Source organism: Streptomyces sp. NPDC020917, assembly GCF_044333795.1.
Lineage (GTDB): Bacteria > Actinomycetota > Actinomycetes > Streptomycetales > Streptomycetaceae > Actinacidiphila.
This window is the reverse complement of sequence record NZ_JBIRRR010000021.1, coordinates 1-57,239: the sequence shown is the minus strand read 5'-3', so window position 1 is coordinate 57,239 and position 57,239 is coordinate 1. Positions and strand designations below refer to the sequence as shown.

Annotated in this window: 49 protein-coding genes and 2 pseudogenes (1 of these 51 running past the window's edge); 39 read left to right on the top strand and 12 right to left on the bottom strand. The window is 73.4% G+C overall.

The window, feature by feature from the left end:
- Positions 1–457, top strand: partial view of a zinc-dependent alcohol dehydrogenase family protein gene (locus ACH4TG_RS33015; RefSeq protein ID WP_398246307.1) — the end only. 584 nt of this gene lie to the left of the window's left edge; the window shows 457 of its 1,041 coding nt (coding positions 585–1,041); its start codon lies beyond the left edge, outside the window; the stop codon is at positions 455–457.
- Positions 458–491: 34 nt separating this feature from the next.
- Here ACH4TG_RS33015 and ACH4TG_RS33010 read toward each other — a convergent pair whose 3' ends face one another.
- Entirely contained in the window at positions 492–776 is a 285-nt protein-coding gene (locus tag ACH4TG_RS33010) for a hypothetical protein (protein WP_398246306.1), read from the bottom strand.
- Positions 777–1,213: 437 nt separating this feature from the next.
- On the opposite strand from ACH4TG_RS33010, the pseudogene ACH4TG_RS33005 reads away from it, so the two are divergent.
- From ACH4TG_RS33005 to ACH4TG_RS32975, 7 genes and pseudogenes are all read left to right on the top strand, one after another.
- Positions 1,214–2,533, top strand: a pseudogene (locus ACH4TG_RS33005) (discoidin domain-containing protein); the annotation flags it as partial.
- Positions 2,519–4,672, top strand: a complete 2,154-nt coding sequence (locus ACH4TG_RS33000) for a glycoside hydrolase family 3 C-terminal domain-containing protein (RefSeq protein WP_398246399.1) — start codon at positions 2,519–2,521, stop codon at positions 4,670–4,672. The pseudogene ACH4TG_RS33005 and the gene ACH4TG_RS33000, both read left to right, overlap by 15 nt.
- A gap of 191 nt (positions 4,673–4,863) precedes the next feature.
- A complete protein-coding gene (locus ACH4TG_RS32995; RefSeq protein ID WP_398246305.1) occupies positions 4,864–5,673 on the top strand; it encodes a DUF427 domain-containing protein in 810 nt (269 codons plus the stop codon).
- A 93-nt stretch (positions 5,674–5,766) separates the two neighbouring features.
- Positions 5,767–6,153, top strand: coding sequence for a molybdopterin-binding protein (locus ACH4TG_RS32990; RefSeq protein WP_398246304.1), 387 nt, complete (start codon positions 5,767–5,769; stop codon positions 6,151–6,153).
- A gap of 89 nt (positions 6,154–6,242) precedes the next feature.
- Positions 6,243–7,073 (top strand): molybdate ABC transporter substrate-binding protein, encoded by an 831-nt coding sequence (gene modA, locus ACH4TG_RS32985; RefSeq protein WP_398246398.1) that lies wholly within the window; start codon positions 6,243–6,245, stop codon positions 7,071–7,073.
- A 22-nt stretch (positions 7,074–7,095) separates the two neighbouring features.
- Complete coding sequence (locus tag ACH4TG_RS32980) at positions 7,096–7,965, top strand: ABC transporter permease (protein ID WP_398246303.1); 870 nt, start codon at positions 7,096–7,098, stop codon at positions 7,963–7,965.
- Positions 7,966–8,000: 35 nt separating this feature from the next.
- Positions 8,001–9,077, top strand: coding sequence for an ABC transporter ATP-binding protein (locus ACH4TG_RS32975; RefSeq protein WP_398246302.1), 1,077 nt, complete (start codon positions 8,001–8,003; stop codon positions 9,075–9,077).
- A gap of 51 nt (positions 9,078–9,128) precedes the next feature.
- Here the strand turns inward: ACH4TG_RS32975 and ACH4TG_RS32970 are convergent, their stop codons facing one another.
- On the bottom strand, positions 9,129–10,367 hold the full coding sequence (locus ACH4TG_RS32970; protein WP_398246301.1) for a ThuA domain-containing protein: 1,239 nt from the start codon (positions 10,365–10,367) through the stop codon (positions 9,129–9,131).
- A gap of 280 nt (positions 10,368–10,647) precedes the next feature.
- Between ACH4TG_RS32970 and ACH4TG_RS32965 the strand changes: the two are divergent.
- The 3 genes and pseudogenes from ACH4TG_RS32965 to ACH4TG_RS32955 form a co-directional block, all read left to right on the top strand.
- Positions 10,648–11,811: pseudogene (locus ACH4TG_RS32965) on the top strand (alginate lyase family protein); the annotation flags it as partial.
- A complete protein-coding gene (locus ACH4TG_RS32960; RefSeq protein ID WP_398246397.1) occupies positions 11,791–12,240 on the top strand; it encodes an RICIN domain-containing protein in 450 nt (149 codons plus the stop codon). The pseudogene ACH4TG_RS32965 and the gene ACH4TG_RS32960, both read left to right, overlap by 21 nt.
- Before the next feature lie 77 nt (positions 12,241–12,317).
- Positions 12,318–12,725 carry a VOC family protein gene (locus ACH4TG_RS32955; protein WP_398246300.1) on the top strand — a complete coding sequence of 136 codons (408 nt, stop codon included), beginning with the start codon at positions 12,318–12,320 and terminating at the stop codon, positions 12,723–12,725.
- Here the strand turns inward: ACH4TG_RS32955 and ACH4TG_RS32950 are convergent.
- Together ACH4TG_RS32950 and ACH4TG_RS32945 are read right to left on the bottom strand one after the other, a co-directional pair.
- Positions 12,659–13,411 (bottom strand): helix-turn-helix domain-containing protein, encoded by a 753-nt coding sequence (locus ACH4TG_RS32950; RefSeq protein WP_398246299.1) that lies wholly within the window; start codon positions 13,409–13,411, stop codon positions 12,659–12,661. The two genes, ACH4TG_RS32955 and ACH4TG_RS32950, sit on opposite strands and share 67 nt — an antisense overlap.
- 71 nt (positions 13,412–13,482) lie before the next feature.
- Positions 13,483–14,775 carry a YihY/virulence factor BrkB family protein gene (locus ACH4TG_RS32945; protein WP_398246298.1) on the bottom strand — a complete coding sequence of 431 codons (1,293 nt, stop codon included), beginning with the start codon at positions 14,773–14,775 and terminating at the stop codon, positions 13,483–13,485.
- A gap of 18 nt (positions 14,776–14,793) precedes the next feature.
- On the opposite strand from ACH4TG_RS32945, the gene ACH4TG_RS32940 reads away from it, so the two are divergent.
- The 17 genes from ACH4TG_RS32940 to ACH4TG_RS32860 all read left to right on the top strand — a co-directional run bounded on the left by ACH4TG_RS32940 (position 14,794) and on the right by ACH4TG_RS32860 (position 33,639).
- On the top strand, positions 14,794–16,443 hold the full coding sequence (locus tag ACH4TG_RS32940; protein ID WP_398246297.1) for an acyl-CoA dehydrogenase family protein: 1,650 nt from the start codon (positions 14,794–14,796) through the stop codon (positions 16,441–16,443).
- 441 nt (positions 16,444–16,884) lie between these two features.
- The gene (locus ACH4TG_RS32935) at positions 16,885–18,162 is read left to right on the top strand and encodes a GAF domain-containing protein (RefSeq protein WP_398246296.1); all 1,278 of its coding nucleotides are present in this window, start codon (positions 16,885–16,887) and stop codon (positions 18,160–18,162) included.
- A 108-nt stretch (positions 18,163–18,270) separates the two neighbouring features.
- A complete protein-coding gene (locus ACH4TG_RS32930; protein ID WP_398246295.1) occupies positions 18,271–18,795 on the top strand; it encodes a GNAT family N-acetyltransferase in 525 nt (174 codons plus the stop codon).
- A gap of 69 nt (positions 18,796–18,864) precedes the next feature.
- Positions 18,865–18,948, top strand: coding sequence for a putative leader peptide (locus ACH4TG_RS32925; RefSeq protein ID WP_322899662.1), 84 nt, complete (start codon positions 18,865–18,867; stop codon positions 18,946–18,948).
- Positions 18,949–19,104: 156 nt separating this feature from the next.
- Positions 19,105–20,820: a nitrite/sulfite reductase gene (locus ACH4TG_RS32920; RefSeq protein ID WP_398246294.1), complete on the top strand. Its 1,716-nt coding sequence runs from the start codon at positions 19,105–19,107 to the stop codon at positions 20,818–20,820.
- 91 nt (positions 20,821–20,911) lie between these two features.
- On the top strand, positions 20,912–21,112 hold the full coding sequence (locus ACH4TG_RS32915) for a hypothetical protein (RefSeq protein WP_398246293.1): 201 nt from the start codon (positions 20,912–20,914) through the stop codon (positions 21,110–21,112).
- Positions 21,109–21,813: a phosphoadenylyl-sulfate reductase gene (locus ACH4TG_RS32910; protein WP_398246292.1), complete on the top strand. Its 705-nt coding sequence runs from the start codon at positions 21,109–21,111 to the stop codon at positions 21,811–21,813. Before ACH4TG_RS32915 ends, ACH4TG_RS32910 begins: the two co-directional genes overlap by 4 nt.
- Positions 21,814–21,845: 32 nt before the next feature.
- Positions 21,846–22,385, top strand: a complete 540-nt coding sequence (gene cysC / locus ACH4TG_RS32905) for an adenylyl-sulfate kinase (protein ID WP_398246291.1) — start codon at positions 21,846–21,848, stop codon at positions 22,383–22,385.
- A complete protein-coding gene (cysD, locus tag ACH4TG_RS32900) occupies positions 22,382–23,317 on the top strand; it encodes a sulfate adenylyltransferase subunit CysD (RefSeq protein WP_398246290.1) in 936 nt (311 codons plus the stop codon). The genes cysC and cysD overlap by 4 nt, the downstream gene beginning before the upstream one ends.
- A 2-nt stretch (positions 23,318–23,319) precedes the next feature.
- Positions 23,320–24,675: a sulfate adenylyltransferase subunit 1 gene (locus tag ACH4TG_RS32895; RefSeq protein ID WP_398246289.1), complete on the top strand. Its 1,356-nt coding sequence runs from the start codon at positions 23,320–23,322 to the stop codon at positions 24,673–24,675.
- A 282-nt stretch (positions 24,676–24,957) separates the two neighbouring features.
- On the top strand, positions 24,958–26,094 hold the full coding sequence (locus ACH4TG_RS32890) for an aliphatic sulfonate ABC transporter substrate-binding protein (RefSeq protein WP_398246288.1): 1,137 nt from the start codon (positions 24,958–24,960) through the stop codon (positions 26,092–26,094).
- A gap of 79 nt (positions 26,095–26,173) precedes the next feature.
- Complete coding sequence (locus ACH4TG_RS32885; protein ID WP_398246287.1) at positions 26,174–26,977, top strand: ABC transporter ATP-binding protein; 804 nt, start codon at positions 26,174–26,176, stop codon at positions 26,975–26,977.
- Positions 26,964–27,947, top strand: coding sequence for an ABC transporter permease (locus ACH4TG_RS32880; protein WP_398246286.1), 984 nt, complete (start codon positions 26,964–26,966; stop codon positions 27,945–27,947). The genes ACH4TG_RS32885 and ACH4TG_RS32880 overlap by 14 nt, the downstream gene beginning before the upstream one ends.
- Positions 27,944–28,741 (top strand): sirohydrochlorin chelatase, encoded by a 798-nt coding sequence (locus tag ACH4TG_RS32875; protein ID WP_398246285.1) that lies wholly within the window; start codon positions 27,944–27,946, stop codon positions 28,739–28,741. The genes ACH4TG_RS32880 and ACH4TG_RS32875 overlap by 4 nt, the downstream gene beginning before the upstream one ends.
- Positions 28,742–28,830: 89 nt before the next feature.
- On the top strand, positions 28,831–30,009 hold the full coding sequence (locus ACH4TG_RS32870; RefSeq protein ID WP_398246284.1) for an acyltransferase family protein: 1,179 nt from the start codon (positions 28,831–28,833) through the stop codon (positions 30,007–30,009).
- A gap of 249 nt (positions 30,010–30,258) precedes the next feature.
- On the top strand, positions 30,259–32,535 hold the full coding sequence (locus ACH4TG_RS32865; protein ID WP_398246396.1) for an MMPL family transporter: 2,277 nt from the start codon (positions 30,259–30,261) through the stop codon (positions 32,533–32,535).
- Between the two features lie 96 nt (positions 32,536–32,631).
- Entirely contained in the window at positions 32,632–33,639 is a 1,008-nt protein-coding gene (locus ACH4TG_RS32860; protein ID WP_398246283.1) for a sigma-70 family RNA polymerase sigma factor, read from the top strand.
- Here the strand turns inward: ACH4TG_RS32860 and ACH4TG_RS32855 are convergent.
- Positions 33,577–33,876, bottom strand: coding sequence for a hypothetical protein (locus tag ACH4TG_RS32855; RefSeq protein ID WP_398246282.1), 300 nt, complete (start codon positions 33,874–33,876; stop codon positions 33,577–33,579). The two genes, ACH4TG_RS32860 and ACH4TG_RS32855, sit on opposite strands and share 63 nt — an antisense overlap.
- Before the next feature lie 279 nt (positions 33,877–34,155).
- Here ACH4TG_RS32855 and ACH4TG_RS32850 point away from each other — a divergent pair, with 279 nt between their 5' ends.
- Positions 34,156–35,019 carry an aminoglycoside phosphotransferase family protein gene (locus ACH4TG_RS32850; protein ID WP_398246281.1) on the top strand — a complete coding sequence of 288 codons (864 nt, stop codon included), beginning with the start codon at positions 34,156–34,158 and terminating at the stop codon, positions 35,017–35,019.
- Positions 35,020–35,296: 277 nt separating this feature from the next.
- Here ACH4TG_RS32850 and ACH4TG_RS32845 read toward each other — a convergent pair whose 3' ends face one another.
- Positions 35,297–36,013 (bottom strand): 3'-5' exonuclease, encoded by a 717-nt coding sequence (locus tag ACH4TG_RS32845; protein WP_398246280.1) that lies wholly within the window; start codon positions 36,011–36,013, stop codon positions 35,297–35,299.
- An 80-nt stretch (positions 36,014–36,093) separates the two neighbouring features.
- Complete coding sequence (locus ACH4TG_RS32840; protein WP_398246279.1) at positions 36,094–37,341, bottom strand: SAV2148 family HEPN domain-containing protein; 1,248 nt, start codon at positions 37,339–37,341, stop codon at positions 36,094–36,096.
- A gap of 428 nt (positions 37,342–37,769) precedes the next feature.
- Between ACH4TG_RS32840 and glgX the strand changes: the two genes are divergently transcribed.
- Both glgX and ACH4TG_RS32830 read left to right on the top strand, forming a co-directional pair.
- Positions 37,770–39,908, top strand: a complete 2,139-nt coding sequence (gene glgX, locus ACH4TG_RS32835) for a glycogen debranching protein GlgX (protein ID WP_398246278.1) — start codon at positions 37,770–37,772, stop codon at positions 39,906–39,908.
- A 144-nt stretch (positions 39,909–40,052) separates the two neighbouring features.
- Positions 40,053–42,614: an alpha-amylase family glycosyl hydrolase gene (locus tag ACH4TG_RS32830; protein ID WP_398246277.1), complete on the top strand. Its 2,562-nt coding sequence runs from the start codon at positions 40,053–40,055 to the stop codon at positions 42,612–42,614.
- Positions 42,615–42,745: 131 nt separating this feature from the next.
- On the opposite strand, the gene ACH4TG_RS32825 is transcribed toward ACH4TG_RS32830, so the two are convergent.
- Positions 42,746–43,750, bottom strand: coding sequence for a LysR substrate-binding domain-containing protein (locus ACH4TG_RS32825; RefSeq protein ID WP_398246276.1), 1,005 nt, complete (start codon positions 43,748–43,750; stop codon positions 42,746–42,748).
- A 107-nt stretch (positions 43,751–43,857) separates the two neighbouring features.
- Here ACH4TG_RS32825 and ACH4TG_RS32820 point away from each other — a divergent pair, with 107 nt between their 5' ends.
- The 4 genes from ACH4TG_RS32820 to ACH4TG_RS32805 all read left to right on the top strand — a co-directional run bounded on the left by ACH4TG_RS32820 (position 43,858) and on the right by ACH4TG_RS32805 (position 48,357).
- A complete protein-coding gene (locus ACH4TG_RS32820; RefSeq protein ID WP_398246275.1) occupies positions 43,858–45,255 on the top strand; it encodes an FAD-dependent oxidoreductase in 1,398 nt (465 codons plus the stop codon).
- A 206-nt stretch (positions 45,256–45,461) separates the two neighbouring features.
- Positions 45,462–46,373 carry a GNAT family N-acetyltransferase gene (locus ACH4TG_RS32815; protein ID WP_398246274.1) on the top strand — a complete coding sequence of 304 codons (912 nt, stop codon included), beginning with the start codon at positions 45,462–45,464 and terminating at the stop codon, positions 46,371–46,373.
- Positions 46,374–46,438: 65 nt separating this feature from the next.
- A complete protein-coding gene (treZ, locus tag ACH4TG_RS32810) occupies positions 46,439–48,187 on the top strand; it encodes a malto-oligosyltrehalose trehalohydrolase (RefSeq protein ID WP_398246273.1) in 1,749 nt (582 codons plus the stop codon).
- Entirely contained in the window at positions 48,184–48,357 is a 174-nt protein-coding gene (locus tag ACH4TG_RS32805) for a hypothetical protein (protein ID WP_398246272.1), read from the top strand. Before treZ ends, ACH4TG_RS32805 begins: the two co-directional genes overlap by 4 nt.
- Positions 48,358–48,382: 25 nt before the next feature.
- Here ACH4TG_RS32805 and ACH4TG_RS32800 read toward each other — a convergent pair whose 3' ends face one another.
- The gene (locus ACH4TG_RS32800) at positions 48,383–49,240 is read right to left on the bottom strand and encodes a polyphosphate kinase 2 family protein (RefSeq protein ID WP_398246271.1); all 858 of its coding nucleotides are present in this window, start codon (positions 49,238–49,240) and stop codon (positions 48,383–48,385) included.
- Between the two features lie 127 nt (positions 49,241–49,367).
- Complete coding sequence (gene zapE, locus ACH4TG_RS32795) at positions 49,368–50,468, bottom strand: cell division protein ZapE (RefSeq protein ID WP_398246270.1); 1,101 nt, start codon at positions 50,466–50,468, stop codon at positions 49,368–49,370.
- A 153-nt stretch (positions 50,469–50,621) separates the two neighbouring features.
- Between zapE and ACH4TG_RS32790 the strand changes: the two genes are divergently transcribed.
- The 4 genes from ACH4TG_RS32790 to msrB all read left to right on the top strand — a co-directional run bounded on the left by ACH4TG_RS32790 (position 50,622) and on the right by msrB (position 53,919).
- Positions 50,622–51,386, top strand: coding sequence for a pyrimidine reductase family protein (locus ACH4TG_RS32790; RefSeq protein WP_398246269.1), 765 nt, complete (start codon positions 50,622–50,624; stop codon positions 51,384–51,386).
- 147 nt (positions 51,387–51,533) lie between these two features.
- Positions 51,534–52,037, top strand: coding sequence for an indole-3-glycerol phosphate synthase (locus tag ACH4TG_RS32785; RefSeq protein WP_398246268.1), 504 nt, complete (start codon positions 51,534–51,536; stop codon positions 52,035–52,037).
- A 61-nt stretch (positions 52,038–52,098) separates the two neighbouring features.
- Complete coding sequence (gene murC, locus ACH4TG_RS32780; protein ID WP_398246267.1) at positions 52,099–53,505, top strand: UDP-N-acetylmuramate--L-alanine ligase; 1,407 nt, start codon at positions 52,099–52,101, stop codon at positions 53,503–53,505.
- Positions 53,506–53,514: 9 nt separating this feature from the next.
- Positions 53,515–53,919, top strand: a complete 405-nt coding sequence (gene msrB / locus ACH4TG_RS32775; protein WP_398246266.1) for a peptide-methionine (R)-S-oxide reductase MsrB — start codon at positions 53,515–53,517, stop codon at positions 53,917–53,919.
- 214 nt (positions 53,920–54,133) lie between these two features.
- Here the strand turns inward: msrB and acs are convergent, their stop codons facing one another.
- Both acs and ACH4TG_RS32765 read right to left on the bottom strand, forming a co-directional pair.
- A complete protein-coding gene (gene acs, locus ACH4TG_RS32770) occupies positions 54,134–56,107 on the bottom strand; it encodes an acetate--CoA ligase (protein ID WP_398246265.1) in 1,974 nt (657 codons plus the stop codon).
- On the bottom strand, positions 56,107–56,760 hold the full coding sequence (locus ACH4TG_RS32765) for an acetate uptake transporter (protein WP_398246263.1): 654 nt from the start codon (positions 56,758–56,760) through the stop codon (positions 56,107–56,109). The genes acs and ACH4TG_RS32765 overlap by 1 nt, the downstream gene beginning before the upstream one ends.
- Between the last annotated feature and the right edge of the window lie 479 nt (positions 56,761–57,239).

Here is a 57,239-nt window from a genome sequence, read left to right as displayed (position 1 = left end):
GGACACCGCGGACGCGGCGCTGGAACGGGCCACCGCCCTGGGCGCCGCGGTGGCCGTCAATGCCGCGCGCGCGGACGGCGGTCCGGCCGCCGCGGTGCGCGCGGCGACCGGCGGCGGGGCGCACCTGTCGCTGGACGCGCTGGGTTCGCCGGAGACGTGCGCCGCCTCCGTCGCGGGGCTGCGGTCCCGCGGCCGGCACGTGCAGGTCGGGCTGCTCCCCGGCGGCGCCACGGCCGTGCCGATGGACCGGGTGGTCGCGCTCGAACTCGAACTGCTGGGCAGCCACGGCATGGCCGCGCACGCCTACCCGGAGATGATGCGCCTGGTGGCGGCCGGAGTGCTGCGGCCCGACCTGCTGCTGGGCGAGGTGATCGGCCTCGACGCGGCGCCCGCGGCACTGGCCGCCCTCAGCCACGGCTCGCCCGCCGGCGTCACGGTCATCGCACCGCAGCGCTGAGGTGGGCCCGGCGCGGCCCCTCGAACGGCTGCGTTCAGGGCCCCTTCTGCCACTCCCACTCGGGAGCCAGCTCGCAGGCCATCCAGTGCGTGAGCGCCCACCGCTGCCACACGCGGGCCTGGACGCCGACGGCGTTCACCGTGAAGCGCTGGCACTCGGGGCAGTCCTCGCGCGGTTTGGGTTCCGCTCCGTGGTCGTCGAGGTGGTGGGTGGCCCAACCGTAGAGGAACGCACCGGGGTTGGGCGTGGCCGGATCGCGGAAGCGCGCCTCCAGTTCACCACAGCGGGCACAGTGAATGCCCAGAACACCTCTGCTCACGCCACGAGCCTACGGGGTTGCGCTCGGCGACGGGCGAATTTCTGCGCAGTCCCCTCGAACGGGAGGCCGAGTAGGGGCCGCCGGCCCCGGCGGTCACCAGCCGGTACGCACCCCCGGGTGGAGGACCCCCGCAAGGGACAGCGTACGCACAGGGATTGACAGTGCTCCGGCGATACGGCCAAACTCCCCGGGAGAGCGCTCTCCCGATCAACTCCCGGCACAGTCTGCACCGTTCGCGACGGCCGTCCCGCGTCCGGCGCCCGGTGCGGCCCGTGCCCGGAGCCTCCCCCCAGCCGCTGCCGTGACGCCGTCGCCGCCAGGCGGCGGCGCGCCCGCGCGGCAGCGGCATCACACCCGTGGAGATGCAGATGAGCATCCTGTCCCACCTGCAACGCAAGCTGAGACGGCACCGACCACTCACCGCGGTCGTGGCCGTCATGGCGCTGGCGCTCGGCGGCGCCCTCAGCGCCACCACCGGGACCGCGCGGGCGGCCGACACCCTGCTGTCGCAGGGCAAGACCGCCACCGCCTCGTCCACCGAGAACGCCGGCACTCCGGCGTCCGCCGCCGTCGACGGCGACACCGGCACCCGCTGGTCGTCCGCCGCCTCCGACCCGCAGTGGCTGCAGGTCGACCTCGGCTCCAGCGCGACCCTCACCTCCGTCACCCTCAACTGGGAGACGGCGTATGCCACGTCGTTCAGGATCCAGACCTCGGACAACGGCACCAGCTGGACCGACGTCTACTCGACGACCACCGGGACCGGTGGCGTGCAGCAGCTTTCCGTAAACGGTTCCGGGCGCTATGTCCGGATGTACGGGACGGCCCGGGCCACCGGATACGGCTACTCCCTCTGGGAGTTCCAGGTCTACGGCAGCCCGTCGGTGTCCGGCGGCTGCGGTACCGACAACGCCGCGCTCAACCACCCGGCCACCGCGTCCTCCACCGAGAACGGCGGCACGCCCGCCTCGGCCGCCGTCGACGGGGACGCCGGCACCCGCTGGTCGTCCGCCGCCTCCGACCCGCAGTGGCTGCAGGTCGACCTGGGCGCGTCGGCGACCGTGTGCAAGGTGGTGCTCACCTGGGAGTCCGCGTACGCCACGGCGTTCCGGATCCAGGTCTCGGACGACGGCCAGAACTGGACGGACGCGTACTCCACCACGACCGGCACCGGCGGCACCCAGACACTCGCGGTGACCGGCACCGGCCGCTACGTGCGGATGTACGGGACCGCGCGGGCCACCGGATACGGCTACTCCCTCTGGGAGTTCGCGGTGTACACCAGCGGCGGCGGGGGCGGCACCACCACCCCGCCGGGCGGCGGCGACTTCTCGGGCACGGTGATCTCCGCGTTCAAGCCCGTCAAGGCGTCGTCCTACGAGGGCGCCAACGCGCCCGCCGCGGCGCTCGACGGCCGCACCACCACCCGCTGGTCCAGCCTCTACACCGACAACGAGTGGCTGCAGGTGGACCTCGGCGGTCCGGCCACCATCAGCGGGGTGGTCCTCAACTGGGAGTCGGCGTACGCCAGCGGCTACCGCATCGAGGTCTCCGACAACGCCACCGCCTGGACGCCGATCTACACGACCACCACCGGCAAGGGCGGCGTGGAGAAGCTCCCGGTCACCGGCAAGGGCCGCTACGTGCGGTTCTACGGCACCGCCCGGGCCACCGGATACGGCTACTCCCTCTGGGAGTTCCAGGTCTACGGCACCGTCGACACCTCGACGGCGACCCCGCCGATGCTCTCCGGGCCCACCAAGGCCCCTGCGACCACCGGCCAGTTCGCGCTGGCCGCGCCCGCGGACAAGGCAATGGTCACCAACACCCGCAGGCCCGCGCTGTCCTGGGCGGCCGTGGCCGGCACCGCGCACTACGAGGTGTGGATCAACATCAGCCGCACCGACTACGACTGGACGGCGTCCGGCAACCTGCTCGACCTCTACACCAAGGTGGCCGAACCCACCGGCACCAGCTACACGCCGAGTTGGGACATCACCGACCGCTGGACGTACAAGTGGTTCGTCGTCGCGGTGAGCGGCTCGGGGGCCAGGACCACCTCCGACATCCGGCAGTTCAGCGTCTACCTGCCGGACATCGAGCAGGTGGACGACGGCGTGAACATCATCAACGGCGCCCGCGACCTCAACAAGGACGGCACGATCGAGCCGTACGAGGACTGGCGGCTGTCGGTCGACACGCGGGTGAACGACCTCCTCGGCAGGATGACGCTGGAGGAGAAGGCGTACCAGATGTTCTACAACGTGCAGCAGTACCCCATGTCCGGCTGGCACTTCGGCCCCGCGCAGCCCGCCGACCTGAACAACGTGCTGATGTCCACGGCGGCCACCCGGCTGGGCATCCCGCCGGTGTCCGCGGGCGACACCACGGCCGGCTACCAGACCACCTACCCGCTGCAGAGCACGCTGTCCGCGGGCAAGGACTACCCGCTGGACTACCAGCTCGGCAACATGCAGCGGGAGGAGGAGCTGGAGGTCGGGGCGCGCGGCACCCTGTCGCCGCTGGCCGAGGTCGGCACGAAGGTGCTGTACCCGCGGATCCAGGAGGGCGGCGGCGAGAACGCCGACGTGGCCGCGGCGCAGTTGCGGGCACTGGTCGCGGGCCTGCAGGGCGGCCCCGAGCTGAACCCGGGTTCGGTGCTGGCCACGGTCAAGCACTGGCCGGGCGAGGGCGCCGGCGGTGAGGCCGGGATCGTCTACGACGGGGTGACGATCAAGTACCACATGATCCCGTTCAGGGCCGCGATGGAGGCCGGCGCGGTCAACATCATGCCGGGCTACGCGGGCAGTTCGTACCTCGACCCGGGTGGTCCGGGCGCGGGCGACAGCGCCAAGATCCTCACCTACCTGCGGCAGAACCTCGGTTACACCGGTCTGATCACCACCGACTGGCTGCCGTCGGGCGCGTGGATCAACGCGGCCAACGCCGGCTCGGACGTGATGGGAGGCGCCGACCCGGGCGCGACCGGCTTCACCATGGCGAGCTTCGAGCAGGGGGTGCCGCTGGCCCGGATCAACGACGCGGTGTCGCGGATCCTGAAGCTCAAGTTCGAGCTGGGCATCTTCGACCACCCGTACGGCGACCCGGTCAACGGCCCCTACCGCTTCCACCAGCCGTCGTACACGCAGCTGGCCAACCAGGCGTCCCGCGAGTCCAACACCCTGCTGAAGAACGACGGGGTGCTGCCGCTCAAGCTCGGCTCCGGCGACAGCATCGCGGTCGCCGGCGACCGGGCGACGGACGGCGCGGCCTGCTGCATCTGGTCGAGCTACTTCCACCCCGACTACGGCTCGCTGGACCAGCTCGACGCCCTGAAGGCGAGAGCCGGGCAGAGCGGGGTGAACGTCTACCAGGGCAGCGGTCCGGCCCCGAAGGTCGCGGTGGTGTACGTCGGTGAGCCGTCGTACACCCACGCCACCGCCTGGCCGGACACCCAGCCGTACCTGCCGGCCGACCAACTGGCCCTGATCCAGAACTACAAGAGCCAGGGCATCCCGGTGGTGGTGGTGCTGACGCTGCCGCGGCCCATCGTGATCAGCGACTGGAACAACCTGGCGGACGCGATCGTGGTGACCTACCGGGGCGGCGAGGAGGTCGGGCCGGCCACGGCCAGCCTGCTCTTCGGCGACTACACCCCGCACGGCCACCTGCCGTGGCAGCTGCCGCGCAGCCTGGACCAGGTCCTCAAGCCGGGCGGCGGCGACACCCCGGCCGACGCCAACGAGGCCTGGGACCTGCCCTACGACCTGGGTGCCACCGACGCCGAACGCGCCGACATCCGGGCGAAGATCGACGCGGGCCAGCCCGTCCCCACGACGTACGGCAACCCGCTGTACGCGTACGGGGCCGGACTGACCAGCTGGGCGGCCGGCTGACCGTCCCTGTGCGAGGGTGCTGCCCGCCGGAACCGTCCGGCGGGCAGCACCCGCCCCGGTCGCGGGGGCCGGCAGCCCCGCCGTGCCGGGCCCGCTCCCCGGACGGCCGAGCCCGGGTGCCGCCCCGGCTGGCCTCTGCGATCCTTGCCGCGAGGCTTCCCGAAGGGCCGCACAGGAAGGTTCGCCCGACCATGGCCGCACCTGTAAGGACCGACCCCGCGCAGAACTACCCGGGGTTCATCGTCCCGGCCGGGCACACCGAGCCGGTCCCCCGCCGCATCCGCGCCTACCTCGACGGACGCCCGGTACTGGACACCCGTCGGGCCCGCTATGTCTGGGAGTGGCCCGGCTACCCGCAGTACAGCATCCCGGTCGACGACCTGATCGACGCGGAGCTGGAGGACGAGGGCCGCACCGAGGACTGGGCGCCCGGGCCGGTGCGGCGGCATGCGCTGCGGGCCGGGGAGACGCTGCGGCGGTCCGCCGCGTGGGTGTGGCAGGACGGCGCCGCCGAGGGCCTGCCGGGCACCGTGCGCTTCGAGTGGAACGCGGTCGACGCCTGGTTCGAGGAGGACGAGCAGGTCTTCGTCCACCCGCGCAACCCCTACACCCGGGTCGACGCGCTGCGCTCGGGCCGCCGGGTGCGGGTGGAGGTGGACGGCACGCTGCTGGCGGACGCGCCGTCGTGCGTCACCGTCTTCGAGACCGGGCTGCCCACCCGCTACTACCTGGACCGCGTCCATGTGGACCTGACCAAGATGCAGCCGTCCGACACGGTGACGGCCTGCCCGTACAAGGGCACCACCAGCGGCTACTGGTCCGCGCACACCACCGCGGGCGTCCATCGGGACATCGCCTGGGCCTACGACTTCCCCACCCGGCAGCTGCAGCCGATCACCGGGCTGATGTGCTTCTACAACGAGCGGGTGGACCTCACCGTGGACGGCGTGCTGCTGCCCCGCCCGGCCCCGGTCAGCCGCGCCTCGCTGCGCAGCTCGTAGGTTCGCACGAGCGAGCCGGTACCGCTGGATCGTGCGGTCTATGCGATGCGACAGATGACGTCCGCCTCGCAGATGCGGCACTATCATCGGCACATGCACACGTACCGGATCGGTGAGGCCGCCGCGTTGATGGGGGTCAGCGCCGACACCCTGCGGCGGTGGGTCGACAGCGGTCGGCTGCCGGCCGAGCGCGACGAGCAGGACCGGCGCATCATCCCCGGGCCCGCGCTCGCCGCGTTCGCGCGCGAACTGGGGCGCGAGGAGAAGGCCCGCACCGGGTCGTCGGCCCGCAACCGCTTCGCCGGGATCGTCACCGAGGTGATCCTCGGCGACGTCTCGGCCCAGGTCGAGATCCAGGCGGGACCGTTCCGGGTGGTGTCGATGATCAGCCGCGAGTCGGCGGAGGAGCTGGCCCTGGAGCCGGGAGTTCCGGCGGTCGCGGTGATCAAGTCCACCAACGTGGTCGTGGAGACGCCGTGATCTGGCCGGGTCCGGGGACGGACCAGGCCGTGGATCCGCGCACACGTGCGCGGCAGAGAGGGAGACGTCCAGTGACAACCCGTACCGCGATGCGCCGCCTGACCGGGACCGCGGCGGCCGGCGCCGCCGCCCTGCTCGCCCTGAGCGCCTGCTCCTCCTCGTCCTCCGGTTCCTCGCAGTCCTCGGACTCCGGCAAGCCGTCGGGCATCTCGACCACCGGCGCGTCCTCGGCGCCCTCGAAGCTCTCCGGCACCGTCGTGGTGTTCGCCGCCGCCTCGCTCAAGGAGAGCTTCACCACCCTCGGTGACGACTTCCAGAAGGCGTACCCGGGCACCAAGGTGGTGTTCAACTTCGGCGGCAGCGACACCCTGGCGGCGAGCATCACCGGCGGGGCGCCCGCGGACGTGTTCGCGGCGGCGAGCCCGAAGACGATGAAGATCGTCACCGACGCGGGTGACGGCAGCGGGACGCCCGCCACCTTCGTGCGCAACCAGCTGGAGATCGCGACCCTACCGGGCAACCCGGACCACATCGCCACGCTGAAGGACCTGACCAGGTCCGGCCTGAAGGTCGCGCTGTGCGCGAAGACCGTGCCGTGCGGCGCGGCCGCCCAGACCGCGCTGACCGCCAGCAATCTGAAGCTCACCCCGGTCTCGTACGAGCAGGACGTCAAGTCGGCCCTGACGAAGGTGGAGTTGAAGGAGGTCGACGCCTCGGTGGTGTACCGCACCGATGTGAAGGCGGCGGGCGGCAAGGTGGCCGGCGTGGACTTCCCCGAGTCGGCGAAGGCGATCAACTCCTATCCGATCGTGGCCCTGAAGAACGCGCCCAACGCCGCGGCGGCGACGGCGTTCATCGCGCTGGTGCAGTCCGCCGAGGGCCAGAAGGTGCTGGGCGAGGCCGGCTTCCTCAAGCCGTGACCCCAGGAGCCGTGGTACAGCGATGAGTTCGACGGCGACCCGCCGCGGCGCGGGCGAACGGCGCGGCCCCGGGCGGGGGCCGATCGGCCGAGGCCCGCGCCGCGGGGGCGGCGGGGTGCCGCTGCCGCTGCTGCTGCCGGCCCTGGTGGGGCTGGCCTTCCTGCTGCTGCCGCTGCTGGCGCTGCTGATCAGGGCGCCGTGGCGGGGCCTGCCGCACCAGCTGTCGAGCCCCGCGGTGTGGCAGGCGCTGCGGCTCTCGCTGGAGACCGCCACCTGTGCGACGGCCGTCTCGCTGGTGCTGGGCGTGCCGATGGCCTGGCTGCTGGCGCGCACCTCCTTCCCCGGCCGCAGGCTCGTGCGGGCGCTGGTCACGCTGCCGCTGGTGCTGCCGCCGGTGGTCGGCGGTGTGGCGCTGCTGCTGGCGCTGGGCCGCAACGGGGTGGTGGGGCGCTGGCTGGACTCCGCGTTCGGCATCACGCTGCCGTTCACCACGGCCGGGGTGGTGGTCGCCGAGGCGTTCGTGGCGATGCCGTTCCTGGTGATCAGCGTCGAGGGCACGCTGCGGGCCGCCGACACCCGCTACGAGGAGGCCGCGGCCACCCTCGGCGCGTCACGCTTCACCGCGTTCCGCCGGGTGACGCTGCCGATGATCGCGCCGGGGGTCGCGGCCGGCGCGGTGCTGGCCTGGGCGCGCGCGCTGGGCGAGTTCGGGGCGACCATCACCTTCGCCGGCAGCTTCCCCGGCCGCACCCAGACGATGCCGCTGGCCGTGTACCTCGCCCTGCAGGACGACCCGGCGGCCGCGGTGTCGCTGAGCCTGGTGCTGCTGGCGGTGTCGGTCGCGGTCCTGGCGGGGCTGCGGGACCGCTGGACGGGGGCGGCGGCGCCGTGACGGGGACGACGGGAACGCACGAGGAGCCGGCGCGGGTGACCGGGGAGCCGCCGGGTCTCGACGCCCGGCTGGTGGTGGAGCGCGAGGCGTTCCGGCTGGACGTGCGGCTGCGGGTCGCGCCCGGCGAGGTGCTGGCGCTGCTCGGGCCGAACGGCGCCGGGAAGACCACCGCGCTGCGGGCGCTGGCCGGGCTGACGCCGCTGACCGGCGGCCGGCTGCGGCTGGACGGTGTGCCGCTGGAGGAGCCCGAGCGGCGGTGGCGGGTCGCGCCGGAGCACCGGCCGGTCGGCGTGATCTTCCAGGACTACCTGCTCTTCCCGCATCTGTCCGCGCTGGACAACGTGGCGTTCGGCCCCCGCTGCCAGGGCGTGCCGAAGGCGCAGGCGCGGGCGCGGGCCGCGGAACTGCTGGAGCGCATGGGCCTGTCGGACCGCGCGGGCGCCAAGCCGCGCCGGCTGTCCGGCGGCCAGGCCCAGCGCGTGGCGCTGGCCCGCGCGCTGGCGACCGGGCCGCGGCTGCTGCTGCTCGACGAGCCGCTGGCCGCCCTGGACGCCCGGGCCCGGCTGGACGTGCGCGCCGAACTGCGCCGCCACCTGGCCGCGTTCGAGGCGGTCGCGGTGCTGGTGACGCACGACCCGCTGGACGCCATGGTGCTGGCGGACCGGCTGGTGGTGATCGAGCAGGGCGCGGTGGTGCAGGAGGGCACGCCGGCCGAGATCGCCCGCCGCCCGCGCACCGACTACATCGCCCGCCTGGTCGGCCTGAACCTGTACCAGGGGCGGGCCGAGGGCCATGCGGTCACCGTGGGGCCGGAACTCACCCTGACCACCACGGAGAAGCTCACCGGACCGGCGTTCGTCGCGTTCCCGCCGAGCGCCGTCACGCTGCACCGCGAACGGCCCGACTCCAGCGCGCGCAACGCCTGGCGGGCGGTGATCACCGGCATGGAGTCGCACGGGGACCAGATCCGGGTGGCGCTGGCCGGCGAGCCCGGCGGGCTGCCGCTGGCCGCCGACCTGACGACGGTCGCGGTGGCCGAACTCGCCCTGGAATCGGGCGCGCAGGTGTGGGCCACGGTCAAGGCGGCCCAGACGCACGCCTATCCGGCCTGACGCTCCGGGGCCGGTCCCCGCTCCCGCCGGAGCGGGGACCGGCCGAGGCGATCAACTCGGAAGTGTCCAGCTCTGGTTCGCCGCGCCCGTGCAACTCCAGATCTGCAGCCGGGTGCCGTTGGCCGAGCTGGGCCCGGTGGCGTCCAGGCACTTGCCGGACTGCGGGTTGACCAGCGAGTCGCCGGCGCCCGGCTGCCAGACCTGCGAGCCGGTGCCGTTGCAGTCGTACAGCTGCACGGTCGTGCCGTTCGCGGTGCCCGCGGCCGTCACGTCCATGCACTTGCCGAGCGCCTGCAGCGTGCCGCCGGTGCCGGCCGTCCAGTTCTGCGCGCTCGTGCCGTTGCAGTCGTAGAGCTGCACGGCCGTGCCGTTGGCGCTGCTCGCGCCGGCGACGTCCACGCACGTGCCTCCGTACCCGTGGATCGGGCCGGTCTTCGTGGCGGGCGGGGTGATCGGTCCTGACTGGCCGCCGAGCCAGCGCAGCCCCTGGATGAGCAGCTGGTTCTGCTGGGCGCTGGCGAAGGTGGAGGACAGGGTGGTGTTGGTGGCGTAGTCCATGGCGTTGTGGCCGAAGTTGGCGTAGATCATGCGGTAGTTCCTGTTGGACCACACGATCGGGTAATAGCCGCTGTACCAGGTCTGGTTGGGGTCGGTGCCGACCGGGAAGGTCGAGGGGTCCATCGAGGCCAGGATGTCGATGGCCGGATTCTGCCGCAGGTCGTTCTGCCAGCTGTACCACTCGCTGACCGACGAGGTGATGGTGGCCGGCAGGCCCGCGGTGGCCGGGTGGTTCGGGTCCTCGATCCGCAGCGTCTCCGAGGTCGGGCCCCAGGAGTTGGTCTGGAAGGTGCCCGTGCCCAGGAAGGTGTTGTGGTACCAGGGCCAGTCGCCGGTGTCGGTGGTGAACGCCGAGACGTGGAAGCCCATCCAGCCGCCGCCGTTGTCCATGTAGCTCTGGAACGCCTGCTGCTGGGCCGCGGTGTGCGGATAGTCGTCGAGGAACAGCACCACCTGGTAGCCGGCCAGATTCGCGGTGTTGAGCTGGTTCCAGTCGTTGGTCGCGGTGTACGAGAAGCCGTACTGGGCGGCGGCCTGCGGGAACCAGGCGTTGGCCTCGTGGACGAAGCTGATGTGCGCGGCGTCGTAGGTGCCGTCATAGAAAGCGATTACCCGGAACGCCGGTTCAGCGCTGTGGGCGGGTGCGGTCTGCAGGCCGAACACCACGGCGAGCAGCGCGAACAGCCGCAGCAGCGCCTGCGACCGGCGGATTCTGGAGCGAGGTTGGTACATGTGGGGGACCCTTCCTCGTGCGCGACGGATCGGACGTGCACCTGCGGGCCGCATTCAAGGGTCTAGACGGTGTTCATGTCAATGACTTATGGTCCGAACCAACCTGCTTCACCCGGCACGCAGTTGCCCGCGACCCGCTGCCCCAGGAGCCCCCCATGCGCCCATTCCTCCGCAGCACACCCCCACCCGTCGAAGTAACCGGTTTCGCGCCGGTGCCGTCCTGACCGCGGCTGCCGCCGTCGTCGCCGCGGTCGCCGCGACCCTGACCGGCACCTCGGCCATGGCCACCACTCCGGCCGCCGCGCCCGCCGCCGTGCGGGCCGCCGCCCCGGGTGCCGCCCCGGCCGTCGCCGCCGCACCGGCCGTCTTCCAGCACCCCGGCGTCCTCGTCAGCCGGCCCCAGCTCGACTTCGTCAAGGCCAAGGTCCAGGCGAACGCCGAGCCGTGGAAGAGCGCCTACAACCAGATGATGGCGAGCAGTTACGCCTCGCTGTCCCGCACGCCCGCGCCGCGGGCCACCGTCGAGTGCGGCCCGTACTCCAATCCCAACTACGGCTGCACGGACGAGCGGCAGGACGCGATCGCCGCGTACACCGACGCGCTGGCCTGGTACATCAGCGGCAACAGCGCCTACGCGAACAAGTCCATCCAGCTGATGAACGCCTGGGCGAGCACGATCACCGGCCACACCAACAGCAACGCGCCGCTGCAGACCGGCTGGGCGGGGTCGGTGTGGCCGCGCGCCGCCGAGATCATCCGGTACACCTACACCGGCTGGTCCGCCGCGGACATCGCCACGTTCTCCACGATGCTCCGCACCGTGTACCTGCCCGAGATCATCAACGGCTCCAACAGCAACGGCAACTGGGAGCTGACGATGATGGAGGCCGCGGTCGGCATCTCCGTCTTCCTCAACGACGCGACGGACTACGACAAGGCGATCACCCGCTACCTCAACCGCGTGGCGGCGTACGTCTACCTGTCCTCGGACGGCGCGCTGCCCAAGACCGTGCCGGGCAGCGGGCTGAACACCTCGGCGCAGATCATCAGTTACTGGCAGGGCCAGTCCACGTTCGTGGACGGGCTCACCCAGGAGACCTGCCGGGACTTCACCCACACCGGGTACGGGATCGCCTCCATCTCCGACGTCGCCGAGACCGCCCTCATCCAGGGCCAGGACCTGTACCCGCAGGTCGGCGAGCGGCTGCGGCAGGCGCTGGGCTTCCAGTCGAAGTACGAGCTGGGCGCGGCGGTCCCGTCGTGGCTGTGCGGCGGGTCCCTGAACCTGGGCCTCGGCCCGGTCACCGAGGTCGGCTTCAACGCCCTGCACAACCGGCTGGGCATCGCGATGACCAACACCCAGACGCTCACCGAGTCGCGCCGGCCGGCCGGCAGCAACGACCTGTTCGTGGCGTGGGAGACGCTGACCAACGCCGACAACCCCGACGTCGTCCCGAGCGGCTCCACCACCCCGCCGCCCGCCACGAGGACCGGCCCTATCGTCGGTCCCGGCGGCAAGTGCGTGGACGTCGCGGGCGCGAGCAGCGCCAACGGCGCCGCGGTCCAGCTGTACGACTGCAACGGCACGGGTGCGCAGAGCTGGACGGCCGATTCCGGGGGAGGCACACTCCAGGCGCTCGGCAAGTGCATGGACGTCACGTCCGCCGGCACCGCCAACGGCACGACCGTGCAGCTCTACGACTGCAACGGCACCGGCTCGCAGGTCTGGCAGCCGGGCGCCGGCGACTCGCTGGTCAACCCGCAGTCCGGCAAGTGCCTCGACGCCACCGGCCAGAGCTCCGCCAACGGCACCCGGCTGCAGATCTGGAGCTGCACGGGCGCGGCGAACCAGAGCTGGACCCTGCCGGGCTGACCGTCCGGGCCACCAGGTGGGCAGGACGGCCGATTCGTTCAAGACGACGGCCGTCCGGCCCGCCTAGCGTGGACGGCATGAGCACACGGATCACACCCCGCATCGACCTGATCGGACTGGTCGTCGCCGACATGGCGGCCTCCCTGGCCTTCTACCGCCGTCTGGGCCTGGACCTGCCGCCCGGCGCGGACGCGGAACCGCACACCGAACTGGCCCTGCCCGGGGGGCTGCGCATGGCCTGGGACACCGTCGAGACGATCCGGTCCTTCGACCCCGGCTGGACCCCGGCGACCGGCTCGCGCATCTCCCTCGCCTTCGACTGCGGCTCCCCGCAGGGCGTGGACGCCCTGTTCGCGGAGCTGACGGACGCCGGGTACAGCGGCAGGCACAAGCCGTGGGACGCGTTCTGGGGCCAGCGCTACGCCGTGGTCGACGACCCGGACGGCAACGCGGTGGACCTCTTCGCGGCCGCCGCCGCGTCCTGATCCACCGGCCGCAGCAGGTCGCCGAGCGGCACTCCGGCCAGCGCCCGCACCTCCCGGGCCAGATGGGGCTGGTCGGCGAAGCCGGCCTCCACCGCCACCTCGGCGAAAGGCGTGCCGCCGCGGGCCAGCGCCAGGGCGCGCTGCAGCCGCAGCACCCTGGCCAGGGTCTTGGGCCCGTAGCCGAACGCGGCCTCGCAGCGGCGGCGCAACTGCCGCTCCCCCAGACCGGCACCGGCCGCCGCGGCGGCCACCGTGCTGCCCGCTGCCAGCGCCGCCGCCACCGCGCCCGTCAGCGGGTCCGCCGGGCCGGCCGCGCGCAGCCGGGCGACCGCCCACGCCTCCAGCACGGCGGCCGGGTCGCCGGCGGCCCGCTCGGCCAGTTCCCTGGCCTGCGCGGCCGGCCACAACACGTCGAGCGGGACGCGCAGATCGCGCACCTCGCCGGCAGGGGCGCCCAGCACGGCGGGGCCCACACCGGGGGCGAACCGCAGTCCCGCGTAGTGGCTTCCCGGCCGGTCCTGCGAGACATGGGCGACGGTGTCGGGACCGGCGATCAGCAGCGAGCCGTCGTGCCAGACCAGGTCCATGCAGCCGTCGGGCAGCACGCGGTAGCGCCCGCCGCCGTCGGTGCGCTCCCACACCGTCAGCCCGGCCGCGCGCCCGTCCCGCTCCCGGTACTCGCCCACCCGCCCATGGTCCGCCACGCCGCGCCCCCGGGCCAAGCTCCGGGCGCGCCCGCACGCCCACGCGTCGCGGTCTAGTGCGGTCCCGGGCGGCCCGGGTCGCGCGGGTGGTAGCCCGGCGCCGGCTCGTCGTGCGGGTGGTAGCCGGGCGGGGGCCCCGCGTGCGGGTGGTCGCCGGGCGGCCACGGCGGCTGCTGCGGTGGGATGGGCGGCGGTCCTGACGGCATGGGCGGGACGTCGCCGAGGTCGGAGGCGGCGTCGGGCCGGCGGGGGCGGAGCCGGGCGCGGACGTCGCCGTGCGGCAGGAAGTCCGCCCAGCGCTCGGGGTACTCCGCGGGCGGCTGCTCCTCCTCGCCCGCGGCCTGGCGGGCGCGCCGGGCCGCGGCGCGGGCGACGACGTCGGCCGCCGCGGCCTCCCGCCAGCGGGCGTTCTCCTCGCGGGCCGCCGCCGTGGCCAGCGACGGCCAGACCCGGTCCACGGCCGCGTTGACCGCGGCGCCCACCAGCACCGCGAACGCCGACACCCCGATCCACAGCAGCACCGCCACCGGCGCCGCCAGCGAGCCGTAGATCGTCGGCCCCTCCACGGTGTGCGTGAGGTATATGCGGAGCACGAAGCTGCCGATCACCCACATCAGCAGCGCGACCAGCGCGCCGGGCACGTCCTCGTGCCAGGGCGCCCGCACCGGCACCGAGACGTGGTAGAGCGTGGTGAGGAAGGCGACCGACGCCAGCAGCACGAACGGCCAGTACAGGACGTGCACGATGCCGGCCCCGCCGGGCAGCACGTCGGTCACCGCGTTCGGCCCGACCACCACCAGCGGCAGCACCGCGGCGCCCAGCACCAGCGCGACGACGTACAGCGCGAGCGACATCAGCCGGGTGCGGACGATGCCGCGCCGGCCCTCCAGGCCGTACATGATCGTGATCGTGTCCACGAAGACGTTCACCGCGCGGGACCCGGACCACAGCGCGATGACGAAGCCGAGCGAGATCAGGTCCGGGCGGCGGCCGTGGAAGACGTCGTCGACCAGCGGTTTGACCAGCTCCTTGACGCCCTTGTCGGACAGCACCGTGGCCGACGCCCGCAGGATGTTGTCGCGGATGTGGTCGATCGTGTCCAGCCCGATCAGGGTGTCGACATAGCCGAGCGCCCCGACGAGGCCGAGCAGCAGCGGCGGCAGCGACAGCAGCACGAAGAAGGCCGCCTCCGCGGCCAGCCCGGTGACGCGGTACTCCATGCAGGAGTCGATCGTGTCCTTCAGCAGCAGCCAGGCCACCTTGCGCTTGGAGACGTTGCGGTACAGCGCCCGCGCGCGACGCCAGCGACCCGGACGTCTGTGGCTTCTTTCTTCTGCTGCTTGCACCCCCTTACGTTAGCTGCCATGACACCCCCCACTCACACCGTCACGAACCAGGCTCCGCCGCTGGTGGGGCATGACGTCTACGCCACGGACCGGGTGCTCACCGAGGCCGTGGCCCGGCACGCGGACCCCGCGCGGCTGGCGGTGATCGACGCCGAACTGCGCGAGCTCGGGACGGCGGCCGGCTCGGCCCAGGCACAGAAGTGGGGCGAGGACGCCAACGCCCGAGGGCCGGTGCTGCGCACCCACGACCGCTACGGCAACCGGATCGACGAGGTGGAGTTCCCTCCCTCCTGGCACCGGCTGCTCGGCCATGCGGTCACCGCCGGGCTGACCGGCGCCTGGTCGCGGCCCGACGGGCACCTGCGGCGGGCCGCCGGATTCCTGGTGTGGACGCAGGTCGAGGCGGGCCACGGCTGCCCGCTGTCGATGACCCATGCCGCGGTGCCCGCGCTGCGCACCGATCCGGAGCTGGCCGCGGAGTGGGAGCAGCGGCTGGGCTCCCGGGTCTACGACCCGCGCCTTGTCGCGCCGGGCCGCAAGCCCGGCGCGCTGTTCGGGATGGGCATGACCGAGAAGCAGGGCGGCTCCGACGTCCGCAGCAACACCACCAGGGCCGAGCCGCTCGCCGAGGAGGGCACCTACCTCCTGACCGGCCACAAGTGGTTCTGCTCCGCGCCGATGTCGGACGCGTTCCTCGTCCTGGCGCAGGTGGACGACGGCGGCCGGGACGCCCTGACCTGCTTCCTGGTGCCGCGCGTCCTCGCCGACGGCACGCGGAACGTGTTCGCGATCCAGCGGCTGAAGGACAAGCTGGGCAACCGCTCCAACGCCTCGGCCGAGGTGGAGTTCGACGGCACGTGGGCCCGCCGGGTCGGCGAGGTGGGCCGCGGCGTGCCGACCATCATCGAGATGGTCGCGGCCACCCGGCTGGACTGCGCGCTGGGCTCCGCCGCCCTGATGCGGCAGGCGGTGGCGCAGGCCGTGCACCACGCCACGTACCGCCGGGCGTTCGGCGGCCCGCTGATCGACAAGCCGCTGATGCGCAACGTCCTGGCGGACCTGGCGCTGGAGTCCGAGGCGGCCACCACCACCGCGCTGCGGCTGGCCGCCGCGTACGACGCGGACACCGAGCAGGAGCGGGCGTTCCGCCGCCTCGCCGTGCCCGTCACGAAGTACTGGGTGACCAAGCGCTGCCCGGCGGTCGCGGCCGAGGCGCTGGAGTGCCTGGGCGGCAACGGCTACGTCGAGGAATCGGGCATGCCGCGGCTGTTCCGCGAGTCGCCGCTGAACTCGATCTGGGAGGGCTCGGGCAACGTCCAGGCCCTCGACGTGCTGCGGGTGCTGCAGCGCGAGCCGCAGGCGCTGAACGCGTTCCTCATCGAGATCGGGCGGGCCCGCGGCGCCGACCACCGCCTGGACGCAGCGGTCAAGGACCTGCTCGGCGAACTCGGCGACCTGGAGGGCATCGAGGCCCGCGCCCGCCGCATCGTCGAACGGATGGCGCTCGTCCTCCAGGGCTCGCTGCTCGTCCGGTTCGCCCCCGCGCCGGTCGCCGACGCCTTCGCCGCCTCCCGCCTGGGCGCCGACTGGGGCACCACCTTCGGCACCCTCCCCGCCACCCTCGACCTCCGAACCCTCACCACCCGCGCCGCCCCCACCACCCCATAACCCCAAGGGGCTCAGCCCAGAGGAAGCAGGCCCATCCGGCAACGGCACAGCCCGCACCCCCGGGCAACCCCGGACTAGGCCGTAGGGATCGAGCCAAAGGGCCCGCCGGTGTCTGAAGGAAGAACGCGCGCAGGCCCCCGAGGAACGAGGGGGCCGAGCACGATCGACCGGCAGACACCGGGCCCAAAGGGCCCGGAGGCGAGATACCGGCAAAAAGGGGGGCCCGGCGGCGAGATGCCGGCAAAAAAATCAGCAGAGGGTGGTGCCGCGCCGACTCGGCACCACCCTCTGTTCCGTGGGCCGACCGTACCCGACCTGGGCGCCTGGCACCCCGAGTACGGTGACGCGGCGTCACTTTCGTTGCTGGTCGCGTAGGCTCGCAACCGTTGCATCCCGTTGCACGCGGACCGGGGCGTAGGAAGCATCCAGGGTGGGGGCGACGTGGCAGCACATCTACCGGGCGGTCTCGGCAGGCTGGACGGCCTCGACGTCCGGACCTCGCCCCATCTCCTCGCGTCGGTGCGGGAGGCCACGCTCGCCGGGAAGGTGCCGCCGGAGGAGCCGCGCGCGGTGATCGGCGCGTCGTGGTCGCGGGTCCTGCACCACGGCGTGGACCCGGACAACGGCGGCCACAACGGCCTGCTGGGCACGGACGAGCTGGAGTACCGGCGCCGTTCATCGCCGCTCGGCGAGATCCTGCCGGTGCTGCGCGAGGGACTGGTCTCGGTCGCGGACGCGGCCTGGCACATCATGGTCGTCACCGACGCCGACGGGCGGCTGCTGTGGCGCGACGGCAGCCTCGCGGTGCGCAGGAGCGCCGACCGGCTGGGCTTCGCCGAGGGCGCGTCCTGGTCGGAGGAGGTGGTCGGCACCAACGCGATCGGCACGGCGCTGATCACCGGCACCCCGCTGCAGGTGCACTCCGCCGAGCACTTCGTCCGTACCCACCACGGCTGGACGTGTGCCGCGTCCCCGCTGCACGATCCGCGGGACGGGCGGCTGATCGGGGTGGTGGACGTCAGCGGGCCGGCGGCCACCGTGCATCCGGCGACCCTGTCGCTGGTCGCGGCGGTGGCCCGGGTCGCGGAGGGCGAGTTGCGGGCCCGGCACTGGTCGGCGGTCGCGGGGCTGCGGGCGATGGCCGCGCCGATCCTGGCCAGGATCGGCGGGCAGGCGCTGGCGGTGGACCGCAACGGCTGGACCGCGGCGGTGACCGGGATGGCGCCGCCGGACCGGGTGGCGCTGCCCGTGTCGATGCGGGCCGGCACGCTGTGGCTGCCGTCGCTGGGGACGTGCACGGCGGAGCCGCTGCCCGGCGGCTGGCTGATCCGGGTCGACGGGCGGGAGCGGACGCCGGGCGCGGGCCGGGTGGTGCTGGACCTGAGCCTGCCGCGGTCGCCCTCGGTGACGGTGTCGGGCGCGGCCGGCAACTGGACGCAGTCGCTGAGCCCGCGCCATGCGGAGCTGCTGTTCGTGCTGGCGCTGCACCGGGACGGCAGGACCGCGGCGGAGCTGGCCGCGGACCTGTTCGGCGATCCGAGCCGGACGGTGACGATCCGGGCGGAGCTGTCGCGGCTGCGGCGCAATCTGGCCGGGGTGCTGGCCCACCGCCCCTACCGGTTCGCGGACGGCGTGGACGTCCACCTGGTGCGTCCGGCCGAGCCGCTGGACCTGCTGCCGCACTCGGTCGCCCCGGTGGTGCTGGCGGCCCGCCGCTGAGCCGGGCTCCGGCGGCGGCACGGGTTCGGGCCGGCTGCCAGGGCCGGGCACGGGTCGGTTGCCGGTGCGGGTTCGGGCAGGTGTTCGCCGCGTCGTAGGGTGTGCGGCATGAGCACCCCCGTGACCACCTGGTATCTGGAGCAGACCGCCCGGGACGAGCTGCGCCCGGCGGCCGCGCCGGCGGTTCCCGGCGTGGGGGTCGCACGGGCCGAGGTGCCCTCGGGGGATCTGGGCCGCTTCCTGTACGCGGCGGTCGGCGGCGACGTGTCGTGGATCGACCGGCTGCCGTGGCCGGTCGGGCAATGGCAGGCCCATCTGGAGCGGCCCGGGGCCGAGTTGTGGGTGGCGTACGAGCGCGGCACGCCCGCGGGCTACATCGAGCTGGACGCCCAGGACGAAGGCGCCGTGGAGATCGTCTACTTCGGGCTGCTGCCGGCCTTCCGCGGCCGGGGCATCGGCGGGCACCTGCTGTCGTTCGGCACCGCCCGCGCCTGGGACCTGGCCGGCCGCTGGCCGGGGCGGCCGGAGACGCGGCGGGTGTGGCTGCACACCTGCTCGCTGGACGGCCCCCACGCGCTGGGGAATTACCAGCGCCGCGGGTTCCGCGTGACGCACACCACACAGTCTCACTGAATGAGATGATCGAGTCCACATGACGGATAACGGTGGACTGCCAGAAGACCCGCATGCCACGCTTTCGTCATGTCGCGCACTGGAATCGCCTTGGTAGGTCGGCCGCACGTCGACTTCTGCCGCGTGTCCAGCGCGATCTGTCCGGCGGGCTGACCGTACTCGGCACCATCTCCCGCCCTCCCCGTCGTCGTGGATGCGTGCGGTTCCCCGCTGCCCGGCTGAGCCCCACCACCCGGCGTTCTCCCAGGCTGCAGGGTCCCTCTCGCGCTGTTCCGACCGCATTCGAGCCTGCCAGAAGGACGCATCGCCATGGCTGCCAGCCCCGACCACCCCCAGACCCCTGCCCGGAGCGCCCCGGCGGCCGCCCGCCGCAAGTCCGGGCGCCACCGCGGCGAGGGCCAGTGGGCCAAGGGCCACTTCACTCCGCTCAACGGCAACGAGCAGACGAAGAAGGACGACGACGGTCTCAACGTGCGGACACGTATTGAGACGATCTACGCCCATCAGGGTTTCGACTCGATCGACGGCGCCGACCTGCGCGGACGCATGCGCTGGTGGGGTCTGTACACGCAGCGGCGGCCGGGAATCGACGGCGGCCGCACCGCGGTGCTGGAGCCGGAGGAGCTGGACGACCGCTACTTCATGATGCGGGTGCGCGTCGACGGCGGCCGGCTCACCGTCGCCCAGCTGCGCGTGATCGGCGAGATCTCGCAGGAGTTCGCCCGCGGCACCGCCGACATCACCGACCGGCAGAACATCCAGCTGCACTGGATCCGGATCGAGGACGTGCCGGAGATCTGGCGCCGGCTGGAGGCGGTGGGCCTGTCCACCACCGAGGCGTGCGGCGACGTGCCGCGCGTCATCATCGGCTCCCCCGTCGCGGGCATCGCCGAGGACGAGATCATCGACGGCACCTGGGCGATCGAGGAGATCTCGGCCCGGTACATCGGCAGCAAGGAGTTCTCCAACCTGCCGCGCAAGTTCAAGACCGCGATCTCCGGTTCGCCGCTGCTGGACGTCGTGCACGAGATCAACGACCTGGCGTTCGTCGGCGTCGAACACCCCGAGCACGGACCGGGGTTCGACCTGTGGGTCGGCGGCGGCCTGTCCACCAACCCGCGGCTGGGCGAGCGGCTGAACGCCTGGGTGCCGCTGGCCGAGGTGCCCGAGGTGTGGGCGGGCGTCGTCGGCATCTTCCGCGACTACGGCTACCGGCGGCTGCGCTCCCGTGCCCGGCTGAAGTTCCTGATGGCCGACTGGGGCGCCGAGAAGTTCCGCCAGGTGCTGGAGGACGAGTACCTCGAGCGGCCGCTGCTCAACGGCCCCGCGCCGGAACTGCCCAAGCAGGTCTGGCGCGACCACATCGGCGTGCACCGGCAGAAGGACGGCCGCTACTACGTGGGCTTCGCCCCCCGCGTCGGCCGGGTGGACGGCGCCACGCTGACCAAGATCGCCGAGGTGGCCGCCGAGCACGGCTCGGACCGGCTGCGCACCACCACCGACCAGAAGATGCTGGTCCTGGACGTCACCGAGGACCGGGTCGAGTCGCTGACCGCCGCGCTGGAGGCGATGGACCTGCGGGTGCGGCCGTCGTCCTTCCGCCGCGGGACGCTGGCCTGCACCGGCATCGAGTTCTGCAAGCTGGCGATCGTCGAGACCAAGGAGCGCGCCTCCACGCTGATCGACGAACTGGAGCGCCGGCTCCCGGAGTTCGACCAGCCGATCGGCATCAACATCAACGGCTGCCCCAACTCCTGCGCCCGCATCCAGACCGCGGACATCGGCCTGAAGGGCCAGCTGGTCACCGACGCGGACGGCCGGCAGGTCGAGGGCTACCAGGTGCACCTCGGCGGCGGCCTCGGCCTCGACCCCGGCTTCGGCCGCAAGGTCCGCGGCCTGAAGGTCACCGCCGCCGAACTGCCCGACTACGTCGAGCGGGTGCTGACCCGCTTCAAGGAGCAGCGCACCGACGGCGAACGCTTCGCCCAGTGGGCGGCCCGCGCCTCCGAGGAGGCCCTCTCGTGAGCGACGCACGCGGGGCCACCGGCCCGCAGACGGCGACGGAAGGCGCACCTCTGCGCCGCGCGGGCGGAGAAGCGAACAGGGAGGCGCTGTCATGAGCGAGCGTGCCGCGCCCTTCTACTGCCCCTACTGCGGCGACGAGGACCTGCGCCCGTCGGAGGAGGGCCACGGCGCCTGGGAGTGCCGGGCCTGCAACCGCGCCTTCCAGGTGAAGTTCCTCGGCCTGCTCGCCGAGGGGTTCCAGGCCGTCTCGCAGCACAACGCACCGCACTCCCCGCATGGAGGCGCTTCGTGACCACCGCTCAGCACACCGCGGAAGAACTCGAGCGGCTGGCCGTCCAGGCCGGCCGCGACCTGGAGGAGGCATCGGCGCTCGACGTGCTGCGCTGGGCCGCGGACACCTTCGGCCGCCGCTTCTGCGTCACCTCCTCGATGGAGGACGCGGTGGTGGCGCACCTGGCGTCGCGCGCGCTGCCCGGGGTCGACGTCGTCTTCCTCGACACCGGCTACCACTTCCCGGAGACCATCGGCACCCGGGACGCGGTCGCGGCCGTGATGGACGTCAACGTCATCACGCTCACCCCGCGGCAGACCGTCGCCGAGCAGGACGCCGAGTACGGTCCGCGGCTGCACGACCGCGACCCCGACCGGTGCTGCGCGCTGCGCAAGGTGGCGCCGCTGGAGGAGGGCCTGCGCGGCTACGACGCCTGGGCGACCGGGCTGCGCCGCGACGAGTCCCCGACCCGCGCGAACACCCCGGTGGCCTCCTGGGACGCCCGGCGGCAGAAGGTCAAGATCGCGCCGATCGCCCGCTGGACGCAGGAGGACGTCGAGTCCTACGTGGCCGAGCACGGGGTGCTCACCAACCCGCTGCTGATGGACGGGTACGCCTCGATCGGCTGCGCGCCGTGCACCCGCCGGGTGCTGGAGGGCGAGGACGCGCGCTCCGGCCGCTGGGCGGGCCTCGGCAAGACCGAGTGCGGGATACACCAGTGACGACATCGGAGACGACCGTTCAGGAGAGCGCGATGAGCACCGGGGCCACGGTCTGGCTGACCGGACTGCCGAGCGCCGGCAAGACGACCATCGCGTACGCGCTGGCGGAGCAGCTGGGCGCCCGGGGCCGCAGGGTCGAGGTGCTGGACGGCGACGAGATCCGCACGTTCCTGTCCGCGGGCCTGGGGTTCAGCCGCGAGGACCGGCACACCAACGTGCAGCGGATCGGCTTCGTCGCCGAACTGCTCGCCTCCCACGGCGTGCTGGTGCTGGTGCCGGTCATCGCGCCGTACGCCGACAGCCGCGAGGCGGTCCGCAAGCGCCACCAGGCGCAGGGAACCGGCTACGTGGAGGTCCACGTGGCCACCCCGGTCGACGTCTGCTCGGTCCGTGACGTCAAGGGCCTGTACGCCAAGCAGGCCGCGGGCGAACTCACCGGCCTGACCGGCGTGGACGACCCGTACGAGGTCCCCGAGGACCCCGACCTGCGGCTCGGGACGCAGGACCGCACCGTCCAGGAATCCGCAGCCGCCGTCCTGGCACTGCTCGCCGAGAGGGGTCTGGTCACATGACGACGACCGTTGCGCACGGTGAGGCGACGGACAGCCCGTACGCGCTGTCCCACCTCGACGCGCTGGAGTCCGAGGCGGTGCACATCTTCCGCGAGGTGGCGGGCGAGTTCGAGCGGCCGGTGGTGCTGTTCTCCGGCGGCAAGGACTCCATCGTCATGCTGCACCTGGCGCTGAAGGCGTTCGCGCCGGCCGCGGTGCCGTTCTCGCTGCTGCACGTGGACACCGGCCACAACTTCCCGGAGGTGCTGGAGTTCCGCGACCGCACGGTCGCCGAGCACTCCCTGCGGCTGCACGTGGCGAACGTGCAGGACTACATCGACGACGGCCGGCTGCGCGAGCGGGCGGACGGCACCCGCAACCCGCTGCAGACGGTGCCGCTGACCGACGCGATCCGCGAGCTGCGGTTCGACGCGGTGTTCGGCGGCGGCCGCCGCGACGAGGAGAAGGCCCGCGCCAAGGAGCGGGTGTTCAGCCTCCGCGACGAGTTCTCCCAGTGGGACCCGCGCCGCCAGCGCCCCGAGCTGTGGTCGCTGTACAACGGCCGGCACGCGCCCGGTGAGCACGTGCGGGTCTTCCCGCTGTCCAACTGGACCGAGCTGGACGTGTGGCAGTACATCGCCCGCGAGCACATCGCCCTGCCGGAGATCTACTTCGCGCACGAGCGCGAGGTGTTCAAGCGGTCGGGCATGTGGCTGACCGCCGGCGAGTGGGGCGGGCCGAAGGACGGCGAGTCGGTGGAGACCCGGCTGGTGCGCTACCGCACGGTCGGCGACATGTCGTGCACCGGCGCGGTGGACTCCGACGCCACCACGCTCGACGCGGTGATCGCGGAGATCGCCGCCTCCCGGCTGACCGAGCGCGGCGCCACCCGGGCCGACGACAAGCTCTCCGAGGCCGCGATGGAAGACCGCAAGCGCGAGGGGTACTTCTAGCCATGACCAGCTCCACCAGCCCGATCACCGCCGAGGCCCTGTCGGCGACCACGCTGCTGCGGTTCGCGACCGCCGGTTCGGTCGACGACGGCAAGTCCACCCTGGTCGGCCGGCTGCTCCACGACTCCAAGTCGGTCCTCACCGACCAGCTGGAGGCGGTCGAGCGCGCGTCGCTGAGCCGCGGCCAGGAGGCGCCCGACCTGGCGCTGCTCACCGACGGCCTGCGCGCCGAGCGCGAGCAGGGCATCACCATCGACGTGGCGTACCGCTACTTCGCCACCGCCCGGCGCCGGTTCATCCTCGCCGACACGCCCGGCCATGTGCAGTACACCCGCAACATGGTCACCGGCGCCTCCACCGCCGAGCTGGCCGTGGTGCTGGTCGACGCCCGCAACGGCGTGGTCGAGCAGACCCGCCGGCACGCCGCCGTCGCCGCCCTGCTGCGGGTGCCGCACGTGGTGCTCGCGGTGAACAAGATGGACCTGGTCGACTACGCGGAGCCGGTCTTCGCCGCGATCGCCGAGGAGTTCACCGCCTACGCGGCCTCGCTGGGCGTCCCGGACATCACCGCGATCCCGATCTCCGCGCTGGCCGGGGACAACGTGGTGGAACCGTCCGCGCACATGGACTGGTACGGCGGCCCGACGGTGCTGGAGCACCTGGAGACGGTGCCGGTCAGCCACGACCTGACCGGCTGCCCGCCGCGGTTCCCGGTGCAGTACGTGATCCGCCCGCAGACCGCCGAGCACCCCGACTACCGCGGCTACGCCGGGCAGATCGCGTCCGGCATGCTGCGGGTCGGCGACCCGGTGACCGTGCTGCCGTCCGGCCGCACCACCACGATCGCGGGCATCGACGCGCTCGGCAGCAGCGTCGACACCGCGTGGGCGCCGCAGTCGGTGACGGTGCTGCTCGCCGACGACCTGGACGTCTCGCGCGGCGACCTGATCGCGCCGACCGCGTTCGCGCCCGAGGTCACCCAGGACATCCGGGCGACCGTGTGCCACCTGCACGAGCGGCCGCTGCGGATCGGCGAGCGGGTGCTGCTCAAGCACGCCACCCGCACCGTCAAGGCGCTGGTGAAGGAGTTGCCGTACCGGATCGACCTGTCGCACGGCCTGGCGCACGAGAACGCTCCGCAGGAGCTGGCGGTCAACGACATCGGCGCGGTGGTGCTCCGCACCGCCGAGCCGCTGCCGGTGGACGCCTACGCCGTGTCGCGGCTGACCGGGTCGTTCCTGCTGATCGACCCGGCGGACGGCACGACGCTGACGGCCGGCATGGCCGGCGAGGCGTTTGCGGCCGACGGTGCCGCGGCGGCCGCCGCGGCGACCGATGACGAGGGATGGGATTTCTGACGGTGTCCCCACCGGCCCAGGAGGCTTTCTCAGGATTCGCGAAGGAGGGCGGGCGCGTCGGCAGCGGCACGCTCGGCTCGGGCACGGGCGGCGTCGCGCGATGTGTGCGCTGACGCCCCGCGCCGCGGTGCACCCCCGGTGCACCCCGGCCGCCGTACGTGCGTACCGAGCCGCAGCGCGCCCCGCGCTGCGCCCCTTCCGAAGACCTGACGACCTTCCGGCCGCGCCGCCGAGCCCCGACTCGACCGCGCGACACGCCGGGCCTGACGAGAGGACACCTCCGTGTCTGCCCAGCCACGTTCCGCGTTCCGCTCCACCACCCGCCGCAGACTGATCGCCGCGGCCGCCACCCTGCCGATCCTCGTCGGCGCGCTGGCCGCCTGCGGCTACGGCTCCGACAAGCCGAAGGACGACCCGGCCGCCGCCCCCGCGGCGAGCAGCGGCGCCAAGAAGCTCTCCGCCGACCAGGTCAAGATCGGCTACTTCCCCAACCTGACGCACGCCACCGCGCTGGTGGGCCTCAAGGAGGGCCTGTTCCAGAAGGAACTGGGCGCGACGAAGGTGAAGGAGTACACCTTCAACGCCGGGCCGGCCGAGATCGAGGCGCTCAACGCCGGTTCGATCGACATCGGCTGGATCGGCCCCTCCCCGGCGATCAACGGCTACACCAAGTCAGGCGGCACGAACCTGCGGATCATCTCCGGGTCGGCGTCCGGCGGCGTGAAGCTGGTGGTCAACCCGGACAAGATCAAGTCCCTGGCGGACGTCAAGGGCAAGAAGATCGCCACCCCGCAGCTGGGCAACACCCAGGACGTGGCGCTGCTCAACTGGATCAAGTCGCAGGGCTGGAAGGTCGACGCGCAGAGCGGCAAGGGCGACGTGCAGGTCGTCCGCACCGACAACAAGGTCACCCCCGACGCCTACAAGAGCGGCTCCATCGACGGCGCCTGGGTGCCGGAGCCCACCGCGTCGAAGCTGGTGGCCGAGGGTGCGAAGGTGCTGCTGGACGAGAGCACCCTGTGGCCGGACAAGAAGTTCGTGATCACCAACGTGATCGTGTCGCAGAAGTTCCTCAAGGCGCACCCGGACGTCGTCGAGGCGGTGCTGCGCGGCTCGGTGAAGACCAACGCGTGGATCCAGGCCAACTCCGCGCAGGCGAAGGCGGACGCCAACGACGAGCTGAAGCGGCTGACGCAGAAGGCGCTGCCGGCCGACGTCCTCGACCCGGCGTGGCAGTCGATCCAGGTGCTGGACGACCCGCTGGCGGCGACGGCCGACCAGGAGGCGCAGCACGCGGTGGCGGCCGGCCTGCTCAAGGCCCCGAAGCTGGACGGCATCTACGACCTGACGCTGCTCGACAAGGTCCTCAAGGAGCAGGGCAAGCCCACCGTGTCCGCCGCCGGGCTCGGCACCGAGTAACCACGGTACGGCGGGACGCACCGCCGTACCGCCGCGCAAGTGCTCTCAGACGCCAGCACCCGACAGACAGACCCAGGAGGTGACACCGATGGCCGACACTCTCACCAGTGCCGCCGCTCCGAGCACGGAGACCGCCGCGTACGCGGCGCGGATCGACCATGTGTCGAAGGCGTTCGGCCGTCCCGGCGCCCAGCAGCTCGTGCTGGACGACATCGCCCTCGACGTGCGGCCGGGCGAGTTCGTCTGCCTCCTGGGCGCGTCGGGCTGCGGCAAGTCGACGCTGCTCAACCTGGTCGCGGGGCTCGACGAGCCGTCCGCCGGGAGCATCACCACTCCCGGCGGGCGGCCCGCCCTGATGTTCCAGGAGCACGCCCTGTTCCCGTGGCTGACCGCGGGCAGGAACATCGAACTGGCCCTGCGGCTGCGCGGGGTGCCCCGCGAGGAGCGCCGCCCCGAGGCCGAGCGGCTGCTGGACCTGGTCCGGCTCGGCGGGGCCCACGGCAAGCGGGTGCACGAGCTGTCCGGCGGCATGCGGCAGCGCGTGGCGCTGGCCCGCGCGCTGGCCCAGGACAGCCAACTGCTGCTGATGGACGAGCCGTTCGCGGCCCTGGACGCGATCACCCGGGACGTGCTGCACGACGAGCTGACCCGGATCTGGTCGGAGACCGACCTGTCGGTGCTGTTCGTCACGCACAACGTCCGCGAGGCGGTGCGGCTGGCCGAGCGGGTGGTCCTGCTGTCCTCCCGCCCCGGCCGGATCAACCGCGAGTGGCGGATCGACATCCCGCAGCCGCGCCGTATCGAGGATGCCGCCGTCGCGGACCTGTCCGTCGAGATCACCGAAGAACTGCGTGGGGAGATCCGCCGCCATGGCCAGCACTGACACCGGGACGGGCAGCCCCGCCCCGCAGGACGCCGCGCCCGGGGACGGCGCGCGGCCCGGTGCGGGCGCGGCGCCGCTCGCGAAGTCCGGCGTGCCCGCGCAGGGCGGCTCGGGCGACCTGTCCGGCCTGGAGGCCGGGCTCGACGCGCTGGAGACGGTCACCGTCGAACGCTCCCCGCTGGGGCGGCTGCTGGTGCAGAAGGTGCTGCCGCCGCTCACCGCGGTCGTGCTGGTGCTGGTGGTGTGGCAGCTCGCGTCCTGGGGCAAGGTCGCCGACCCCACGAAGCTGCCGAGCCCCAAGGACGTGGGGCAGGCGCTCGCCGACCGCTGGCGGGCCGGCGACCTGTTCACCATCATCTGGACCAGCGTGGAGCGGGGCCTGCTGGGCTTCCTCGCGGCGCTGGCCATCGGCACCCCGCTGGGTCTGGTGGTGGCCCGGGTGCGGTTCGTCCGTGCGGCCATCGGCCCGATCCTGTCCGGTCTGCAGTCGCTGCCGTCGGTGGCCTGGGTGCCGGCCGCGGTGATCTGGCTGGGCATCAACGACTCGGCGATGTACGCGGTGATCCTGCTGGGCGCGGTGCCGTCGATCGCCAACGGCCTGGTCTCCGGCATCGACCAGGTGCCGCCGCTGTACCTGCGGGCCGGCCGCACGATCGGCGCGACGGGCGTGCGCGGCGCCTGGTACGTGCTGCTGCCGGCCGCGCTGCCCGGCTACGTCGCCGGCCTGAAGCAGGGCTGGGCTTTCTCCTGGCGGTCGTTGATGGCGGCCGAGCTGATCGCCTCCTCGCCCGACCTGGGCGTGGGCCTCGGCCGCTACCTGGAGAACATGCGCGAGGGCTCGGACATGGCCGGGGTCGTGCTGGGCATCCTGCTCATCCTGTTCGTCGGCATCGCCATCGACCAGATCGTCTTCAGCCCGCTGGAGCGCTGGGTGCTGCGCAGCCGCGGCCTGACCGCCAGGAGCCAGTGACCGTGCGCCCCGCCTTCCCGCCCCCGCCCGCCGCCGCGCACCGCGCCGCGCCGCCGCTGCTGGTCGTCGCGCACGGCTCGCGCGACCCCCGGCACGCGGCGACCGTGCACGCGCTGACCCGGCGGGTGGCGGCGGCGCGGCCGGGACTGCGGGTGGAGACGGCGTTCCTGGACTTCAACGCGCCCGCGGTGCCGCAGGTGGTGCGGCGGCTCGCCGCCGACGGGGTCCGGGAGGCGGTGGCCCTGCCGCTGCTGCTGACCCGGGCATTCCATGCGAAGACCGACATTCCCGCCGTACTGCGCGAAGCGACCGCGGGGTTGCCCGCGTTGCGGATCAGGACCGCGGACGTGCTCGGCCCCTCGCCGCTGCTGACCGCCGCCCTGGAGCGGCGCCTGCACGAGGCCGGCCTGGACGACGCCGACCGCGCCTCGACCGGCGTGGTGCTGGCCTGCGCCGGTTCCACCGACCCCGAGGCGCGCCGGGTGATCGAGGGGGTCGCGCGGCGCTGGCAACGCGCCGGCTGGCGCGCCGTGCGCCCCGCGTACGCCTCGGCGTCGTTGCCCCGTACGGAGGACGCGGTGCGGGGTCTGCGGGAGGAGGGCGTAAGGTCGGTCGCGGTCGCGCCGTATGTGATCGCACCCGGCTTCCTGCCGGACCGCATCGCGCGCGGCGCCCGGGAAGCCGGGGCGGACGTGCTGGCTCCGGTCCTCGGGGCGGCACCGGAGCTGGCGGAGCTGCTGCTGCGCCGGTTCGACGAGGCGCGTCTGCCGGTCAGCGGGTTGAGCGTGGCCTGAGGGCGGCGTGACCTGCCCGTTCGGCGGTCTGCGGACCGCGGCTTCCGGGAGCCCCTGAACCGAGGGACGACACCGGAGACAGCAGGTATATGAGCCGAATCCAGGAGTTCGAGGCGATAGTCCGACCCGGCGGGAGGCAGGCGCAGGACGCCGCACCGGCCGGCAGAACGCCGGCACCGCGGCCGGCGCCGCGCAGGGACCGCCTCCCCGCCCTGGACGGGCTGCGGTTCGCCGCGGCGATGTCGGTGGTGCTGTTCCACTTCATGGGCCAGACCAGGTGGTCGATGATCGACATCTGGGGCCGGCCGTACCAGGAGACGTTCCCGCGGGCCCACCAGTACTTCGCCTTCGGGCGGTTGGGCGTCGACCTGTTCTTCCTGATCAGCGGCTTCGTGATCTGCATGAGCGCCTGGGGCCGCACGCCGCGGGAGTTCTTCATCTCCCGGGTGACGCGGCTCTACCCGATGTACTGGGTGGCGATCGCGGTGTCCGCGGCGGTGATCTACCTCACCGACAGCCCGTTCGGGCATCCCAACCCGCGGATGCTGTTCGCGAACCTCACGATGATGCAGCGGCCGCTGGGGGTGGACAACCTCGACCCGGTGTACTGGACGCTCTGGCCGGAGCTGTGCTTCTACCTGACCTTCTCGTTGGTGGTGTGGCGGGGCCTGAGCTACCGGCGGGTGGTGGTGTTCTGCGGCCTGTGGACGGTCGCCGCGGTCATCGCGCCCGGCGCGGGGATCCCGCTGCTGACGCTCATCGCCAACCCCACCTCGGCGCCGTACTTCATCGCCGGCATGGCCTTCTACCTGATGTACCGCTACCGGTCGACGCCGCTGCTGTGGGGCATCGTCGCGATGTCGTGGCTGCTGGCGCTGCACTTCCTGCTGACGCCGGTCGGCGGCAGCAACAACTGGGACACCTGGTCGCCGTGGCGGGGCTGGCTGATCCTGGCGGTCACCGTCTTCTTCGGGCTGGTCGCGGCGATCGCGCTGGGCTGGACCCGGTGGATCCGCTGGCGGCTGCTGACGACCGCGGGCACCCTGACCTTCCCGCTGTACCTGCTGCACGACGTCACCGGGATGACCTTCGCGCACTACTACGGCGGCCGGATGGACCCGATGCTGCTGGTCGCGGTCTCGGTGGCCGCGCTGGTGGCGCTGTCCTACCTGGTGCACCGGTACGCCGAGCGGCCGCTCGCGCTGGCCATGAGGCGTTCCCTGAACACCGCGGCGTTCGGCCTGCAGCCCCCCGCACCACGCCGCTGACCTGCGGCGACAACCCGTCCCCCGGCCGGCCGGCGACGATCGCTGTAAGGGGCATCCTTGTCGCGGTGGTGGGGTTCTCCCCACCCCTGAGGGGGAGAACACCCACCTGGAAGTCACCAGTTGGCCGGATGGGTCGTGCCTGTTCAGGCCCCTAGCGTCATGGGTGGAACGAGCGGCAGGTCGCCGCCACCACGACGATCCTTGGCAAGGGGGCACACCGTGAGTCGCGCACGCGCACACGGCAGCAAGATGGGCATCGCGGCGGCGATGGGCAGTTGGAGCGCCCGCCACCGCTGGGCGGCGGTGGGCGGGTGGCTGCTCCTCGTCATCCTGGTCATGGTCATCGGCCAGGCGGCCGGCCGCTCCGACGTCGACGAGGACCGCTCGATGCCGGGCGAGGTCTCGCAGGCCGCAACCATCAACGACCGGGCCGGGCTGGCGGACACCGCGAGCGAGATGGTCCTGGTCCAGGCCCGGCACTCCGGCACCACCGCGACCGACCCGGGCTTCCGGGCCGCCGTCGCCGACGTGGTGGCCGCGGTCAAGGGCACCGGCGCGGTCACCGCCGTGCAGTCGCCCTACACCACCAAGGCGATCTCCGCGGACCACCGTTCGGCGCTGGTGCGGTTCGACATGACCGGCCCGAAGAAGGACGCCGCGGACAAGGTCCAGCCGGTGCTCGACGCGGTCGCCAAGGTCCAGGACCGCCACCAGGACCTGAAGATCGCCGAGTTCGGCGACGCCAGCGCCGACCAGGCGGTCAACGACGCCTTCGGCTCGGACTTCAAGACCGCCGAGTACTCGGCGGTGCCGGTGGCGCTGGGCATCCTGCTCATCGCGTTCGGCGCGCTGGTCGCCGCGCTGCTGCCGGTGGTGCTGGCGCTCACCGCGTTCCTCGGCGCGACCGGCGTGGTCGCCCTGGTCAGCCACTCGGTGCCGATGAGCGACACCGCCAACTCGGTCATGCTGCTGGTGGGTCTGGCCGTCGGCGTCGACTACTGCCTGTTCTACCTGCGCCGGGAGCGCGAGGAACGGGACGCGGGCCGGGACGCGGCGACCGCGCTGCGGATCGCCGCCGCCACCTCCGGCCGGGCGATCCTGATCTCCGGCATCACCGTGATCGTGGCCATGGCCGGCATGCTCTTCACCGGAATCGGCGACTTCAAGGCGATGGGCGTGGCCACCATGATCGTCGTCGCCATCGCGATGATCGGCTCGGTCACCGTGCTGCCGGCGCTGCTGTCGCTGCTCGGCGAGCGGGTCGAGAAGGGCCGGCTGCCGTTCCTGCGCCGGTCCGCGGGGCGGGCCGCGAACGGGGGCCGGGGCACCGACGGCAGCAGCCGCTTCTGGCGGACCGTGCTGCGCCCGGTGCTGCGCAACCCGAAGGCGGCCACGGTGCTGGCCGGCGGCGCGCTGGTGGCCATCGCGATCCCCGCGTTCGGGATGCACACCGCGAACCTGTCGATGGACCAGGAACTCGGCGACCACCTGGAGATCATCCAGACCTACGAGGCGATCAACACCGCGTTCCCCGGCGGCCCGGACCCCGCCCACGTCGTGATCAAGGCCGACGACATCAAGGCGCCCGCGGTCACCAAGGCGATCGCCGGCTTCCGCACCGAGGCCGTCGCCTCCGGGGCGAGCCGGGGCCCGGTCACCGTGACCGTGCACGCGGCGCAGAACGTGGCCGAGATCGACGTGCCGCTGGCCGGCGGCACCGACCGCGGCAAGGCCGAGTCCGACCTGCGGCTGCTCCGCGACCACGTCCGTCCCGACACCCTGGGCCGGGTCGCCGGGCTGCAGGCGCCGATCACCGGTGAGACCGCCGGGTCGATGGACTTCAACCACAAGATCACCAGCAGCGTGCCGCCGGTGTTCCTGTTCGTGACGGTCTTCGCCTTCCTGCTGATGCTGCTGTCCTTCCGGTCCCTGACCATCGCGCTCACCTCGGTGGCCCTCAACCTGCTGTCGGTCGGCGCCGCCTACGGCGTGCTGACCATGGTCTTCCAGCACGGCTGGGGAGCCTCGCTGGTCGGCGCGACCGGCACCGGCGCGGTGGTGGCCTGGCTGCCGCTGTTCCTCTTCGTGATCCTGTTCGGCCTGAGCATGGACTACCACGTGTTCGTGGTCTCCCGGATCCGCGAGGCCCGGATGCGCGGCCTGAGCACCAAGGCCGCCATCGAGCAGGGCATCACCACCACCGCGGGCGTGGTGACCAGCGCGGCGGTGATCATGGTCGCGGTGTTCGCCATCTTCGGGACGCTGTCGATGCAGAGCATGAAGCAGATGGGCGTCGGCCTGGCCTTCGCGGTGCTGATCGACGCCACGGTGATCCGCGGGGTGCTGCTGCCGGCCGTGATGAGCCTGCTGGGCGACCGCAACTGGTACCTCCCGCGGTGGATGCACCGGCTGCCCGACCTCACGCACGACGAGCCGGCGCAGGACGCCGTGCCCCCGGCCCCGCAGTACCCGGCCCCGCCCGTGCCGCCGCTCCCGCCGGTGCCCGCCGGTCCCGGCCGCCACTGAGCCGGCAGCCGCCGAAGCGCCCGCACGACACCGGCAGCGCCCCCGTACCCGCCGGGTACGGGGGCGCTGTCAGTGCCCCCGAGTACGGTGGGTGACATGACCGCAAGGGACAGCAGTGCAAGCGCCACGGCCGCTCCGGCCGCCGGCGAGGTGGAGCACCGGCTGGAGGAGTACCGGGTCGAGCTGACCGGGTACTGCTACCGGATGCTCGGCTCGGTCTTCGAGGCGGAGGACGCCGTCCAGGAGACCCTGGTCCGCGCCTGGCGGGCGGCCGACCGCTTCGAGGGGCGCTCCTCGCTGCGCTCCTGGCTGTACAAGATCGCCACCAACGTCTGCCTGGACAGCCTGAACGCCGGCAAGCGCCGCGCCAGGCCGATGGACCTGTCCCCCGCCTCGCACGCCGACGCGGTGCTCCCCGACATGACACCGGAGTCGATGTGGGTCGGGCCGGTGCCGGACGCCCGCGCCGTGCCGTCCTCCGGCGACCCGGCCGACGTGGTGGTCTCGCGCGAGACCATCCGGCTGGCGTTCGTGGCCGCGCTCCAGCACCTGCCGCCACGGCAGCGGGCCGTACTGATCCTGCGCGAGGTGCTGGCCTGGAAGGCCAGCGAGGCCGCCGAACTGCTGGGCACCTCGGTCGCCTCGGTCAACAGCGCGCTGCAGCGCGCCCGGGCCACGCTCGCCGAGGCCGGGGTCGGCGCCGACTCCGCCCCCGCCGCGCCGATGGACGGCGAGCAGGAGAAGCTGCTGGCCCGCTACGTGGACGCGTTCGAGCGCTACGACCTGGACTCGCTGACCAGCCTGCTGCACGAGGACGCGACGATGAACATGCCGCCGTTCCCGCTGTGGCTGCGCGGCCATGAGGACATACGCGGGTGGCTGCTGGGGACCGGCATCGGCTGCAAGGGCTCGCGGCTGCTGCCGGTCACCGCGAACGGCGCCCCGGGTTTCGGCCAGTACCGGCCCGATCCCGCGGGCGGGCACCGCGCCTGGGCGCTCCAGGTGCTGGACATCAGCGACGGCCGTATCACCGGGCTCAGTTCATTCCTGGACACCGGACGGCTGTTCCCCCTCTTCGGACTCCCACTCGAACTCCCCGGCTAGTCCGGCCAGTTCGACCAGCGCGCGCAGGTCGGCCGAGGCGCCGCGCAGCCGCACCCGGTGGCCGGTGCGGCGCGCGGCCAGCCGCAGCCGGGCCAGCGCGGCGACCGCGCCGAGCCCCGCCAGCCCGTCGCCGTCCGGTGGCTCGCCGGCCGGCGGCAGGCCGCTGACGTCCACCGTGACCAGGCGTTCCCCGGATTCCGGGCAGGCTGGATCGTACGGGCCACCGGACGCCGCCACAGTCGCTCCTCCTTGTCGCCGGCCCCCAGGCGGAGGGCCCCGTGGATACCGACTGCTCGTACAGCCGTAACTCATCGCACCCATGGGTACGTATGCGCCGCGGAACGCACGGTGCGCGGCGGTATTTCGCAAGGTTGTGCGGGAATCCTTGGAAACCCGGCGCAATCCAGGGGCGCGACGATGCGAGACTTGCCTGTGTCCGAACGAACGGCCGTTGACTGCGGCATATGCGAACGGACGGGCGAACCGGCAGGCGGACGGATTTTCGAGAGGCTGGGCATGGCGGACGCGGTGTTCACTGAGCAGCGGGCGCGGGCGGTACTGGACGCGGCGGGCCACTCCGAGGCGGAGCTGATGTCCTTCGGGGAGAACGCGGTGTTCGCCGCCGGCCGGCTGGTGATCAAGGTGGGACGCAGCGCCGAACTGCTGGACCGGGCACGCCGCGAGGTCCGCACCGCGGACTGGCTGGCCAAGCACGACGTGCCCGCGGTGCGGTCCGCGGAGTCCGAGGTGCGGCTGCTCGAAGGTCACCCCGTCTCCTACTGGCAGCGGCTGCCGGAGTCGCTGCGGCCCGCCGAGCCGGCCGACGTCGCCCCGCTGCTGCGCCGCGTCCACGCCCTGCCGGAGCCCGACTTCGGGCTGCCGCCGCGCGACCTGCTCGACGGCGTCGAGCGCTGGCTGCGGCTGGCCGGCGACGCGATCGACCCGGCCGACGCGGCGTTCCTACGCAAGCGCAGGGACGGTTTCGCGGACGCCGCCGCCGCGCTGGAGCCGCACCTGCCGCCGGGCCCGATCCACGGCGACGCCCTCCCCCGCAACGTGCACATCGGCCCCGACGGCCCGGTGCTGGTCGACCTGGAGACCTTCTCCTCCGACCTGCGCGAGCACGATCTGGTCGTGCACACCCTCAGCCGGGACCGCTACGGCGTGCCGGCCGCCGCCTACGACGCGTTCACCGCCGCGTACGGCTGGGACGTGGCCGCCTGGCCCGGCTGCGAGGTCCTGCGCGGCGCCCGCGAGACCGCCAGCTGCGCCTGGGTCGCCCAGCACGCCCCCGCCAACCCGGCCGCCCTCACCGAGTTCCGCCGCCGCGTGACCTCCCTCCGCACCAACGACCAAACGGTCCGCTGGTACCCCTTTTAAACCGAACCGCCTGGGACGCCCCATAGGCCCGCACCAATTCTCCCGGGTGCCCCCGTGTAGGCATCGAGCCAAAGGGCCCGCCGGTGTCTAGAGAGAGAACGCGCGCAGTGAGCGCAGCGAGCGAGCACGATCGACCGGCAGACACCGGGTCTAAGGGCCCGGAGGCGAGAGGCCGGCAAAAAAGGGCCACGACGTTCACTCTGCGGACTCGGGCAACCGATCACGTCCAGCCGAATCGTTCACGTTGCGAGCTGGCTCAGCCCAGAACAATCCCACCTCACCCCACCAGTCGCGCCGCGCCCCGCAGGGGCCAGCTCGGGTCGACCGAGGGGTCGGGGGAGCCTTTGCGGGTGAGCCAGGCGGAGAAGTCCTCGGCCCAGGTGGCGTACCAGGTGGCCTGGCGGGACTGGAGGTCGGCCAGGTCGGCCTCGGCGAGTTCGGGGAAGCGCAGGGCCAGGGCGCGGGCGACGCGGACCGCGGCGAGGGCGTCGACGCCGGCGTCGTGGGCGCCGTCCAGGGCGACGCCGTAGACCTGGCAGGCCGCCTCCAGGGTGCGCTTGCCGCGGCGGTACCGGTCGAGCGCGCGGTCCAGCACGAGCGGGTCGATGACCGGGCCGGGCGACGTGCCGGGCGGTACCAGCGTCGGCAGCGCGTACCGCTTCAACTCCTCATCCAGAAGGGTGAGGTCGAAGGGCGCGTTGTAGACGACGACCGGCACGCCGGCCGCCCAGTGCCCGCGCACCGCGTCGGCGACCTCCGCGACGACCTCGGGCGCCGGCCGCCCCTCGGCCGCGGCCCGCTGCGTGCTGACGCCGTGTATGGCCGTGGTCTCCGCCGGGATCGGCACCCCTGGATCGGCGAGCCAGGCGCGGTGCCGCACCGGCTCGCCGCTCTTGACCTCGGTGACCGCGGCGGTGACGATCCGCGCCTGGCGCGGATCCGTGCCGGTGGTCTCCAGGTCGAAGCCGACCAGCAGATCCTCATGCCATGCCATGGCGCGTCCTTCCAGCCGATTCCCCCGTGTGCCCTGCCATCATCCCGTGCGCCACTGACACTCCGGCGGGGAGGGCGGGTTCAGGACACCGGCCGCGAATCGGCCCAGATCCCCTCGAACTCCTCGCGGTAGACCTCGAAAAGGCCGCCTTCCGAGGGCCGTTCGCCCTCGACCACCCGGCGGGAGCCGCCGCGCAGCACCATCACCGGGACCTCCATGCCGCGGGCCCGCCGCAGGTAGGTCTGCACGACGGCCAGGCCGTCGCCGCTGTCGCCGTCGACCAGGTACGCGGTGAACCGCGGGGTCTCGTCGAAGACCTGGATCTCGAACGCGCCTTGGTCGCGCAGCCGGGCCCGCACCCGCCGCATGTGCATGATGTTCATCTCGACCGAGCGGCCCAGTTCGCCGCGGCCCAGGCCGAGTTCGCGCTCACGGCGGCGCACCGCGCTGCTCGCCGGATTGAGGAAGGCCAGCCGCACCCGGCAGCCGGACTCGGCCAGCCGCACCAGCCGCCGCCCGGAGTAGTTCTGCACCAGCAGGTTGAGGCCGATGCCGACCGCGTCCAGCCGCCGGGCGCCGGCGAACAGGTCCTCCACCGGCAGCTGGCGCTGCAGCCGCACCCGGTCGGGGTAGACGCCGACGACGTCGGCGTACCGGTCGGCCACCAGCTGCTCCACCGCGTCGACCGGCAGCCGGTTCCCCGCGCCCCGCGGCGCCCCGGCGCCGAGCAGTTCCAGCAGCCGGGCCGAGGCGCGTTCCGCCTGGTCCAGCACGGTCCGGGACAGGGCGCGGTTGCGGGACACGACGTGCCGGGCGACCTCCAGCTCGTCCAGGGCCAGTTCCAGCTCGCGCCGGTCGTCGAAGTACGGCTCGAAGCACGGCCAGTGCTGGACCACCAGCTCGCGCAGCTGGGGCAGCGTCAGGAAGCTCAGGACGTTGTCGTCGGCGGGGTCCAGCAGGAACCCCTTGCGGCGGCTCACCTCGCGGACCGCGACGGCCCGCTGCACCCACTCGCCGCCGGCCGGCCCCGCGGCGGCCACCACCCATTCCTCGCCGTGCACCGGCTCGTAGATCGGGCGCAGCACGGCGTTGACGACGGCGCGCAGGCGCTGCTCGACGAGGTTGAGCCACACGTAGGCCCGCCCGGCCCGGCGCGCGCGGGTCCGCACCTCGGCCCAGGCGTCGGCACCCCAGTCCAGTTCCGCTCCGATCTCCAGGGGCGCGGCGAGGGTGACCGCGCCGCTCGGATCATCGGCGCTGACGTCGTCAGCGACGTGCCGGTCGCCCTGCTCACCGCCACCCGGGAGCATCAGACCTCCGGACGTCACCGTTCCACCGCCTCCCACCCCCGTCCACGATCAAGGAAGGGTACTGCGGTGCGGGGGGTGTCGCAGCCGTATCGACCCTACTTGACCCGTGCGCCGATCGAGGCAAGTCCCCTGGCCCGTCGGCGAGTTACTTCCGTGAGCAGGTGCACACGGAGTGTCACATGACGGGGTGAAACGGTCACTTCGCCGCGGCGCGTCCGGGCGGGTGGCGGCGGCCGGCCGGGGCAGGCGAGACAGGGAGCCGCGACGCGGCGGGCTCGGCGGACGGGCGCAGCGTGGCCGAAAGGGCCGACGGACACGTCGCTGTCCGTTGCGGCGAGGTCACCCTCGGGTGGGACCTGATGGGAGGATGCGGTTCGGCAACCGAACTGCCGGACCTTGCGGGGGATGTCCTGCGAGGTCCGGTTACGGACTGGAAGAGTCACTACATGCAAGTCTGGCCGGGTCATTCGTATCCCCTCGGCGCCACCTTCGACGGGGCGGGCACCAACTTCGCCGTCTTCTCCGAGGTGGCGTCCCGGATCGAGCTGTGTCTGCTGCACGACGACGGTTCGGAGACGGCGGTGGAGCTGCGGGAGGCCGACGCCTTCGTCCGCCACGCCTACCTGCCCGGGGTGATGCCGGGTCAGCGGTACGGGTTCCGGGTGCACGGCCCGTACGACCCGGCGCGCGGCCACCGCTGCAACTCCGCGAAACTGCTGCTGGACCCCTACGCCAAGGCGATGAGCGGCGGCATCGACTGGGACGAGGCCGTCTACGGCTACCGCTTCGGGCAGCCGGACTCGCGCAACGACCTGGACTCCGCGCCGCACACGATGACCTCGGTGGTGGTCAACCCGTACTTCGACTGGGCCGACGACCGCGCGCCGCGCATCGAGTACCACCGCACGATCCTCTACGAGGCCCACGTCAAGGGCCTGACGATGACGCATCCGGGGCTGCCGGAGGAGATCCGCGGCACCTACGCGGCCCTCGCCCACCCGTCCGTGATCAGCCATCTGGTGGAACTCGGGGTGACGACCCTGGAGTTGATGCCCGTACACCAGTTCATCAAGGACCACCGGCTGTCCGACGCGGGGCTGGCCAACTACTGGGGCTACAACACCATCGGGTTCTTCGCCCCGCACAACGGCTACTCCTCGCTGGGCGACCGGGGCCAGCAGGTGCTGGAGTTCAAAACGGCGGTGCGGGCACTGCACCGGGCGGGGATCGAGGTGATCCTCGACGTGGTCTACAACCACACCGCCGAGGGCAGCCATCTGGGCCCGACGCTGTCGCTGCGCGGCCTGGACAACGCGTCGTACTACCGGCTGAGCGGCGACAAGCGCTACTACACGGACACCACCGGCACGGGCAACAGCCTGCTCATGCGCAGCCCGCACGTGCTGCAGATGATCATGGACAGCCTGCGCTACTGGGTGACCGAGATGCACGTGGACGGCTTCCGCTTCGACCTGGCGGCCACCCTGGCCCGGCAGTTCCACGAGGTGGACCGGCTGTCGTCGTTCTTCGACCTGGTGCAGCAGGACCCGGTGGTCTCGCAGGTGAAGCTGATCGCCGAGCCGTGGGACGTCGGCGAGGGCGGCTACCAGGTGGGCAACTTCCCGCCGCTGTGGACCGAGTGGAACGGCAAGTTCCGCGACACGGTGCGCGACCTGTGGCGGGGCGAGAGCGCCACCCTGGCGGAGTTCGCGTCCCGGCTGACCGGGTCCTCCGACCTGTACCAGGACGACGGCCGCCGGCCTCTCGCCTCCATCAACTTCGTCACCTGCCACGACGGCTTCACGCTGCGCGACCTGGTGTCGTACGACGAGAAGCACAACGAGGCCAACGGCGAGCACAACCGGGACGGCGAGAGCCACAACCGGTCCTGGAACTGCGGCACGGAGGGCCCGACCGACGACCGGGCGGTGCAGACGCTGCGCGGCCGGCAGATGCGGAACTTCGTCGCGACGCTGATGCTGTCCCAGGGCGTGCCGATGCTCAGCCACGGCGACGAGTTCGGCCGCACCCAGCGCGGCAACAACAACGCCTACTGCCAGGACAACGACCTGTCGTGGATCCAGTGGCCGGGCAAGCCGGGCACCTCGGACGAGGACGACGAGGCCCTGCGCCTGCACGACTTCGTGCGGTCCATGGTGTGGCTGCGCCGCGACCACCCGGTCTTCCGGCGCCGCCGCTTCTTCCACGGCCGGCCGGTGGACGGCACCCACGACGAGCTGTCGGACATCGCGTGGTTCACCGCCGAGGGCCAGGAGATGACGCAGCGCGACTGGCAGGCGGCGCACGCCCGCTCGCTGGTGGTGTTCCTCAACGGCAACGCGATCTCCGAGCCGGGGCCGCGCGGCGAGCGGGTCACCGACGACTCCTTCCTGCTGATGTTCAACGCGGCTCCGCGCGCCCAGGAGTTCGTGGTGCCGGTCAACCACGGCAAGGAGTGGCAGCTCGTGGTGGACACCGAGCGGCCGGAGGGCGTGGTGCCGGGCACCGGGGAGCTGGTGGCCGCCGGCGACCGGCTGCTGCTGGCCGACCTCAGCATGGTGGTGCTGCAGCGGCCGGCGGACTGAGGGCCCGGCGGCGGGCGGCCGACGGAGCGGGCGGTGGCCCGCCGCCCGCGGACCGGTGCCCCGGGCGGGGCCCGGCGCGGGCCGGCGTGGCGTTCGGAGCACTCCGGCGCGCCACGGCCGCCGATCCGGGGTAGAGAAGACCCCATGACCGGACACCCCGCGACGCCCAGCTCGACCTACCGGATACAGCTGCAGCCCGGTTTCACCTTCGCCGACGCCGCCGGCGCGGTGCCGTACCTCGCGACGCTCGGCATCACCCATCTGCACCTGTCCCCGGTGCTGGAGGCGGTGCCCGGCTCGCGGCACGGCTACGACGTGGTGGACCACACCCGGGTGCGGGCCGCGCTCGGCGGCGAGCAGGGCCTGCGGGAGCTGTCCCGCACCGCCCGCGAGCACGGTCTGGGGCTGATCCTGGACATCGTCCCGAACCACATGGCGGTCCCCGCCCCCGAGTACCTGAACGGCCCGCTGTGGGCCGTTCTGCGCGACGGGCCGTCCTCCCCCTACGCGCCGTGGTTCGACATCGACTGGGACGCGCTGGACGGCCGGGTGCTGCTGCCGGTGCTCGGCGAGCCGCTGCCGGACGTCCTCGGCGAGCTGTCCGTGGTCAAGGACAAGGCCGCGGGCGGCCGGGTGCTGCGGTACTACGACCACCGCTTCCCGCTGCGGCCCGGGACCGAGCGGCTGCCGCTGCCGGAACTGCTGGACGCCCAGTGGTACCGGCTCTCCTACTGGCGGGCGGCCCGCACCGAGCTGAACTACCGCCGCTTCTTCACCATCTCCGACCTCATCGCGGTGCGGGTGGAGCGGCCGGAGGTGTTCGCGGCCACCCACGACACGGTGCTGCGGCTGCTGCGCGACGGGGTCGGCGACGGGCTGCGGATCGACCACCCGGACGGCCTCGCCGACCCCGCGGGCTACCTGCGGCACCTGGCGGAGGCGGCCGGCGGGCGGTGGACCGTGGTGGAGAAGATCCTGCAGCGCGACGAGGACCTGCCGCCGGACTGGGCGTGCGCCGGCACCACCGGCTACGACGCCCTCGACCGCATCGACGGGTTGTTCACCGATCCGCAAGGGGCGGCCGAACTCGACCGTTTCTACCGGGAGTTCACCGGGGTCCCGGACGACCGCGGCGGGCGCTGGCAGCCCACCGCCCGCCGCGCGGCCTACAGGGTGGTGACGCACGACCTGGCGGCCGAGGTCGCCCGGCTGGCGCGCTCGGCGCTCCGGGCGCGCGGTGCGCGGGCGTTCGGGGACGGCGGGCCGTCCGGAGACGCGGCCTCCGGGGACACGGCTTCCCTGGAGGCGGCCCCCCGGGAGCCGGTCGCCCAGGAGGCGGCGTTCGGCGACGAGGCGTCCCGGGAGCGGGAGTTCGGGTCCGGGCCGGTGGCCGAGGCGATCCGCGAGCTGCTGGTCCGCGTTCCCGTCTACCGGCCGTACGTCCAGCCGGGCCGGCCGGCGGGCGGCACCGACACGGCCCTGCTGGAGGAGGCGGCGGCCGCGGCCCGCGCGCAGTGCCCGGCCGCGCTCGCCCCGGCCCTGGACGCGGTCCGCGACCTGGCCCTGGGACGGGTGGCCGGGGACGACGCGGCGGACTTCACCGTGCGGTTCGCGCAGGTCGCGTCCGCGCTGCACGCGAAGTCCGTCGAGGACACCGCCTTCTACCGCTACGTGCCGCTGCTGCCGCTGTGCGAGGTGGGCCGCGACCCCGGTCGTCCGGCGACCTCGCCGGAGGACTTCCACGCCTACTGCGCGCGGCTGCAGCGGGAGCGGCCCGCGACCGGCACGGTGCTGTCCACGCACGACACCAAGCGCAGCGCCGACCTGCGGCTGCGGCTGGCCGTGCTCTCGGAGCGGCCCGCGGCCTGGCGGGAGTGGCTGGCGGAGCGGGAGGAGCGGGCCGCGCAGTTGGGCACGCCGGCGGCGCCCGACCGGCACACCCTCTACACGGTCTTCCAGACCGGCGTCGGCCTCGGCTTCTGCGCGCCGGACCGGATGGTGCCCGCGGTGCTCAAGGCGGTCCGCGAGTCGGGCCTGCACACCACCTGGACCGAGCAGGACGAGGCGTACGAGAAGGCCGTCACCGACTTCACCGACGAGGGCCCGTGCGGCGTGCAGGTCTACGACGTCGGCGAGTTCGTCCGGACGCTGGAGCCGTACGCCGTCGCCAACAGCCTGGGGGCGGCGCTGCTGCACCTGACGATGCCGGGGGTGCCGGACGTCTACCAGGGCACCGAGTACCCGGTGTACACGCTGGTCGACCCGGACAACCGGGGGACGCTGCGCCGGCCGGAGCCGGGCACCGAGCGGTTCGGGCTCGCCCGCACGCTGCGGGAGCTGCTCGACGGCGCCGAGCCGAGCGGGTTCGACCAGGCCAAGGTGCGCCTCACCGCGGTGGCGCTGCGGCTGCGCCGGGACCACCCGCAGTGGTACGGGCCTGCGGCGGACTACCGGCCGCTGGCGGCCGAGGGGCCGGCGGCCGCCCACCTGGTCGCGTTCCAGCGCGGCGCCGGGGCGGTCACCGTCGTGACGCGCCTGTCCCGGCGCCTGGAGGAGGCGGGCGGCTGGCGCGACACCGTCCTCCCGCTGCCGCCGGGCCGCTGGCGCGACGCCCTCGCCCCCGCGGACGCCACCAGCTTCGAGGGCGCCGTGCCCGTCGCCGGCCTGCTCGCCGCGGGCCCCGCCGCGCTCCTCGTCCCGGCCTGATCCGGGCTCCCGGCCTGATCCGGGCGCCTCCACGGGTGTCGCGGGCCGCGTGGCGGACCTGAGGACGGTGCGGCGGTGCGGCCATGTGACGGTGCGGCAGCCTGCCGCGGCCGGGCTCGCGCCGGATGCGGTCAACCGGCCGCGGGGAGTGCGAGGAGTTCCGCGAACTCCCTTGCGGCGCCCGTGAGATGGACGCGGGAGAACAGGAACAGGGGCCGGCGCCACGGAGGGTCCACGCCGACGGCCGTGCAGCCGTCGGGCACGGCGTAGGAGGGGACGGCGACGACGCCCGCGCCGGCCGCGGCCATGCGCACGGCGGTGGAGGTGTGCTCGGTGCGCACCGCGGTCCGCGGCGCGAACCCGGCCCGCTCGCAGGCGAGGTCGAGGAAGGGCCGCCCCTCGACGACCGGTTCCATCGCGCACCGCACCCAGTCGCGTCCGGCCAGCTCGGCCAGCGCGATCCGGGACCTGACGGCGGCCCCGGCACCGGCAGCGCCGGCGTGGGCCCCACCAAGACCCTGTGCCTCGGCGCAACCGTTCCCGCCGTCCGAGCCGGACCGGGCGGCGGTATCCGCCCCGGAGCCGTCGGCGCCGCCCGCGGCCAGCGGGTCGCCGGGCGGCAGCACCACCAGCACCTCCTCCTCGCCGATCTCCTTCAGCACCCACTCCGCGCCGGGCCGCCCGGCCGGCCGGTGGCCGACGGCCACGTCGGCGACCCCGCGTTCCATCGCCTCCACCAGGTCCCCGCCCCGCCCGTACTCGTGCAGGACCAGCTCCACCCCGGGGTGCGCCCGGCGCCATGCGGCGAAGACCGGCGGCAGCAGGCCGGAGGCCACCGCGTGCACCGCGGCGACGTGCAGCTCGCCGCCCTCCGCGCCGGCCGCGGCGCGGGCGGCCCGCTCGGCCTGGACGGCGCTGCGCACCGCCCGCTCGGCGTGCGGCAGGAACGCCCGGCCCATCGCGGTGAGCCGCACCCCGCGCGGCAGCCGCTCCAGCAGGTCGCCGCCGACGTGCCGTTCGAGCGCCTTCAGCTGGTGGGACAGCGCGGACTGGGTGACGTGCAGGGTGTCCGCCGCCCGGGTGAAGGACCCGGACTCGGCGACGGTGAGGAAGTACTCCATCTGCCGCAGGCTCATGCCCGCACCCTAGGCCCGCTCCCCCGCACCATCCATGACCGTTCTTCATCAGATCGACAACATCTTGGCCTTGGACTCATGGGACAGGCCCGTTCGAGACTGCCTGCATGGACGAGACCGATGTGATCGTGATCGGCGGCGGCACCGGCGGGTACAGCACCGCACTGCGGGCCGCCGCCCTGGGCCTGGACGTGGTGCTCGCCGAGCGCGACCTGGTCGGCGGGACCTGCCTGCACCGCGGCTGCATCCCCAGCAAGGCGATGCTGCACGCCGCGGAGCTGGTCGACGGCATCGCCGAGGCCCGGGACCGCTGGGGCGTCAAGGCGACCGTCGACGGGATCGACTGGCCGGCGCTGACCGCGACGCGCGACGCCATCGTGGCGGGCAACCACCGGGGGGTGGAGGCCCATCTGGCGCAGGCGGGCGTGCGGGTGGTGCGCGCCTCGGCCCGGCTGACCGGGCCGCGCACGGTCGCCGCGGGCGGGCAGGTGTACGCGGCGCGGCGCGGGGTGGTGCTGGCCACCGGTTCGCGGCCGCGGCTGCTGCCGGGCCTGGTCCCGGACGGCCGGCGGATCGTGACGAGCGACGACGCGCTGTTCGCGCCCGGGCTCCCGGAGTCCGTCCTGGTGCTGGGCGGCGGCGCGATCGGCGTGGAGTACGCGTCGCTGCACCGCTCGATGGGCGCCCGGGTGGTGCTCGTGGAGGCGGCCGACCGGCTGCTGCCGCTGGAGGACGCGGACGTGTCCCGGCACCTGGGCAGGGCGCTGCGCAAGCGCGGCGTGGAGGTGCTCACCTCGGCGCTGCTGACGTCGGCGGAGCCGGAGGGCGAGGGGGTACGCGCCCGGGTGCGCACGGCCCGCGGGGAGGACCGCGAACTGCCGGTGGAGCGGCTGCTGGTGGCGGTGGGCCGCGAGCCGGTCACCGACGGCCTCGACCTGGCCGCGGCGGGCCTGGCGGCCGACGCCCGCGGGCACGTCCCGCCCGCGGACTGGGCGCGGCTGGAGACCGCGGTGCCGGGCGTGCACGTGGTCGGGGACCTGCTGCCGCCGCCCTCGCCGGGCCTGGCGCACGCCTCGTTCGCCGAGGGCCTGCTGGTCGCGGAGGCGCTGGCCGGGGGCAGCCCGCGGCCGGTGGACTACGCGGCGGTGCCGCGGGTGACGTACTCCAGCCCGCAGACCGCGGCGGTGGGGCTGACCGAGCAGCAGGCCCGGGACCGCGGCCTGGACGTGGTGGTGAACACCATGCCGCTCACCGCCGTCGCCAAGGGCATGGTGCACGGGCAGGGCGGCAGCGTGAAGGTGGTGGCCGAGCGGCAGGGGCCGGTGCTCGGGGTGCACCTGGTGGGCCCGAACGTGTCGGAGATGATCGCGGAGAGCCAGCTCGTCGTCGGCTGGGAGGCGGAGGCCGCCGACGTCGCGCAGCACGTCCACCCGCACCCGACGCTGTCGGAGGCGGTGGGCGAGGTGTTCCTGACGCTCGGCGGCCGGGCCCTGCACCAGGTGTGACCCCGCGCCTCGGGGGCCGGCCGGTCGGGGGCCGGGGAAATCCGCTGGACCGCCGGCGGGCGGCCCCGCTAGGGTTCCCCCGACGCCCGAGACGACAGGAAGAGGAGGCGAGAGCGATGACGAATCCGATGCCGCGCTCCCGCCCCACCGCCGGGCGTCCCTGATCCCACGGGAGCGCATGTCTCCCGAAGGAATCAAGGACACGCATGTCTGATCTGATCTTCCGCCCGCTCGTCGCGGGCGAGACCGCCCTGTTCACCTCGCTGCCCGACGCCGGCCTGGTCGGCCGCCCGCTGATGGGGCACGGCTTCGCCACCGTCGACGAGGGCGGCGAGTACCGCCCCGAGTGGTCCTGGGTCGCGCTGCGCGACGGCCGGGTCGTGGCCCGCGCCGCCTGGTGGGGCAAGCAGGGCGACCCCGAGCCGATCGCCCTGGACTGGCTGGACTTCGCCCCGGACGAGGCGGACGCCGCGGCCGAACTGCTGCACACGGCACCGCTGCACGCCGAGTACGACCTGGTGCTGCCGCACGGCTGGCGCGACGACCCGGCGGTGCGCGCCGAGGCCGAGCGCCGGATGGCCGTCGCGGAACGGGGCGGCCTGCGCCGCCTGGTGGACCGCTACCGGTACACGTGGACGGCTGGCCGCGACCCGCTGCCGCCGCGCACCGGCCGCCTGGAGTGCCGTCCGGAGCCGGACGACGCCGCGTTCCGCGCGGTGATGGCCCGCATCATGGAGGGCACGCTCGACGCCCACGACCGCCGGATGCTGGACGGGCCCGGCCTCGAGGCCGCACTCGACGAGACCATCGGCGTCCTGAACTGGATGCCGTCGCCCGCGGACTGGCGCCGGGTCGCGTACGCGCCGGACGGCGGGATCGCCGGGCTGCACGTGCCCGCGGAGAACCCGGGCGGGCCGTGCATCGGCTTCATCGCGGTGGTGCCGGAGTACCGGGGCCACGGCTACGCGTACGACCTGCTGCTGGAGTGCACCCACGACCTGGTCGACCGCGGGGCGACCCGGATCGCCGCCGCGACCGACCACGGGAACTTCCCGATGGCCGCCGCGTTCGCCAAAGCGGGCTATCCGATCACGCAGGAGCGTGTGAACTTCGTCTGAACCGGGCGGCCTCCGGGCATGGATCTGCACGGGAGCCAGACAACCGGACCTGACGGGAGCCGTGCGTGCTGTTCGAGGTGTGGGCGCCGAACGCCCAGCAGGTGGAGATCCTGATCGACGACACGAGGCACATGCTCGGCCCCGACCCCGCGAGGACGGGGTGGTGGCAGGCGGAGCTGCCGGCGGGGGACGGCACGCGGTACGCGTACGTCCTCGACGGCGGTCCGCCGCTGCCCGATCCACGCTCCCGGCGGCAGCCGGACGGCCCCGACGGCCCGTCCGCGGTGGTCGACCACGACGCGTTCGCGTGGTCGGTGCCGTGGCCGGGCCGCGGGCTGCCCCGGGCGGTGCTCTACGAGCTGCACGTCGGCACGTTCACCCCCGAGGGCACCTTCGACGCGGCGATCGAGCGGCTGCCGCACCTGGCCCGCCTCGGCGTCACCCACGTCCAGCTGATGCCGGTCTGCCCGTTCCCCGGCACCAACGGCTGGGGGTACGAGGGGGTGTCGCTGTGGTCGGTGCACGAACCGTACGGCGGGCCCGAGGCGATGAAGCGCTTTGTCGATGCGGCGCACGGGCACAGCCTGGGCGTGGTGCTCGACGTGGTGCACAACCACCTGGGCCCCTCGGGCAACCATCTGCCGCCGTTCGGCCCGTACTTCACCGACCGGCACCACACGCCGTGGGGCGACGCGGTCAACCTGGACGCGCCCGGCTCCGACGAGGTGCGGGACTTCCTGATCGGCAGCGCGCTGGGGTGGCTGCGCGACTACCGGCTGGACGGGCTGCGGCTGGACGCGGTGCACGCGCTGGTCGACACCCGCGCGCTGCACTTCCTGGAGGAGCTGTCGACCGCGGTGGACGGCCTGTCGGCGGCACTGGGCCGCCCGCTGTTCCTGATCGCCGAGTCGGACCTGAACGACCCGCGGACCACCGCCCCGCGCGACGCGGGCGGCCTGGGCCTGCACGCCCAGTGGAACGACGACTTCCACCACGCTCTGCACACCGCGGTGACCGGCGAGTCCCAGGGCTACTACGCGGACTTCGCCGCGGCGGGCCCCGCGGGCCTGGCCAAGGTCCTCGGCCACGGCTTCTTCCACGACGGCAGCTGGTCGTCGTTCCGCGGCCGCCACCACGGCCGGCCGCTGGACCCCACGGTGCCGGGCCGGCGGCTGCTGGGCTACGCCCAGACCCACGACCAGGTCGGCAACCGGGCCACCGGGGACCGGCTGCCCGCGGCCCAACTCGGCGTCGCCGCCGCCCTGGTGCTCACCTCGCCGTTCACCCCGATGCTGTTCATGGGAGAGGAGTGGGGGGCCACCACGCCGTGGCAGTTCTTCACCGACCACGACGACCCGGAGCTGGCGGCGGCCATCACCCGCGGCAGGCGCCGGGAGTTCGCGGCGCACGGCTGGTCCGAGGAGGAGGTGCCCGACCCGCAGGACCGGGCGACCCGCAACCGCTCGGTGCTGGACTGGGCCGAGCCGGACAAGCCGGAGCACCGCGAGCTGCTGGACTGGTACCGCGCGCTGATCGCGCTGCGCCGGGCCGAGCCGGAGCTGGCCGACGGGCCGCCGGCCGAGGTGGCGGCGACCGCCGGGGGCCGCACCCTGCGGATCGCCCGCGGCCCGTTCCGCGTCCTGGTCAACTTCTCGGACACGCCGGCCCGGGTGCCGCTGAACGCGCCCTGCGAGGTGCTGCTGGCCAGGCCCGCGTGCGCGGTCCTGGCCGGCTCCGCCGTCCAGCTCCCGCCACGCGGCGCCGCCGTGCTGCGGGTCCGCGGCACGACCGGGGACGCTACGGTGAACGGGTGACCGCACACGACGAGAGCACGCCCACCCCGCCGACCGCGACGACGGCCGGTGCGCGGGCCGACTGCGTGCTGTGCGGGGAGCCGACCGACCACCCGGCCAGTACCAGGGGCGCCACGCTGTGCCCGGTGTGCGAGTGGCAGGAGGCGCAGCGCAACGCCTGCTCGGGCTGAGGCCGGCCGCGCACCCGGCGCGGTGTCAGGTGCGCAGCAGCCGGGCCCGGCTCTCCGCCACGTCGAAGTCGCCCTTCGGGTACCGCGGGTCGATCTGCTCCAGGTGCTCCAGCAGGAGCGTGCTGATCGCCCAGTTGCGGTACCACTTGCGGTTGGCGGGGACCACGTACCAGGGCGCGGCCTCGGTCGAGCAGCGTTCCAGCACCGCCTCGTACGCCTCCCGGTAGGCGGGCCACATGGCGCGCTCGTCGACGTCCCCGACGTTGAACTTCCAGTGCTTGTCCGGCCGGTCGAGCCGGGCCAGCAGCCGCGCCCGCTGCTCCTCGTAGGAGATGTGCAGGAACACCTTCAGCACGGTGACGCCGTCGTCCACCAGGGACTGCTCGAAGCGGTTGATGGCGTCGTAGCGGCGCCGCCAGGTGGCCCGCGGCACCAAGTCGTGGACGCGGACGATCAGCACGTCCTCGTAGTGGGAGCGGTCGAAGACGCCGATCTCGCCGGCGGCGGGCAGCGCCTTGCGGATCCGCCACAGGAACGGGTGCGAGCGCTCCTCGGCGGTGGGCGTCTTGAAGGCGGTGACCCGCACCCCGGTGGGGTTCAGGCCGGTCGCCACGTGCTTGATGGTGCCGCCCTTGCCGGAGGTGTCCATGCCCTGCAGGACCAGCAGCAGGCGCTGCGGGTCGCCCGCGGTGCTCTGCGCGAAGAGCCGCTCCTGGAGGTCGGCGAGGCGGGTGCGCAGCTTGTCGGTGGCCGCGAGGGCCTCCCGCTTGCCCGCGGGACCGCGGGGCGTGCCGGACGGATCGTGGTCCGCGAGGTCGACGGGCCCGCCGCCGGGCGGCACGCGCAGTCGTGACCGCAGGTCCTTGCCGTGGTGCTTCGCCATGCCCCGATCCTGGCCCCGATCCCGCCGGCCCGCCAGCGACGGGCGGAGCGAGGGGGGGTCGGCGCCCGGGGCGGGGCGCTGGGCGGGTGCCCTGCCGGACGGGCCGGACCGGCCGGCGGACCGCCGCTCAGCCGGCGGCTACCGCCGTCCTGCCGGCGTCGCGCGCGAGCGCGGTGAGCCGGGAGACCGCGCGGAAGTACTTCTTGCGGTAGCCGCCGGCCAGCATCTCCTCGGTGAACAGCCGGTCGAAGGGCACGCCGGACGCCATCACCGGGATCTCCCGGTCGTACAGCCGGTCGGCGAGCACCACCAGGCGCAGCGCGGTGGCCTGGTCGGAGATCTGCTCGACGCCGCGCAGGAACAGCGCGTGCACGCCGTCGCACAGCGCGCCGTAGCGGCTGGGGTGGACTGCGGCCAGGTGCACGGCCAGCTCGTCGAAGTCGTCGAGGGCGGCGCCGGGGGTGCCGTGCGCGGCCTCGGTCACCTGCTCGTCGGTGTACGGGGCGGGGGCGGCGGGCAGGCCGCGGTGCCGGTAGTCGTCGCCGTCGATCCGCAGCGAGGCGAACCGGGCGGACAGGCCCTGTATCTCGCGCATGAAGTCGGCGGCGGCGAAGCGGCCCTCGCCGAGCTTGCCCGGCAGCGTGTTGGAGGTGGCGGCCAGCCGGACGCCGGCGTCGGCGAGCCGGCCGAGCAGGGTGGAGACCAGGACGGTGTCGCCCGGGTCGTCGAGCTCGAACTCGTCGATGCAGACCAGCTGGTGGCCGCTGAGGGCGGTGACGGCCTGCTGGAAGCCGAGGGCGCCGACGAGGTTGGTCAGCTCGACGAAGGTGCCGAACGCCTTGCGCTCGCGGGGGGCCGGCGCGGCGTGCCAGAGGCTGGCCAGCAGGTGGGTCTTGCCGACGCCGTAGCCGCCGTCGAGGTAGACGCCGGTCGGGCCCTGCGGGGCCTGCGGCTCGCGCCGGAACCACCGCCGGCGCTCGCCGGAACCGGAGCCGTTGCCGGTGCCGCTGCCCGTCTGCGCGGCGAAGGTGCGCAGCCGGCGGACCGCCTCGGCCTGGCTGGGCCGGCGCTCGTCGGGGACGTAGGTCTCGAAGCGGACCGAGTCGAAGCGGGGCGGCGGGACCATGTCGGCGACCAGCCGCCCGGTGTCCAACCGCGGCATCCGCGCGCTCAGGACCTCCGGCCCGGTGGTGGGGACGGCGTTCGGCTCGGCGAGGGAGGAGGACACGACTCCCCATCGTAATGCGGTCGCGCCACCGCCCTGGCCGAGTGTGGCGCAGCCCACGTCCCCCGCGCCCGACGACCGGCCGGCCCGCCGCGGGCCACGAGGCCGTCCGCGGCGGGAGTGAGGAGGAAGCCGGACCATGTCAGACTGCGGCGCATGCAGCGGCTGTTTCCCGTACCCGGGCAGGGTGAGGACACGCAGGAACTCGGGACCGTTCTGGGGCTGGCGGACGCGTACGCGTACCCGCCGCGGGACGGTGGCCCGTACCTGAGGGCGAACATGGTGTCCGGCCTGGACGGCGCGGCGCGGGCCGAGGGCCGGTCGGCGCCGCTGTCCTCGGCCGCCGACATGCGGATCTTCGGCACGCTGCGGGCGCTGGCCGACGTGGTCGTGGTGGGCGCCGAGACCGTCCGGCAGGAGGGCTACCGGCCGGCGAAGGCCCGGGAGGCGTTCGCGGCGCGGCGGTCCGCCGACGGCCAGGCACCGGCCGCGGCCGTCGCCGTGCTCAGCCGCAGCCTGGACCTGGACTTCACGGCCCCGCTGTTCACCGACCCCGTGGTGCCCACCCTGGTGCTGACCGGTACCGGCTGCGGCCAGGACGCGCTGGAGGCGGCGGACCGCGCCGGGGCGCAGGTGGTCGTGGCGGGCGAGGGCGAGGGCGTGGACCCGGTCCGCGTGGTGCGGGAGCTGGCCGCCCGGAGCCTGACCCGGATGCTGCACGAGGGCGGCCCCCGGGTGCTGGCCCAGTTCGCGGCCGCGGGGGTGGTGGACGAGCTGTGCCTGACCCTTTCGCCGCTGGTCACCGGGGGTGACGCGCCCCGGATCATGGACGGGCCGCCCGTCGTGCCGCCGTCGCGGTTCCGGCCGCTGTCGGTACTGGAGGAGGACGGCTTCCTGTTCACCCGGTACGTGCGCGCATAGCGGCAGGTCCGGGCCGGTGCGACCGGCTGGCGGAGATCTCACCCGAAAAAGCGGATTCTTCTGTTCCGCTTCGCGTCGCGCGGGAACACTTATCCCGGTGCCCTGTGAGGATCGGAGCAGGGCTCACCGAGAGACAAGGACGCGTCCGTGTTCACGACCGTACTCATGATCGAGCAACCGCTCGCCCCCGCCGACGTCGAAATGGTCACCACGCTCCACGGGGACGAGCAGATCTCCTTCGTCGTGCTGATGCAGCCGCGCGGCGACCAGGACCGGCTGCTGCGGGCGGTGGACGACGTGGCGCTCGGATACCTCGACGACGCCGCGCGCGAGAACCGGGTGCCCGAGGGCGACGAGGCCCTCCCGCCGGCCGAGCGGGCGCTGGCGTACTCGCTGGAGGCCCTGCGGGCGGCCGGCGCGGAAGCGGTCGGCGAACTGGTCTCGCGGCATCCGCTGGACCTGCTGAAGACCGTGGTCGAGCGGACCGGCGCCGACGAGGTGATCGTGCTGACCGCGCCGCACTTCGTCGAGGAGTTCTTCCACCGCGACTGGACGTCGCGGGCCCGGCACAAGGTGGGCGTGCCTGTGCTCAAGCTCTTCGCCCAGCACGAACCGGAGGGGGATGAGGCCGAGAAGGACGGGAGCGCGTAGCGGAGGTGCGAGAATCGGGCCGCAGAACCACCGCCGAGCACGCACCCCGGGAGATCCGCGCATGAGCACGCCCACCCCGCCCCTGCCGCCCGCCCTGGAACGCCCGCACTTCATCGGGATCGGCGGCGCGGGGATGTCGGGCATCGCCAAGATCCTGGCCCAGCGCGGGGCCCGGGTGGCGGGCAGCGACGCCAAGGACTCCGAGACCGCGCAGGCGCTGCGCGCCCACGGCGTGACCGTGCACGTCGGGCACGACGCCGCGCACCTGGCCGAGGACACCACCGCCGTGGTCGTCTCCAGCGCGATCCGCCAGGAGAACCCCGAGCTGGCCGCGGCCCGCGAGCGAGGCGTGCCGGTGGTGCACCGCAGCGACGCGCTGGCCGCGCTGATGGAGGACACCCGCCCGCTGGCGGTGGCCGGCACGCACGGCAAGACCACCACGACCTCGATGCTGGCGGTCGCGCTGTCCGCCCTGGACCTGGAGCCCTCGTACGCCATCGGCGGCGACCTCGACGTGCCGGGCTCCAACGCGCACCACGGCAGCGGCGAGATCTTCGTCGCCGAGGCCGACGAGAGCGACCGCAGCTTCCACACCTACTCCCCCGAGGTCGCCATCGTCCTCAACGTGGAGCTGGACCACCACGCCAACTACGCGTCCATGGAGGAGATCTACGACTCCTTCCTGACGTTCGCCGGCAAGATCCGGCCCGGCGGCACCCTGGTCGTCGCCGCCGACCAGCCCGGCGCGGTCGAGCTGACCTCGCGGGTGCGGGCCGCCGGCGGCCCGCGGATCGTCACCTTCGGCGAGTCCGAGGGCGCCGACCTGCGGATCACCCGGATCGAGCCGCGCGGCCTGACCAGCGAGGTCACCGTGCTGGCGGACGGCGAGCCGGTGACCTTCACCGTGTCGGTGCCCGGCCGGCACTACGCGCACAACGCGGTGGCGGCGCTCGCCGCCGGCATCGCGATGGGCGTGCCGGCCGGCGACCTGGCGGCGGTGCTGGCCCGGTACACCGGGGTCAAGCGCCGGCTGCAGCTCAAGGGCGAGGCCGCGGGCGTGCAGGTCATCGACTCCTACGCGCACCACCCGACCGAGATGGCCGCCGACCTGGAGGCAATCAGGAGCGCGGCGGGGCCGGACGCCCGGGTGCTGGTGGTGTTCCAGCCGCACCTGTTCAGCCGCACCCGCGAGCTGGGCGCGGAGATGGGCGCCGCGCTGGCGATGGCCGACGCGTCGCTGGTGCTGGACATCTACCCGGCCCGCGAGGACCCGGTTCCCGGCGTGACCAGCGACCTGGTGATCGACGCGGCCCGCGCGGCCGGCGCGGACGTGGCCGCCGAGCACGACAAGGCCGCGGTCCCCGACGTGGTGGCAGGAATGGCGAAGGCCGGTGATCTCGTTCTCACCATGGGGGCGGGAGACGTGACCGACCTGGGTCCGCTGGTGCTCGCCCGCCTCGCCGGCTGAGGAGGCCCCATGGCGTATGAAGTGAAGAAGACCGACGCGCAGTGGCGCGAGGAGCTGTCCCCGCAGGAGTACGCGGTGCTGCGCGAGGCCGGCACCGAGCGGCCGTTCGTCGGCGAGTACACCGACACCAAGACCGAGGGCGTGTACGCGTGCCGCGCGTGCGGCGCCGAACTGTTCCGCTCCGACACCAAGTTCGAGTCGCACTGCGGCTGGCCGTCGTTCTACGACCCGGCCGACACCTCCGCGGTGGAGCTGATCCAGGACCGGTCGCTGGGGATGGTCAGGACCGAGGTGCGCTGCGCGCGCTGCGGCTCCCATCTGGGCCATGTCTTCGAGGGCGAGGGCTACGGCACCCCGACCGACCAGCGCTACTGCATCAACTCGATCTCCCTGCGGCTGGAGCCCAAGGAGTAGCCCGGTGCGTGCTCCGCGGTCGCGGCCCGCGGAGCACGGCCGCCAGGACCTGGCCCGGTCCAGGTCCAGGCCGCCGAGCGCCCGAGAACGCCCGGCCGGTGGTGAGGGCCTGCCCGCGGCCGTCGCGCGGCGACCGGCAGGTGCCGGAACGGCACGGCGGCCGCGCGGACCCGGGCGGGGGCCGCGCGGCCGCCGGCGCGGGCGGGCGGCCCGCTCAGCCCTCCGCGTCCGCGGCGGCCGGAAGGCCGACCCGGATCGCGTCCATCACGGAGGAGTCGGTGAGCGTGGTGACGTCACCCAGCTCCCGGTTCTCCGCGACATCCCGCAGCAGGCGCCGCATGATCTTCCCCGAGCGGGTCTTGGGCAGTTCGGCCACGACGAGGATCTGCCGCGGCCGGGCGATCGGCCCGATCTCCTTGGCCACGTGGGCCCGCAGCGTCGCCGCCAGCTCCCCGCCCGCCGTGTCCCCGCCGCCGTCGCCGCGCAGGATCACGAACGCGACGATCCCCTGCCCGGTGGTGGCGTCGGCGGCACCCACCACGGCGGCCTCGGCCACCGTCGGGTGCGAGACCAGCGCCGACTCCACCTCGGTGGTGGAGATGCGGTGCCCGGACACGTTCATCACGTCGTCCACCCGGCCCAGCAGCCAGATGTCGCCGTCCTCGTCCTTCTTGGCGCCGTCGCCGGCGAAGTACCAGCCGGGGAAGCGCGACCAGTACGTGTCGATGTACCGCTGCTCGTCACCCCAGATGGTGCGCAGCATCGACGGCCACGGCTCGGTGAGCACCAGGTACCCGCCGGAGCCGTTGGGCACCGGCTTGCCGGTGTCGTCGACGACCTCCGCCCGGATGCCGGGCAGCGGCCGCAGCGCGGAGCCCGGCTTGAGCGTGGCCACACCGGGCAGCGGGCTGATCATGTGCGCGCCGGTCTCGGTCTGCCACCAGGTGTCGACCACCGGGCAGCGGTCCGAGCCGATGGCGTGCCGGTACCACATCCACGCCTCGGGGTTGATGGGCTCGCCCACCGAGCCGAGCAGCCGCAGCGACGACAGGTCGAAGCGGCCCGGGATCTCCTCGCCCCACTTCATGAAGGTCCGGATCGCGGTCGGCGCGCAGTACAGGATCGTGACCCCGTACTTCTGCACGATCTCCCACCAGCGGCCCTGGTGCGGGGTGTCGGGCGTGCCCTCGTACAGCACCGAGGTGACGCCGTTGGCCAGCGGCCCGTAGACGATGTACGAGTGGCCGGTGACCCAGCCGATGTCCGCGGCCGTCCAGTACACGTCCTGCTCGGGCTTGACGTCGAACACCGCCCAGTGACTCCACGCGACCTGGGTGAGATAGCCGCCGGAGGTGTGCAGGATGCCCTTGGGGCGGGCCGTCGTCCCGGAGGTGTACATGATGTAGAGCGGGTGCTCGCTGTCGAACGCCTCCGGTTCGTGCTCGGCCGGCTGGGCGGCCACCACGTCGTGCCACCACACGTCCCGCCCCTCGGTCCAGCCGACCTCCTGGCCGGTGCGCCGGACCACCAGCACGCTGCGCACGTCCGGGCACTGCTCCACGGCCTCGTCGACCGCGGGCTTGAGCGCGGAGGGCGCGCCCTTGCGGTAGCCGCCGTCGGCGGTGATCACCACGCGGGCGTCGCAGTCCAGGATCCGGCCCCGCAGCGCGTCCGCGGAGAACCCGCCGAAGACCACGGTGTGCGGGGCGCCGATGCGGGCGCACGCCAGCATCGCCACCACGGTCTCCGGGATCATCGGCATGTACAGCGCGACCCGGTCGCCGGCCCGCACCCCGAGCGCCAGCAGGGCGTTCGCCGCGCGGCAGACCTCGTCCTTGAGGTCGGCGTACGTCAGGGTCCGGGTGTCGCCCGGCTCGCCCTCCCAGTGGAAGGCGACCCGGTCGCCGAGCCCGTCCCGCACGTGCCGGTCCAGGCAGTTGGCGGCCACGTTGAGCCGGCCGCCGGTGAACCAGCGGGCGAACGGCGGCCGGCTCCAGTCGCGCACCTGCGTCCACTGCTCGGCCCACTCCAGCCGGGCGGCCGCGGCGGCCCAGAACGCCTCGCCGTCCGCGTCGGCCGAACGGTAGTCGTCCGCCGTGGCGTTGGCCGCCGCCGCCATGTCCGCCGGCGGCGGGAAACGCCGATCCTCGCGGAGCAGGTTGGCGAGTGTCTCGCCGTCCCCGTCCATCAGTGCGCCTCGCCCGCGACCGGTCCGCCGCGCTGGCCGAGCGAGATCTTCGCGCCGGCGCCCGGCCAGACCGGCAGCACGTTCTGCTTCCAGGTCGCGTTGGTGACGGCGGCGAAGGAGGCGTACCAGGCGCACACCGCGGTGATCAGGCCGATCCAGCCGCCGACCTTGGTGGTGCCGGTGGACTGCGAGAACTCCGCGATCGTCAGCACGATGAAGGTGAGCGACAGGGTGACGAACACCGCGAGGATCGCCCCGTTGGTGCGCAGCGCGGCCACCGTCATGTAGACCGTGAACACCGCCCAGATCAGCAGGTACAGGCCGGTGGCCTGGTGCGCGGTCGCCGCCGGCAGGTCGCCCGCGACGAACTTCACGTAGGCCGCGTACGACAGCCAGAACGCGCCGTACGACACGAACGCGGTCGACCCGAAGGTGTTGCCCTTCCTGAACTCCCACAACCCGGCGAGGAGTTGGGCGAGCCCGCCGTAGAACAGCGCGAGCGGCAGCACCACCGCGAGCAGGTTCTGGTCGATGAGGTGGGCGTTGAAGGAGCTGAGGACGAAGGTGGTGGCGGCGAATCCGGCGAGCCCGAGCGGGCCGGGGTCGGCGATCGCGTCCGCGGGGGTCGCAGGGGACGTGTCGGGGGAGCTCATCTGCGGTTTCCCTCCTCATCGAGGAACGGCAGGGGATGACGGGCCCGGAGCGTGGCCCTCCCGCCACGCTAGAAACCCCCACTCCCCCCGACCACCCACCGACCACCCGCATCGCCCAGCGGTCCCCCTCACTCGACAGACGGTCGCTGCACGGGGACGAGCGGTAGGGGGGTGGGGAGAACGGCTGGAGGTGATGGGCGGAGGTAGCTCGCGGGGTGGACGGAGCGGGTGGGCGTGATGGGTGGGGGTAGCTCGAAAGGTGAACGATTCGGCTGAACGTGATCGGTGCGGGTAGCTCGCAGAGTGAACGATTCGGCTGAACGTGATCGGTGCGGGTAGCTCGAAAAGTGGACGTCCTGGCCCTTTTTTGCCGGCCTCTCGCCTCCGGGCCCTTAAGTCCGGTGTCTGCCGGTCGATCGTGCTCGCTCGCTCCTTCGTCGCTCACTGCGCGCGTTCTCCCTCTAGACACCGGCGGGCCC

Excerpts from the sequence above, each read along its gene's own strand:
- ACH4TG_RS32800 (WP_398246271.1), bottom strand. The coding sequence starts at position 49,240 with ATGGCGAAGCACCACGGCAAGGACCTGCGGTCACGACTGCGCGTGCCG.
- acs (WP_398246265.1), bottom strand. The coding sequence starts at position 56,107 with ATGGACGGGGACGGCGAGACACTCGCCAACCTGCTCCGCGAGGATCGG.
- ACH4TG_RS32850 (WP_398246281.1), top strand. The coding sequence starts at position 34,156 with ATGGCGGACGCGGTGTTCACTGAGCAGCGGGCGCGGGCGGTACTGGAC.
- ACH4TG_RS32970 (WP_398246301.1), bottom strand. The coding sequence starts at position 10,367 with ATGTACCAACCTCGCTCCAGAATCCGCCGGTCGCAGGCGCTGCTGCGG.
- ACH4TG_RS32980 (WP_398246303.1), top strand. The coding sequence starts at position 7,096 with ATGAGTTCGACGGCGACCCGCCGCGGCGCGGGCGAACGGCGCGGCCCC.
- ACH4TG_RS32765 (WP_398246263.1), bottom strand. The coding sequence starts at position 56,760 with ATGAGCTCCCCCGACACGTCCCCTGCGACCCCCGCGGACGCGATCGCC.
- ACH4TG_RS32995 (WP_398246305.1), top strand. The coding sequence starts at position 4,864 with ATGGCCGCACCTGTAAGGACCGACCCCGCGCAGAACTACCCGGGGTTC.
- ACH4TG_RS32870 (WP_398246284.1), top strand. The coding sequence starts at position 28,831 with ATGAGCCGAATCCAGGAGTTCGAGGCGATAGTCCGACCCGGCGGGAGG.
- ACH4TG_RS32830 (WP_398246277.1), top strand. The coding sequence starts at position 40,053 with ATGACCGGACACCCCGCGACGCCCAGCTCGACCTACCGGATACAGCTG.
- ACH4TG_RS32860 (WP_398246283.1), top strand. The coding sequence starts at position 32,632 with ATGACCGCAAGGGACAGCAGTGCAAGCGCCACGGCCGCTCCGGCCGCC.
- cysC (WP_398246291.1), top strand. The coding sequence starts at position 21,846 with ATGAGCACCGGGGCCACGGTCTGGCTGACCGGACTGCCGAGCGCCGGC.
- ACH4TG_RS32865 (WP_398246396.1), top strand. The coding sequence starts at position 30,259 with ATGGGCATCGCGGCGGCGATGGGCAGTTGGAGCGCCCGCCACCGCTGG.
- ACH4TG_RS33000 (WP_398246399.1), top strand. The coding sequence starts at position 2,519 with ATGCTCTCCGGGCCCACCAAGGCCCCTGCGACCACCGGCCAGTTCGCG.
- ACH4TG_RS32895 (WP_398246289.1), top strand. The coding sequence starts at position 23,320 with ATGACCAGCTCCACCAGCCCGATCACCGCCGAGGCCCTGTCGGCGACC.
- ACH4TG_RS32845 (WP_398246280.1), bottom strand. The coding sequence starts at position 36,013 with ATGGCATGGCATGAGGATCTGCTGGTCGGCTTCGACCTGGAGACCACC.
- ACH4TG_RS32920 (WP_398246294.1), top strand. The coding sequence starts at position 19,105 with ATGGCTGCCAGCCCCGACCACCCCCAGACCCCTGCCCGGAGCGCCCCG.
- ACH4TG_RS32990 (WP_398246304.1), top strand. The coding sequence starts at position 5,767 with ATGCACACGTACCGGATCGGTGAGGCCGCCGCGTTGATGGGGGTCAGC.
- ACH4TG_RS32940 (WP_398246297.1), top strand. The coding sequence starts at position 14,794 with ATGACACCCCCCACTCACACCGTCACGAACCAGGCTCCGCCGCTGGTG.
- ACH4TG_RS32825 (WP_398246276.1), bottom strand. The coding sequence starts at position 43,750 with ATGAGCCTGCGGCAGATGGAGTACTTCCTCACCGTCGCCGAGTCCGGG.
- msrB (WP_398246266.1), top strand. The coding sequence starts at position 53,515 with ATGGCGTATGAAGTGAAGAAGACCGACGCGCAGTGGCGCGAGGAGCTG.
- ACH4TG_RS32955 (WP_398246300.1), top strand. The coding sequence starts at position 12,318 with ATGAGCACACGGATCACACCCCGCATCGACCTGATCGGACTGGTCGTC.
- modA (WP_398246398.1), top strand. The coding sequence starts at position 6,243 with ATGCGCCGCCTGACCGGGACCGCGGCGGCCGGCGCCGCCGCCCTGCTC.
- ACH4TG_RS32915 (WP_398246293.1), top strand. The coding sequence starts at position 20,912 with ATGAGCGAGCGTGCCGCGCCCTTCTACTGCCCCTACTGCGGCGACGAG.
- glgX (WP_398246278.1), top strand. The coding sequence starts at position 37,770 with ATGCAAGTCTGGCCGGGTCATTCGTATCCCCTCGGCGCCACCTTCGAC.
- murC (WP_398246267.1), top strand. The coding sequence starts at position 52,099 with ATGAGCACGCCCACCCCGCCCCTGCCGCCCGCCCTGGAACGCCCGCAC.
- ACH4TG_RS32820 (WP_398246275.1), top strand. The coding sequence starts at position 43,858 with ATGGACGAGACCGATGTGATCGTGATCGGCGGCGGCACCGGCGGGTAC.
- ACH4TG_RS32815 (WP_398246274.1), top strand. The coding sequence starts at position 45,462 with ATGTCTGATCTGATCTTCCGCCCGCTCGTCGCGGGCGAGACCGCCCTG.
- cysD (WP_398246290.1), top strand. The coding sequence starts at position 22,382 with ATGACGACGACCGTTGCGCACGGTGAGGCGACGGACAGCCCGTACGCG.
- ACH4TG_RS32930 (WP_398246295.1), top strand. The coding sequence starts at position 18,271 with ATGAGCACCCCCGTGACCACCTGGTATCTGGAGCAGACCGCCCGGGAC.
- ACH4TG_RS32790 (WP_398246269.1), top strand. The coding sequence starts at position 50,622 with ATGCAGCGGCTGTTTCCCGTACCCGGGCAGGGTGAGGACACGCAGGAA.
- ACH4TG_RS32880 (WP_398246286.1), top strand. The coding sequence starts at position 26,964 with ATGGCCAGCACTGACACCGGGACGGGCAGCCCCGCCCCGCAGGACGCC.
- ACH4TG_RS32925 (WP_322899662.1), top strand. The coding sequence starts at position 18,865 with ATGTCGCGCACTGGAATCGCCTTGGTAGGTCGGCCGCACGTCGACTTC.